Genomic DNA, 56,652 nt, shown 5'->3' with positions numbered 1-56,652 from the left:
ATGTACGCCAGTTATCTGGTAATGAGATAGAATTATATCACCCGTCTACAGGAGCGAGATATATACTGGTAGGTTACCAGCGCAACACCTTTGACTATGATTTAGTGTTTTACAATAACATACACTACTTCTTACAAGAATTTGAAGCTTGGGAGAAAATCTATACAAGTCAAGAAGGTGAGATCAATCCTTTTGATAATGAAAACTACTTACAGTTTTTACCAGCAGGGGTTTCTGGCAACTTTAGAAGCTCTGAAGATGGTAATGGTACACCAGTAAATAATATATACTGGGACTATAATGGGATTTATGATGTAGATGATGTACCTGGTGATTTTTACCAGAAAACTTTAACACTAGATTATAATTTTCCAGACAATGAGTTCTTTGACCTTACCGTTATAGATGACGAGACCATAGAGTTATATCAAGTAACTACAGGTACTACCTACCAGTTTAGAGGTAGAGGGTATATAGAGTTTAGAACCTCAGAAGATGGGAAGTCTAAAACCTTGCCTAAGTTACGAAAGAAGACTTCAGAAATTAAAAAAGAAATAGAAGCGCTCAAGGCGAAAAAAGCAAAAGCGTTAAAATAGAAAGGAGCACTGTACAACCACAGTGTGACGTATAAAGATTTTTTGGTTGGTTATTTAGTTGGAAAACCCTTACCTAAGTGTTAATTAGCGTAAGGGTTTTCTGTTTTAAAAAACGATTAGAACTATAGATATAATGCATAAAAATGAGGACTAATGTACTAAGTGATTATAATTGCCAATCTCCTCTTAACAATACTGTATAAACACCTACTTTTTTGTAAATTGACTACACAATAAAAACACTAACTAAAAATTATAATTATGGGATTATTTTCATTTATTAAAAATGCCGGAGCAAAAGTATTCGGGATAGGAAAAACAGAAGAAGAAGAGGCGGCAGAAGCAGCAGCAGTTGCAGAAGAAAAGATTGCTATGGAAAATGCAAAAGCAGCAAGTAATATGGCAGAAACTATTAGTGACCTTGGTCTAGATGTAGATGATCTAGATATATCTATAGATGGTGATGTTGCTGTTGTTGCAGGTAGTGCACACGACCAAGCTACTAAAGAAAAGGTAATCCTTGTAGTAGGAAACTCTACAGGTATTGCAACTGTAGACGATAGACTTACTGTAGAGAACCCAGAGCCAGAAGCTCGTTTTTATACGGTAGAAAAAGGAGATTCTTTAAGTAAGATCTCAAAAGCGATGTACGGAGATCCGATGAAGTACCCACAAATTTTTGAAGCAAATAAGCCTATGCTTAAAGACGTAGATTTAATTTATCCAGGTCAAGTATTACGTATTCCTCACTTAGAGAAATAAAAGAAAGCGCTCAAGCGCGATTATAGACTAATTAAAAGAACAAATATGAAGGGCGATAGTCTGGAATGTTTGTTCTTTTTTTATATAATAAATTCATCTAGTTTAATGAACCAAAAATGTGCAGGATCTCTTTGCTCATATTCATTAAGACTAACACCCAGAATACTACAGCGAGCCCTGCAAAGAGTTTTGCTTTACCCAGGTGAGCATTATGAGGTTCTTTTCGAGCCTTGACGTATTTTATAATTGTAAAGACACTAGAAACAATGAATATAGCCGTGGCAAAACCTGTTAAAAAATCAGGTAAGTCATTACTTGATTTAATGACTCTGTTTAATACAAAATATACTAGAAAAGACACAACCATCATAAGCCCGTAGTAAGTGGCTTCTTTTGCATTTTGGTCGGTGAGATCTCTTTTAGGCATCAGGATTATCTATAAAAACTCATCTCGTCTATGAAAGTGTAAACTTCTGGAGGAAGTAGTGGTCGTATGTTTTTGCCCTCCTTAATCGCCTTACGTATCATTGTAGATGAAATCTCCATAATAGGTGCGTCTACTTTATGAATCTTTGGGTGATTATCAAACTGTGTTTCAACCGTACCTTCAGAGATTCTAGGGTATACATAGATGTCGTGACGTTCCAAAATAACTTCATAGTTTTTCCACTTATGAAGGCTTTTAAGGTTGTCCTCACCCATTATTAAACAAAACTCGTGCTGAGGATACTTTTCTTCTAGATGAGCTAGCGTGTATACCGTATAATTAGGCTGTGGCAGGTCAAACTCAATATTACTTGGCTCGATTTTGTCATAATGTTCTACAGCCTCCATTACCATCTGGTAGCGATGATGATTGTTAAGTAGGCTACTCTTCTTCTTAAAAGGATTGTGAGGCGTGATAACCATCCAGATTTTATCTAAATCACTATACTCTGCCATATGATTTGCAATAGCAAGATGCCCTATGTGTATAGGGTTAAAAGTTCCAAAGTATAGACCTATTTTCAAGGGATAGTAAGTTTTGAGTTATTTCTTTTGGAGCGGGTTTGTGTCGAAGTCAATTCCGTCCCAGCCGTATTTGATAAAATTTCTAATATTTTGGTGATCTGTACCCTCTGGGTTTTGTAGCACATCTTCTCTGTAATAAGCGCCAAAACACTGTAGCGTGTCACTTTTATTTAATCCTTGCTCTTGTGCAAATGCAAATAGCTTACAAGAGCCATTGTTCTCACCTGCGTCATTATGAATGTCACCATTCTTAAAAGAGCTAGGCGTAAAAGTATATAGCGCTTCTATAACAGCCATTGTATCTGTAAACTCAATCTCAGTGGGTGAGGTAGCAAGTTTGGTATTAAAATCTTGTAATGTCATTGAGGTACTATTTTACAAAATCGGTAACAAGTGTAACCGCTTCTTTAAGAGCTTTTTCTAAATTATCATTAAGGATAATATGATCAAATTGTGGTGCTGTGGCCAGCTCTACAGAGGCTTTTGCAACACGCATATTGATTTTATCTTCACTTTCTGTACTACGTTTTTTAAGACGTATTTTGAGCTCATCTACACTAGGTGGTTTTACAAAAACGGCAAGTGTCTTATCTGGAAACTTTTTCTTTATGCGTAAACCGCCTACTACGTCTATATCAAATATAACGTGCTTACCCATCGCCCAGATACGTTGTACTTCTTTCCAGAGTGTACCGTAAAAGTTGTCACGATAGACCTCTTCCCATTCTAGAAAGTCGTCTGCTTTGATATGATTTTTAAACTCCTTAAGAGAGATAAAGTAATAATCTGTACCGTGTACTTCTGTGCCGCGAGGTTCTCTACTAGTCGCAGAGATACTAAACTCTAGATTGAGCTCTGGTTGACCCAAGAGATGTCTTACAATTGTTGTTTTACCACTACCAGAAGGCGCCGAAAAAACAATGAGTTTCCCCGTGTGATTTAGTTCTTGTGCGTCAGGTTGTTTTCCCATTAGAGTACGTTTAATACTTGCTCTTTTATTTTTTCTAGCTCATCCTTCATTTGCACGACTAGCTGTTGCATAGGTGCATAATTAGACTTTGAGCCTATTGTATTAATCTCACGACCTATTTCTTGACCTATAAAGCCTAGCTTTTTACCGTTAGAATTATCAGAATCTAGTGCTTCTGTAAAGTAATCTAAGTGATTTTTAAGACGTACCTTTTCTTCTGTGATGTCGTATTTCTCTAGGTAATAGATAAGCTCTTGCTCAAACCTATTTTCGTCAAGATTAACCTTGAGATCTGCAACGGCTTTCTCTAGACGCACTTTTACATCTGCAAGACGATCTTTATCAAGAGTGATAACTTCATCTAGTAAACGCTGTAGATTTTTAATGCGCAGTTCAAACTCAGTTTTGAGAGAGTTACCCTCATCTAGTCTGTAAGCGTTTATTTCCTTAAGCGCACCTTCTAGATTAGTTACAATGGCTTTGTACTCATTTTCATCCAGTTCTTTACGCTCAGTTTTGAGAGCATCTGGAAGTCTCACAGCCATTTTAAGTAGCTCTATCTCGCTAGGCTCACCAGCAACAGCGTTTGACAGCTGTTTCATATAGGTGTTTACAACAGATTCATTAATCGCTGTATTGGTGTTTTCGCCAGTGCTTTCTATGTAGAGACCTACATCGATCTTACCACGTTCTAGAGCTTTTGCCACCATATTGCGTAGTGCGAGTTCCTTCTCACGATATGTAGAAGGGATACGTGCATTGAGATCAAGGTTTTTGCTGTTAAGCGATTTGATCTCGATAGTAATCTTTTTTCCGGGAAGCTGTACGACACTCTTCCCAAAACCAGTCATTGATTTTATCATAGCGCAAAGATAATGGTTCAGTAAGTAATGAAAAATTAAGAATGACTGTGGTTTTTTACGCTTTCGCGAAAGCGTAATCACACCCTATTTTACTTTTTCTTGCATATAAGAGCGCACCTGGTAGTTAGCCAGCACAACATATGCTACTAATGCTATATAACCACCGTATGCGGCATAAGGGCTTTCTAAAAAGAGGAGACAACTACAAATTGCAAAAAGTGCAATGGTGCCTATCCCGTATTTTTGAGCAAGAAAGGAGTATGCTTTATCCCAAGTGGCTTGATCTCTCATCCACCATTCTGGAGCTTTTGATAAAAAAGGATTACCCAGCGATGGCGGAAAGTAACGTGTATTTATAAATAATGCCAGACTTATGAGTGCTGGGGCAAATGTTGTAAGGAGTGCAGGGAAGTTCATTAATCTAATTTACGTAACCAAATATTTCTATACCCTACACCACTCATATCTCCGTGATCTTGCAGTACAATTGGGCCGTCACCGTGAGCATTGTTTTTTGGGAAACCTATGTACTCTGTACTACCTTTAATCTCGTAGTGATCTTGTATGAGTACACCATTTAAAAATACGGTGATTGTAGCAGCTTTTGTTTTTTTACCTGCAGCATTAAACGCTGGCGCGTGAAAAACAATATCATAGCTGTTCCACTCTCCAGTAGGTTTTGCAGCCATAACGTCTGGAGCTTTTTGCTTATAAATAGAGCCTACCATACCGTTTACATAGGTGTCATTATCATTGTTATTCAAGATTTGTACTTCGTATAAGCCTTGAAAAAACACACCACTATTACTTCTGTTTTGGTTAGTCTGCGTGTTGTTTGGGTCACTGCGCCATTCTAGGTGTAATTGTACACTCCCGAAGTCTTCTTTGGTCACAATATCTCCCGTTTTATCCTTTACGGTCATACTGCCGTCTTGATTAATCGTCCACTTAGGAGCGCCGCCGTCATTTTTACTTTTCCAAGCATTGAGGTTTGTGCCGTCAAACAATATCACAGCATCACTAGGGATACCGGTTTGCCCGTTTATGGCAACCTTTGCAGGTTTTGGACCCCATACTTCTGTTTGTTCTGGTTTTGTAGGTTCATCACCCACATTTCCTGAGCCACACGATGTAATGGTTAGTGCTGTTGCGATAATTCCTAAATGGTATAATTTCATAATCTATAATTCTTTTATTGTAATGTTGCGGTACCATACTTTATCTCCGTGATCTTGGAGACCTATGTGACCTTCTTGATATTTACCAAAGCCTTTCCAGTCTGCAAACTTAGTCTTTGCAACCATAGCATCCCACTCTTCGCCATTTACGGGGAAGGTATATGCTTCTTTACCGTTAAGGCTTACTTTACCTAGGTTGCTATCGTGATTGATATAAAGCGTTACTTTATTCCACTCACCCGCGGGATTAATCATACCGTCTGCAGGTTTTATCATATCATAAAGAGATCCTGCTTTGTGCGTTCCATTCGCCACCTTTGCATCTGGGTGACGCTCGTCATCTAGCACTTGTATTTCTGGGCCAGTTTCATAAGCTTCTTTAAAGTCTGGTGATTCTTTTACACCCCAAAAGATGCCACTATTACCACCTTCAGAAACTTTCCACTCAAGATTGAGTTCAAAGTTTTTATAGGTGTTTTTTGTAATGATGTTTTTACCACCTTCTTCACCAGGTGTAAAAGCCATTGCTCCATCTTCTATGGTCCAGTTGTCGTGCATTCCGTCTGTACCATACCCTTTCCAAGCGTCAAAGCTAGAGCCGTCAAAAAGGACAATTTCGGTCGTAGATGCTTGTGTTACCGTTTCTACTTCTTCAACCTCTTGTGTTGTAGTAACTTCTTTTTCTTTACAGCTTAAAGCGAAAATTGCCACTGCCGCGATATAAAATGTTTTTTTCATAATAGTGTTTTAAAGTCCCAATATCTTCTTTAACTGCTCCTTGTCAATATCTTCTCCAGCAAAATCATCAAAACGTTTTTGTGTTGCCTCAATAATGTGTGAAGCGATAAATGGTGCGCCTTCTCGAGCTCCTTGCTCAGGACTTTTTACACAACATTCCCACTCCATCACTGCCCAAACGTCACAACCGTATTCTGTGAGTTTTGTAAAAATAGTTTTAAAGTCTATCTGTCCATCTCCCGGAGAGCGGTAACGGCCAGCGCGATCTTGCCAGTCACTGTAACCGCCAAAGGTACCACGCTTTCCATCTGGTTTAAACTCAGAATCTTTTACGTGAAAGGCCTTTATAAACTCGTGATAGTGGTCTATGTATGCTATATAATCGAGTTGCTGTAATACAAAGTGACTCGGGTCATATAAAATATTACAACGCTTGTGATTACCTGTAGCTTCTAGAAAACGCTCAAAAGTCACTCCGTCGTGTAAATCTTCACCAGGGTGGATCTCATAAGCTACATCTACACCACAATCATCATAAGTATTGAGTATAGGTAACCAGCGTTTTGCAAGTTCTTCAAACCCCATCTCAACAAGTCCTGCAGGACGTTGTGGCCAAGGGTGCATTGTATGCCAAAGCAACGAACCACTAAACGTCGCACTCACATCAAGACCTAGATGTTTACTTGCGTGTGCTGCACTTATTACTTGCTTGCGAGCCCACTCAGTACGCTTGTTTGGATTGTTTTTACAATCATCTGGAGCAAAGTTGTCAAACATCAAGTCATAAGCAGGATGTACAGCAACCAGTTGCCCTTGTAGGTGTGTAGAGAGCTCTGTAATCTCAAGCCCATAGTCATTTACTTTACCCTTAAGCTCATCACAGTAGGTTTTACTCTCTCCAGCTGTGGTGAGGTCAATTAATCGGTTTTCCCAAGTTGGGATTTGTATTCCTTTATACCCAAGGTCTGCTGCCCATTTACACAATCCGTCTAGTGAATTAAATGGTGCTTTGTCATCCATAAACTGGGCGAGAAATACTGCGGGTCCTTTTATTGTTTTCATTGGATATATTTTTGTTCATTCCCGCAAATGCGAGAATCTTTTCAGTTGTTGTTTTTTACGCTTTCGCGAAAGCGTACTTATGCTACTCTAGGTCTACCCACACATTCCCATCACGATGAGATTGTACGGCTTTCTCTATAAAATTCATTCCTCGTACACCATCTGTCATACCCGGAAACTCACCAGAATTGTAGTCTTCTCCACGTATTGCCTTTGCAACACCTTTATAGATATTACCCATCGCGTCAAAAATACCTTCTGGGTGTCCCGGAGGTAGTTTTGTGCCGTCTAGCGATAGCGGACTGTTATAAGCGTGGCCTGGTTTAAGCACGCGCATAGGTTGTCCATCTTCTAGTAAATAAAGATAGTTAGGGTTTTCTTGCTCCCACTTGAGGCCTGCTTTTGTACCATAGATAGCTACGGTAAAGTTGTTCTCCTCACCTGTTGCTATTTGACTAGATCGCAATACACCTTTCGTATATTCATCTAGGCGTAGTAATACGGTACCGTCTATATCCATCTCATTGTCTGCATATAGATGGTTGAGGTCTGCAAGTACAGATTTAATTTTCTTGCCAGTTACAAACTCTAGCATCTGGTAAGCGTGAACGCCTATATCGCCAAGACAGCAAGAAATTCCAGATTTTTCGGGCATTAAACGCCAGGTGCTATTGCGCTGCTCCTTGTCGTGTATGAGGTTATTAATCCAGCCTTGGTAATACTGAGCGTCTACTTTTTGTATCTCGCCTAGTTCTCCATTTGCTATCATTTCCCTCATTTGGCGTACCATAGGGTAGCCAGTGTAAGTATGTGTAAGTCCAAAGACGTTACCATTTTTCTTTTGGATAGCCTCAAGCTCTAGCGCCTCTGCGTGTGTCATCGTCATAGGCTTCTCACAAATCACGTTAAAGCCAGCCTCTAGAAGCTGCTTTGCCATCGGGAAGTGTAAGAAGTTTGGTGTAAGTATAGATACCACTTGCATACGCTGGTCTTCTGGGAGTGCGGTTTCCTTTTCTACAAGCTCCGTTAGATCTTTATAAATACGATCTGTCGGGATGCCTATTTGAGCAGCAAATTCTTTGCTTACCTCAATATCTGGGTTAAAAGAACCACCTACTAGCTGATATGCGTCAAACATACTTGCCGCCACGCGGTGTAACACACCTATTAAACTATCTCCACCGCCACCTAAGACGCCCCATCTTATTTTATTGCTCATTGTGTTGTGTTTTTATTTTTAATGAAATTGTAAATCATAAGATCTACTCCGTATATTCTATTTTCTCACTCTTAAATAGCAGTGCAAAAATCACAAATACTGCAGCTGCAAAAATCGCTGGGAATACCCATACTGAGTTCCAGTCGTGACCATCACCTACAATGTTTGCATCTGTTATTTTTCCTGCCACATAAAAACCTACAAGCATCCCTACACCGTAAGTAGCAAGTGTGATAAGTCCTTGAGCGGCACTTTTAATTTTTGGTCCAGCTTTACTGTCTGTATAAATCTGTCCAGATACAAAGAAAAAGTCATAGCAAATACCGTGTAGAACAATACCTGTAATAATCATAAAGAAAAGGTCTCCCGTGTTACCATAAGCAAACAGTAGGTAGCGCAATGTCCAAGCGAGCATCCCTACAAGGATAGTTTTCTTAAACCCAAATTTCTTAAAGAAGAAAGGAAGTAATAACATAAAGACTACCTCAGATACTTGACCTATAGAAGCAAGGGCTGTAGATTTTTCTACACCAGACTCCGTTAGGAACGGACTTAAATTTTGATAATAAAAGGCAAGTGGAATACAAATAAGTACCGAAGAAAGGAAAAACACTAGGAAGTTTCTATCCTTAAGTAAATCTAAAGCTTCAAGACCTAAAATATCTTTAATTGCAACTTTCTCTCCTTTTGCACTTGGTGGTGTTTTAGGAAGTGTAAAACTAAAAACTCCTAGTACTGCAGAAGCAATAGCAGTCATTACAAACGTATTTTTAAGTAGACCTGCAGCGATAGATTCTTGAGAGTCCCATCCAAAAGCAAAACTTATTAATAGTCCTGCCACAATCCAACCGATGGTTCCCCATACACGAATGAATGGAAAGTCCTTTGATGGGTCTTTCATCTGGTTAAATGCAACCGAGTTTACTAGCGCCAGTGTAGGCATATAAGCAATCATATATCCTAAAACATATGGATAGAAAACAGCAGAGTCTGTTGCTTGTGACATTAAATACATAAGTACGGCACCTATTATGTGCAAGACTCCCAGAATACGCTCTGCATTAAAAAATCGATCTGCAATAAGACCTATAATAAAGGGTGCTATAATAGCTCCCCAAGATTGTGTAGAAAAGGCTGCTGCAATTTCTCCCCCTTCGGCGCTTAGGTTATTACCCATAAAGGTACCTAAGGTTACAAACCAGCCTCCCCAGATAAAAAACTCGAGAAACATCATTAGGGATAATTGAAACTTAGTCGTTGATTTCATATTGCTTATTTAAGATTGTCTATTGATTTTTGAACTAGTGCTTTAGTAAGAGCGATACCTTCTTTTGGGTCTTCTAGTGGTCCTTCATATTCTGTACCCACATACCCTTCAAAACCACTATCGGCAACGATTTGCATTAATCGTTGATAGTCTAATTTTGTCTCATTACCATTTTCATCAAAGTTATATGACTTTGCAGACACTCCTTTCGCATACGGCATCATTTCTTTAATACCTGCGTAGGTGTCATATTCTTCTACACAAGGTGCACCCCAGCGTTCTCCACCTTCTCTTTTGATGCAAAAGTTACCAAAATCTGGCAACACACCTACAGTTTCCATATTGACCTCATTCATAACAGCCGTAAGTTTTTGACCATCACTAGACCAGCCACCGTGATTTTCTATAATAATATTTACACCTACTTCTTTACCATAAGTTCCCAGTGCAGATAATGAAGCTACAGAGTACTCGTGCCATTTTGCAGGATCTAGTTCTCCAAAGAGGTTTGCCCTTACCGAGTGTGCTCCCATAAGTTTCGCAGCATCCATCCAGTATTTATGTATTTCTATTGCTTCTGCTCGCTTTGCAGCATCTGGATCTGCAAGCTCACCGTCACGGTCTACCATAATAAGTACATTATCCATACCTGCTGCATCAGACTGTTTTTTCATCTCGCGAGCCCAGTTCATCACTTTTTCTTGGTAGTTACTCTTGTCTTGAAATTCAGGGTAGAGTTGCGTTACATATTCTACACCGGTAAAACCGAGATCTTTAGCAATTTGAGGAAAATCTTTCGGATCAAGATCACCTTCTAAAAATGGCTTATGTAATGACCACTGTGCAAGTGAGTGTTTATAATTGAGTAAATTTTCTTTAGAAGTTTCGGTTTCCGCTTTCGCGAAAGCAGAATTATCTTCTTTTTTTACCTCCTCTTTACAAGAAATAAGGACAAAAGCGCATAAAAAAGCGCCTAACAAATAATTTTTCATAAGATGAATTTTAAATAAGACTAGAACTATAACGTTTTCGCCTGTCATTTACTGTTAAATATAGGGTTTGACTAAGGTAGTCTTTTTTAGATATTCACAAAAAACAACTTAAAATTTATATATTTGGTAACCTATATCCCAATAAATTTTCATTAAAACATTTTATGGTGAATACAGCTAACGAAAACGAAATGTACGACGCAATTGTCGTAGGCTCAGGAATCTCTGGTGGATGGGCAGCAAAAGAACTATGTGAAAACGGTATGAAAACGCTCGTATTAGAGCGCGGTCGTATGGTAAAGCATATAGACGACTACCCTACAATGCACAATGACCCTTGGGACAACAAATTTAAAGGTAATAACTCACGTGAAGTGGAGGCTAGATATGAGAAACAAGCTCGTACTGGATACGTTCACAAGGCAGATAGTCGTCACTTTTTTGTAGATGATATTGATCATCCTTATAATGAGACAAAACGCTTTGACTGGATACGTGGGTATCACGTAGGTGGTCGTTCTATTATGTGGGGTAGACAGAGTTATAGACTGTCTGATATAGATTTTGAAGCAAATAAAAAAGAAGGCATTGCTGTAGACTGGCCTGTACGTTATAAAGATATCTCACCTTGGTATGATAAGGTAGAGGAGTATATCTCTGTATCTGGAGAAAAATTAGGTCTAGAGGTACTACCAGACGGAAAGTTTTCACCACCTATGGAGCTTAACTGTGTAGAAGAGGTTCTTAAAAAGAATATGGCCGAAAATTATAAAGATGGTCGCCTTCTTACCATAGGGCGTGTTGCACATATTACAGGAGCAAAGACCTATGATGGTAGATCTGCTTGCCAGTTTAGAAATCGCTGTGTGAGAGGGTGTCCTTTTGGAGGGTATTTCTCAAGTAACTCATCTACGCTACCAGCTGCAGAGCGTACAGGAAATATGACATTACGTCCATTTTCTATTGTAACAGAAGTTATCTATGATGATGCTACCGGTAAGGCTACGGGAGTTAAAGTGATTGATCAAGAGACAAATGAAAAGTTAGAGTTTAAGTCTAAAGTCGTTTTCCTTTGTGCTTCTGCTATAGCATCTGCAAGTATACTTATGCAATCTAAAAGTGAGCGCTTCCCTAACGGTATGGGTAATGACTCTGGAGAGCTTGGACATAACTTAATGGATCACCACTTTAAAGCAGGAGCTACTGCAAAGTGGGATGGAGATCTAGATAAATATTATAAAGGACGTCGCCCTAACGGGATTTACATACCTCGTTTTAGAAACATAGGAGGAGTAACAGATCAAAAAACCTTTAAGCGTGGTTACGGTTATCAAGGTGGTGCTGGTCGTGGTGATTATCAACCTCAAATAGCAGAGGCTGGATACGGCGCAGGACTTAAAAAAGCAATTCAAGAACCAGGAGGGTGGACAATAAGTCTTATGGGCTTTGGAGAATGTCTTCCTTATCACGAGAACAAAATGACCCTAGATTATAATGATCTTGATAAATGGGGATTACCTAAAGTAAACTTTGACGCAGAGTGGAAAGAAAACGAGTGGGAAATGCGTAAGGATATGATTGCAAGTGCAAAAGATATGCTTAAAAATGCCGGCTTTAAAGATATCCAGACTATGGATGACCCAAGTGCTCCAGGTAACGGTATACACGAGATGGGTACAGCACGTATGGGACGTGACCCAAAAACATCTGTATGTAATGGTAATAACCAGCTACACGCAGTACCTAATGTATATGTGACAGATGGAGCATTTATGACCTCTGCAAGTTGTGTAAACCCATCACTTACTTATATGGCTTTTAGTGCACGTGCTGCAAATCACGCTGCCGCTCAAATTAAAAAAGAAGCATAAGATGAAAAGAAGACAATTAATAAAGAACTTAGGATTAGGTGGAGTGGCACTCGTTGCAACACCTACAGTATTAACCCTACTACAAAGCTGTAAAGCAGACGGGCCAGTGTTTGAACCTGTGTTTATTAATAACTCACAAGGTAAAGCGCTTCGTCATATTGTAGATCTTATCATCCCGTCAGACGAGGCAATACCAGGAGCTGTAGATGTAGGTGCTCATAAGTTTATAGATATGTATTGGAACGAAGTGACACCTCTTGAAGATCAAGCACAAATCAAGGCTGGTTTTGATGCTCTTGCAAATAGATTACAAGATGCTACAGGTAAAACTTTTGAAGATGCAGAGGCCGAAGATTATGACAAGCTTCTAGCCAAATATCTAAATGCTTCAAAAGAACAAGAAGAAGTATTTAATAAAAGTCTAGGTGAGTATTACCAAGCATACCAGAGAGATAAGACGGTAAAGGTAGATCCAGATGCTGGCGCTTTTAGTTTACTGCAAAACGTAAGAGGTATGACTATCTGGGGCTGGAAACAGTCTGAAGAGATAGGAGAAAACGTACTTGCTTATGAGCCTATACCGGGACAACAAATAGGTTGCTTACCAGTAGAGGAAGCAACAGGAGGAAAAGCATACTCACTGTAATTATATGGACAGAAGAAAATTTATACAAAAAGGAGCTCTCACGGGTTCCTTTTTAGGTTTAGGGACCGTAGGTATACACGCGATGGATGCGGTTGTGAGTGATACCGCTTTCGCGAAAGCGGAAACAGAACCACACACTTTTAATCTCAATTATGCCCCGCACATAGGGATGTTTAAAGAGCTCGCTGGCGAAAATGTTATAGATCAGCTCAACTTTATGGCAGATCAAGGTTTTACCTCCTTTGAAGATAATGAGATGCGCAACCGCCCCATTCCCGAACAAGAAGCAATGGCAGAGGTGATGCGTAGGCGTGGTCTCACTATGGGCGTTTTTGTGGCTCATAAAATACACTGGACAAAGCCAAACCTAGCGAGCGGAAAACAAGAATGGCGTGACGAGTTTCTGGCAGATATTAAGAGCTCTATTGAGGTAGCAAAACGTGTAAATGCAAAATGGATGACCGTGGTACCTGGTCACGTAGACTTGCGTCAGAATATTGATTTTCAAACGGCAAACGTAGTAGAGAGCCTTAGACAAGCAAGCGCCTTACTAGAACCGCACGGCATTGTGATGGTGCTAGAGCCACTTAATTTTAGAAACCACCCAGGACTCTTTTTATCTAAGTCACCACAAGCATATCAAATTTGTAAAGCTGTAAACAGTCCGTCGTGCAAGATTCTTTTTGACATCTACCATCAGCAAATTCAAGAAGGAAATTTAATCCCAAACATAGAACAATGCTGGGACGAGATTGCTTACTTCCAGATAGGAGATAATCCTGGTCGTAATGAGCCTACTTCTGGTGAGATTAACTATAAAAATGTATTTAAATACATACACAGTCGTGGTTTCAACGGAGTTTTAGGAATGGAACACGGTAACAGTATAGAAGGAAAAGAGGGCGAGCAGCGTGTGATAGATGCGTATGTGGAGAGTGATGGGTTTTTGTAAATCTGTATTTTTAATAATAATACAATCAGAATCTCTTCGTTTGATAACGGAGTGTGCAGGATTTACTACTTTTACTCAAAACCCTAGCAAATGAGTTCATCTTTTGAAAAATACCAGAAAAGACGATTAATTACCTCCTATTTTTCGGTGGTGATTAGTATTGCTTTGGTTCTTTTTCTGTTGGGAATTTTGGGGTTACTAGTCCTTAATACCAAGAAGGTAGCAGATTATTTTAAGGAGACTATTGCCGTAGGTGTTTACTTTAAAGACACTGCAAAAGATGTGGAGATGAAACAGCTAGAGAAAACACTTTCTCTTGCAGCGTACACAAAATCTATAAAATTTGTTTCGAAAGAAGAGGCTGCGGCAGCTCATAGTGAAGCCCTGGGAGAAAACTTTGTAGACTACCTTGGCGAGAACCCGCTTCAAAATAGCATAGACTTATATCTCAATGCAGATTATGTATCTGCAGAGAAGGTAGAAGAAATAGCAAATGAGATCGCATCAAAAGACTTTGTAGAAGAAGTAACTTATGATAAACCTCTTATATCATTGCTTAATGATAATATTAAAAAAATAAGCCTGTGGATACTTATTATCTCTGGCATATTTACGTTTATCGCAGTACTGCTTATCAATAGCTCTATACGACTATCTGTATATGCAAAGCGTTTTACAATAAAGACAATGCAAATGGTGGGCGCGACAAAACGTTTTATAAGACGTCCCTTTGTGTGGAAGAGTGTGCGCCTCGGGATTATAGGCGCGCTTATCGCTATAGCAGGTATGGCAGGAGTGCTGTATTATGCAAATAAAGCATTCCCGCAACTCACATTACTAGATGACCCGCTCGTACTAGGAGCATTATTTGGAGGTGTGTTTTTAATGGGAATACTCATTACTTGGTTTAGTACCTTTCTGGCAACACAACGTTTCTTAAATTTGCGCACAGACGAGCTATACTACTAGCCGAATTACTAGATGTATTATGGGAGAACAAAAACGTAAAGAAGTATCAAAACAAACTACCGAATTTATATTTGGGAAGAAAAATTTTACGTGGATGCTTATAGGCCTTGGAGTAATAGCCTTAGGTTTTGTACTTATGTCTGGAGGAGGTAGTGATGACCCTAATGTGTTTAACCCAGAGATCTACTCTTGGAGACGCATACGTCTTGCCCCAGCAGTAATACTTATAGGTTTTGGTATAGAAGTATATGCCATCTTATTAAATCCTAATAAAGGTGAGTAACACTTGCCGCTTGTAACTACAGTTTTATCTTTGCCCTATGAATAATCTTGACGCATTTATCCTTGGTGTCATTCAAGGACTTACTGAGTTTTTACCTGTTTCATCTAGTGGGCACCTCGAGCTAGGTAAAGCCATACTAGGAGATACTTCTGTACCAGAAGAGAGCCTTATGTTTACCGTAGTGGTACATTTTGCAACAGCACTTTCTACCATTGTAGTTTTTAGAAAAGATATCATAGAAATTTTAAGCGGATTGTTTTCATTCAAGTGGAATGAAGAAACACAATTTTCGGCAAAAATCGTTTTGTCAATGATTCCTGCAGTTATTGTAGGGCTCTTTTTTGAGGAGCAACTAGAAGCACTTTTTGGAGGAAATATAATGCTTGTAGGCTGTATGCTACTGGTAACTGCTGTACTACTATATTTTGCAGATAGAGCAAAAGATACTCAAAAGAATGTAACTTTTTCTAATGCATTTATAATTGGCGTTTCTCAAGCAGTTGCTATGATACCTGGTATCTCACGAAGTGGAGCGACTATATCTACCTCTGTATTACTGGGTAATGATAAGAGTAAGGCAGCACGTTTTTCATTTTTAATGGTGATTCCACTTATTTTTGGAAAAATTGCAAAAGACCTTATGGACGGTGCAATTACAACTCAAACAGGTAATGTCTCTGTACTAGTGATAGGTTTTATATCTGCCTTTGTTGCAGGACTTATAGCCTGCACCTGGATGATAAAACTTGTGAAGAAAAGTAAGCTTTCTTGGTTTGCTATATACTGCCTCATTGTAGGACTTATTGCGATAGGTTTCTCACTTTATAACTAAGTCTATGTCTAAGATAACGAGCCTTACAGATCAAGATTTTAGAGATGGCCAAGTGCTTATTTTTGACAAGCCTCTTGAGTGGACGTCCTTCCAGTTAGTAAACAAAGTGCGCTGGCTTATACGTAAGAACCGAAACATAAAAAAGATCAAAGTAGGGCACGCAGGCACACTAGACCCGCTAGCTACCGGTCTTATGATTATCTGTACGGGTAAGTTTACAAAGCGTCTACACGAGTTTATGGGGCAGGAGAAGGAATATACTGGCACCATCACTCTAGGTGGCACCACGCCTAGTTATGACCTGGAGACAGCCATAGATAAAGAATACCCTACCGAGCATATCACTGAGGAGGATATTTACGCTTTCGCGAAAGCGTACCAAGGAAAAATAATGCAACGTCCACCTGTATTTTCTGCACTAAAAAAAGAAGGGAAACGTCTGTATGAATTTGCAAGAGCAGGTGAGGAAGTAGAAATCCCGAAGCGAGAGATACACATCTCATCTTTTGAAATCACACGTATTGAAATGCCCGAAGTAGATTTTAAAGTAAGCTGCAGTAAAGGTACTTATATACGATCACTAGCGTTTGATTTTGGAGAAGGGCTTAAAAGTGGTGCTCATCTTACGGCACTTAGAAGAACCAAAATAGGCGATTACAGCGTAGATAATGCACACCTTCTAGATGACTTTATAAGAGAGATTACGCAGAGTAATCCTGCCGATATCTAGAGGCGCGCTACCTACGAGCCATAACTTATGGCTTATTTTTTGTAACTTTTAAATACCTATGAAATTATCCCCATCAGATAAGGCACTACTCATTACCGTTTTTGGAGCGAGTTTTTTAGTGCTTGTATTTTTCTTTTTGGGAGTAAAACAATATCAGGGTGAGATAGCAGAGGAGTTTATAGAAATACCGGTTATTACTCAAAATCTAGAAGAACCGGAGGAAGAAACCAAAACACCTGTACAGCAAAGAACTCGCATATCTAACAGAGCATACAACTCAAGTGAGTTATCTAAAGCGCTGCAAGAAGAGGACGAGATAAGAAAGGCCATTGCACAGCGCCAGCAAAGCAGTGTTGAAAACCTTAATGAGCGCACAAATAATCAACTCAACGCCCTGCAAGAGGCTAGAGAAGCTGCTCTAGAAGAAAAGAAGAAAGAAGTACAAGCTGCAATAGAGGCAAGGGAGGATGCTAGAGGCATTAAGAAAAAGAGCGCTTACAGACAGAGTACTGTTTCTTATAACTTAGTAGGTCGTACAGCTATTGCCTTACCTAACCCCGTGTATACTTGTGACGCTTTTGGCAAGGTGGTTATCAATATTACAGTAAATGATAAGGGGGTTATTGTAAAAAAAGCGTTTAATAAAAATGCTTCTACAAGCGCAAATGGCTGCCTTATAGACCAAGCTATGAAATATTTAAACAGAGCGTACTTTGATAAAGGAACAAAAGCCACACAGCTAGGCAGTGTGACTTTTGATTTTCAAGGATAAGCTTATAATCTATTTTAATAGATGAAGTAAATCTTCTACGGTGTTCTGGCCTTTGTCTTTATTATACCACACTTGTAAATCTTGTTTAAACTCTGGTGTGAGTTTACCGTGAGCTTCTTTATAATCATTTACCATTTTTGTAGCTTCAGATGGACGTGGTCCCCAGTCTCCAAGTATTTCTTGAGTTTCATTATCAAAGGCAATAAGTCTTGGGATAGAGCGACCGCCATTGTATAAAAAACGATCCATAAGCTCCAGATTTTCATCTCTTAGAATGACCTTAAGGTCAATGTTAGGGTTGAGGTCTGCAAACTTTTGCATTACGGGCATTGTTTGAGCCGCGTCACCACACCAGCTTTCTGTTAGTACAAGCCAAGTAGTTTTGTTGTTATATTGCTTTATTACGTTTTGAGCCTCTTCAGACAATTTTATAGTCTTATCTAGACGCTTCATACGTTTGTGATTGAGCATTGTATAGTTGTGCAATGCCTCTGTGACTTCTGGACCTGTATTTGTGCCTTCTAGGGCGTGAGTTTCTGTAAGTACTCTATAATCTTGGTAAGAGATTGCCTCAGAGAGATTTTCTGTTATTAGTTGTGCTGTTGTTTTTTGCATAGTTTCCATAGCCATTATGTCGCAGGCTTTACTACAAACTTACTATCTTTCGAGTTAGAAAAACAAATTGTAACCGTATGGAAAAACATAGATGTGGCTGGTGTGTGGGTGATGATTTATATGAGGCTTACCACGATAACGAGTGGGGGACTCCACTCAGAGATGAAGATTTACTCTTTGAGTTTTTGGTTCTTGAGACTTTTCAAGCGGGATTGAGCTGGATTACAATTTTAAAAAAGAGAGAAAACTTTAGAGTTGCCTTTGATAATTTTGATTACAAGCGCATTGCCGTTTATGAGGAAGATAAAATACAATCACTCTTGCAAGATGCCGGTATTATAAGAAACAAGCTTAAAGTACGTGGTACGGTTACAAATGCAAGGTTGTTTATGGAGATCCAAAAGGAATACGGCAGTTTTTCAAAATACCTATGGGATTATGTAGATAACACACCCGTACAAAATCACTGGAATGACTATAAGGAATGCCCAGCAAATACGCCTTTAAGTGATAAAATATCTAAAGATCTTAAAAAGCGAGGCTTCAAGTTTGTGGGAAGTACTATTATCTATGCTTTTATGCAGGCCATAGGGATGGTAAATGATCACGATGTAAACTGTTTTAGGTACGAGATGGTACAAGAGTAGTAAAGCTACTATTTTAGATATTCTAAAAAGGTTTCTCTAGGTATTTCGGCGGCGCCTAGGCTTGCGAGGTGGTCTGTGTACATCTGGCAGTCTATGAGCTTGTATCCGTTTTTAGTAAGCTTTCGCGAAAGCGTAATAAATCCCACTTTACTAGCATTACTTACAGTGGCAAACATACTCTCGCCACAAAAAACACCCTTATCTTGCAAGTCTATGCCGTAAAGACCTCCTACGAGTTTGTCTTCATACCATACTTCTACAGAGATGGCATAGCCTAGCTGGTGAAGTCTTAGGTAAGCTTCTACGACGTCATTTGTAATCCAGGTGCCTTGCTGTCCATCTCTTTTAATGCGTTTACAGGCGAGTATTACTTCTAGAAAATTTTGATTATAAGTAACTTTAAAAGGATTGTCGCGCAGTAATTTGCGCATAGATTTTGATACGTGTACATCTTGAGGAGCCACAACCATTCTAGGGTCTGGTGTCCACCACAAGATGGGTTGTCCCTCATTATACCAAGGAAAAATTCCAGATCTATAAGCAAGTAATAACCAGTCTGGGGTAAGATCACCACCTACCATAAGGAGCCCCTCTTCGTCTGCCAGATAGTGGTCTGGAAACCAAGGTTCATTAGAAAACATATGGTGATCTGGTAGTGGTAGCACAATCTAATTTAATAGGTAGGGCAAAGATAACTATGCCTTACTACTATTAAACGCTTGTATGCGGTCAAAATTCTTTCTAGTGTATAAAATATATAAAAGCGCAGGGATGGTGTAAATAATTGCAACGAGTGCTACTTGTGTGAGATTTTCAAGCAAAAGATAGCTTGCAACAAGCATTAGGCATCCCGTAATGGCAACTTCTATAACGGCGCTTGAGACACGTTTTGGAAATCTGGCACGCTCACACGACTTCCATAAGGGTTTATTTAACTCATTTACAGGGTGTTTGCTGCTAGTGTTACTAGCTGTAAAATTCTTATAGCAATTTTGACACAGGTGATAGACTTTCATAGCTTTAAAGTAAAAAACCCAAATCAATTGAGTTGATTTGGGTTTTAAACTATTGCTAGTAAGCACTTTATCGATCTAAAACGGTAAATCGTCGTGGTCGTCGCTATTAAGATTTGTTGCAGGTTCAAAAGAGTCTGCAGGAGGCATAGGAGGTAATGGTTGTCCTCCACCAGCATTTGCTGCTGCAAGATTCTCTATGCGCCATCCTTGTATTGAGTTAAAATATTTTGTTTCTCCCTGTGGGTTTACCCACTCACGACCTCTTAGGTTAATGCTTATTTTTACATTTTGACCTACAGAGTAGTTATTAAGTAAGTCTGTTTTATCTTGTACAAACTCCACCATTATGTGCTGTGGATACTGCTCTTCTGTTGTGACAACAATCTCTCTCTTTCTAAACCCATTACTCCCAAAAGTTTGAGTCTCACCTATCATTTTTACTTTTCCTTGTACTTCCATCGTGTTCAATTATTAGGGTGTAAATCTATGAAAATTCTAACGTTTTGCGAGTAGAATCTTCCACGCGTTATTCACATTTTTTTGAGCCAATAATTCTTGCGCTTTTTTGTGTATCACAAGGTCATCGCCTGTTTTTACTAATTCCTTTATAAGTGCATCACTTGCTATAAATGTATCTATTTGTGCCTGGGTAGGGAGTTGCTCTACATTACCTAGCATCCCGAGGTCATTACCAGTAAGTATATCGCTCAGGCGTATGTTTTCTGGAATTTGATCTACGCCTATTCCTGTCTTTGCAATAGGTTTTGGCACTTCAAAAAGCCCTTCTTTTGCACGGCTATACCAGTTTGCACCCATACGTGATACTTGATCTATTTTAAGTGGGTCTATGGTACCAGCGTCTGTAAGAATGGTTTTATCTATATGCATTTTAAGAATCTCGCATATCACGAGATTACCAGCGCCACCTTGGTCACCTAGTGCTTTTACTTCGATTACCTTACACTCAAACTGCACTGGAGATTCTGCCACGCGAGGAGGTGTTACCGTTTCTGAGGCAAGCTCTGTAAGACCAGCTTTTACAAATTCATTTACGCCCTTTGCATAAGCTGTACTTGCGAGCGACATTTGCTGTACCATTGCATAGTTTACCATATTTACCGTACACTCTGCAACCTCTAGCACGTTATCTAGCGTATTTTTTGTGGTATTATCTCTTCCACTACGAGAAGGAGAGTACACAAGAATGGGAGGATTTGCCCCAAAGACATTAAAAAAACTAAAAGGAGCGAGATTTACATTACCATCCTTATCTACAGTACTTGCAAACGCTATGGGACGTGGCCCCACGGCACCTGTAAGGTGACCAAACAACTCAGAAACAGGAATATCTTTTGGATCTATAGTAAGCATATAATTTCTTTTAAAATGTACGGTTCAAAAATACCAAATCTTATAGGGTCTATTACGCTTTCGCGAAAGCTTAACACAAAACAATAGCTACTAATTAATCATAAGTAGCGATGAATGCACCCGCTAGATTAGGGGTAAAAACCCTAAGCAATATGCGCCATTATAGCTACATACTAATCTGTTTACGGTTGCATATTTGTGCTGTAGTAATCATTAAATAAAACAATTATGAAATCGCAAACAGAAGAATGGGGACTTCTAGAGCAAATATGCCAAGATGAAGAATTTGATGTGTCATTTTTTTCTATTGAGTTTCCAGATGGTAGCTCCTATGAGTATCAGAATTAGAAAACTAAAAAAATCTTAAGTTTGAATTAGCCTTTGCTTAGGCACTTTAAAACCGGCTATTGTTTGAGGGAACAATAGCCGGTTTTTTGTAACATTTTGTATCTTCAAGCCACCAATAGTTAAAACAACACAACCTATGGATATTTTTAGCAAGATTAAGGAGAAGCTCAGCAACGAGTTTATAGATATTGTAGAGTGGCTAGACTACACAGATGACACGATTGCACACCGTTTTGAACGTTATCAAAACGAGATTAAAAACGGTGCAAAGCTCATTGTACGTGAAGGACAGACAGCCGTTTTTGTAAACGAGGGGCAACTTGCAGATGTTTTTACACCAGGTACATATGACCTTACTACGCAAAATTTACCCATTCTTTCTACACTTAAAGGGTGGAAATATGGCTTTAACTCTCCGTTTAAAGCAGAAGTTTATTTTGTAAACACACACTTATTTACAGATGAGAAGTGGGGGACTAAAAACCCTATAACATTAAGTGATGACCGTTTTGGACTAGTTGAGATTCGCGCTTTTGGCACCTATGCCTTCAAAATTGCAGATGCAGGAAAGTTTATTGTAGACATCGTAGGGACAGATAATAACTTTACAAATTTTGAAATTAATGAGCACCTCAAAAGTCTCATTGCAACAAGATTTACAGATACGGTAGGAGAAGCAAATCTCCCTATAGAGCTTTATGCAGCAAATACGTCTGAGCTTTCTGAGACGTGCCAAGAGGTGATGAAGCCAGAGTTTATGTCTGTGGGTATTTCTCTTGAGAAGTTTTACATCGAGAATGTATCGATGCCAGAAGACCTCAAGAAAGAAATATTTGAATATAGCCGTATCGATAAGCTTGACCTAGATAAGCTTACTAAGTTCAAAACTGCCAAAGCTATAGAAGCCGCAGCAGCAAATGAAGGCGGTACAGCAGGTGCAGGAATGGGAATGGGAATGGGCTTTGTACTCGCCCAGCAAATGGGCGGAATGATGGCGGGAGCCCCGCAGGCGTCTATGCCTATGTCCAATCAAAACCAAGTAGCTAGTGGGATGATGCCACCACCTATGCCAGCCGCCGTACAATATTTTTATGCGGTAAACGGAGCGCAACAAGGACCCGTAGGTATAGATCAGCTCAAGGCTTTATTTGCAAACCGCACTATCAATAAAGAGAGCCTTGTATGGAAACAAGGTATGACTGGATGGACAGCCCTGCAGGAGGTAGAGGAGCTTAAGTCGTTCTTAGGAGGTAACACACCGCCGCCACTGCCGGTTTAAAAATTTTTCAATGTAATAGCCTATGTGCGCTTTCGCGAAAGCGTAATTACCCTATGCCTATATGGAAGAAACTCCCATACATAAAACCGAACTCAAAAAGGCCTGCATAAATTGCGGTGCAGAGCTCAAGTACAAGCCGGGTACTACCTCCATCACTTGTGAGTATTGCGGTCATAAAGAAGAGATATCACTAGCCACGAGCAAGTTTGAAGAGCTAGAGCTGTATCCATACCTAGAAAGTATGGGTGATCAAAAAAACAGCGAAGAGATCTCTATGTTGCATTGCAAAAATTGTGGAGCAAACCAGCACGTAGAAGAAAACTATAAATCCCTACACTGCGTGTATTGCAGTATGCCACTCATACTTGAAGATGCCCGCAAGGAAGACTGGATATTACCAGGAGCTGTCTTGCCATTTCAGATAGATCAGAGTGCCTCTTTTACAATCTTTAAAAAGTGGGTGAACGGTCTCTGGTGGGCGCCTAATAAACTGAAGAAAGCCTCACTAGATCCTCAGTTTACAAAGGGGCTGTACTTGCCATATTGGACCTTTGATGCACAGCTTGCTGCAAGCTATACGGGACAGCGTGGTGAGTATTATTATGAGACACAAACCTATCGCGATAGTGATGGTAATAGAAAGAGCAGGCAAGTGCGTAAAACAAGATGGTATCCCGCCTCTGGTCACGTGTCTGGATTTGTAGATGACACGCTCATAAAAGCATCAAAACAACGCGCTGGTAGAGTTCCCTCTAAAATTGCACGCTGGGATCTTAAAAAGCTACAACCCTTCAATAGCGGATTCTTATCTGGTTTTGTGACAGAAAAGTATACCATCCCTCTTAAAGATGGTCATACCAAGTCACGTGAGACGGCAAAGCAAATCGCCACAAGCTGGGCCGCTGGAGATATAGGGGGCGACACGCAGCGAGTAACCTCTATAGATATGAAGCTGGCAGAGGAGACCTTTAAGCATATTTTATTACCCGTTTATGTGAGCTCTTATCGTTACAATGGTAAGGAGTATAACTTCTTTGTAAACGGTGAGACGGGCGCGCTTTCTGGTAAAAGACCGTATTCGTTCTGGAAAATATTTTTTGCCATACTTGCGGGACTTATCATTATAGGTGTGATTGTAGTTTTTGCTCAGGGAGCAGGATAGTTTTTGTGTTGTAAATCTTTGTTAAAAGCACTGTTATAAGGTGTTAATGCCGCTTTCGCGAAAGCGGAATACTCATATCTTTAAATAAAAAGACAATGAAATTTACAAGAAGCGCAAGCGCACACTGGGAAGGAAGCGGAAAAGAAGGAAAAGGAACAATCTCTACCGAAAGTACGGTGCTAGATAAAGCACAATATGCCTTTGGGACCCGATTTGAAGATGGAGTAGGTACAAATCCAGAGGAACTTATAGGAGCAGCACATTCTGGATGTTATACAATGCAACTTAGTTTTTTACTCAATGAAGAAGACTACGTAGCAGATGCTCTAGATACGAGTGCAGATGTAACTTTTGAAGATGGGGAGATTACAAAAATTCACCTCACCACAAAAGGGAAGGTCCCAAATATCTCAACGGAGGAGTTTGAAAAAATAGCAACTAAGGCAAAAGAAGTGTGCCCATTATCTAAGCTTATGAAAGCCGAGATTACCCTAGATGCCACACTAGAGTAACAATTATTTTAAAAATGCAAAAGCCCTCAGAACATAACGTTTTGAGGGCTTTTTTATGGAAGTGGTTTTATTATTTTTGACCATACTAATCACATAATTAAATAGAATGATCAAAAAACGAATTACTTTACTATTAATGCTTGTAACTGCTATGAATTTACTTGCACAAGATGTCTATGAGCTAGCAGATGTGTCACAGGCAGATTTTGAAAACTTTACCCTTTCATCCCTAGAGTTTGCAGATGTTGATAATGACTCAGACGTAGACTTACTCATAATGGGTAGAAATGTAGACTTTATAAACGTCGCAAATCTCTATATAAATGATGGAGAAGGAAATTACTCCTTAGACCAGGGATCAAATATAGAAGGGCTGTCATCTGGGGACCTATCTTTTGGTGATATTGATAATGACAATGATCTAGATTTAATTGTTACGGGAAGAAATACTAGTATGGCAAGAAGAACAGAGTTATATCTCAATGATGGGAGTGGAGTTTTTACTGTTCAAAGTCAAGTACAATTTGAATCTGTCGCAGGTTCTAAAGTTGAGTTAGGAGATTTAAATAACGACGGTCTTTTAGATGTTGTATTAATAGGTTTTACTGGTTCAGAAGCCCAAACCAATGTTTATTTGAATACTGGAAACGCTACATTTACAGAAGTCTCAACTATTTTTGAAGATGTTTTTTTAGGTGATATTGCCATTTTTGATGCAGATAATGATACAGATAATGATGTACTCATTACAGGAAGCGGAAATAGTAATAATAGAGTGTCTGAGTTATATCTTAATAATGGAGATGGCACCTTTATTGAGTCTTCAAATTCTCTAACAGGATCTATATCCTCTTCTGTGGCAGTAGCAGACATTGATAGTGATAATGACCTTGACATTATCATATCTGGTTTATCATTAGTAAATGGCCTACAGGAGCCAACTACTACTTTATATCTAAATAATGGTATGGGTGAATACACTGCCTCTACTCAATCATTTATAAATGTAGGTAGAGGAAATGTTGTTTTTGAAGATATTGATAACGATCAAGATCTAGATATCTTTATATCTGGAGTTGACGAAGATGATGCAATTATTTATAGTTTTTACCTTAATGATGGTCTAGGGGTTTATACGCCGTTTGTAGATTCTAATATACTAGCAGTAAGAGAGGGTTCTTTAGATTTTGCAGATGTAAATGGTGATGGAACACAAGATATAGCAATTACGGGGAAATCAAGTGAAGATATAGAAAGCTCAAGGCTTTATATAAATCAAGAAATGCTAGGGGTCACTGGTGTAGAGAGTAATGCGTTATCTGTTTATCCAAATCCAAGCAATGGACGATTTACAATTAATATAGACAAACCTGTAGGACAGATTGAAATCTTTGATATTTCTGGAAAACTTATGCTTCGAGATAATGAAGTCAATGATAAGTTTTTGGATGTAAATCTGGCCTCTGGCATTTATCTTATAAAGGCTATGACAATCGATGGTGAGCAGTATGCTTCAAAAATTATTATAGAGTAAATTTTATTTTTTCGCGTAATTTAACATTGTAAAATAAAAAGAGCCACTTCAGTAATGAAGTGGCTCTTTTAGTAGTGATTTTATAAAAAGCTTTGTCTATTACAATTAAGCTTTACCGTAATCGTGCTCGTCCTGCCATTTTTTAAGCTCTGCCCACTTACCTAGAGCGGCCATTTCGGCTTGCATAGGCCAGGTGCCTGGACGATGTATTTCAAAGCGTTTACCACCAGAGTTAAGTACCTCTTGACACTTCTCTACAGAAGTGCTTGCCAGTGCTGCCCACGTTTTGATATCGTGATTATGGAAGAGCTCAGATATTTTTGGACCTATTCCTTCTACAATAGTAAGATCGTCTTCTTTTATTCTTTTCTTACCATACACGCCTTTTGCCGCTGCTGCATCAAATGGTACACCTATGATACCTATAGACGGTGATGGTACACTCGTATTTGTATTTGAGATAACGGTCTCGCTTGTCGCTGCACCGGCTGCAAATGAGCTTGCCATACTTGCAGTGGTACTAGCTGCTGCTGGAGCCGCTGGTGTAGCCTTAAGCTTTGTTCTACACGCCTCTAGGTCTGCTTCTAATGAGGCTGTTTTCTTTCTACACGCATCAAGATCTGCCTTGTAATCATAGGTGTCGTGAGTTGTTGTTTCTTCTTTAGAACTACCAAAGAGTCTACCTAGTAAGTATCCTAAAATTCCGCATACTACTCCGGCTATAAGTGGCCAGATCCAGCAAGCTATATTTGAAAAATCCATATGTATATTTTTTAATGAGTTAGTTTATAGTTATTACGGCGCGTCTGTTTTGAGCGCGGCCTTCTTCTGTATCATTTGTTGCAATAGGGTTACGTTCTCCCTTTGTAACGGTTTTGATTTTTGCACCCGCAATCCCATTGTTTTGAAGGTATTGCTTACCAAATTCTGCACGCTCAAGTCCTAGTCTATCATTTGTAGCCATACTACCTTGACTGTCTGTGTGCCCTTCTACCGTAATGCTAGATCCTTCTACCTTATCAAGATAACGTGTGATGTCTCCTAGTTTTTTACGCTGTTGCGCGTTCAGGTTTACAGAAGCCTCTGAGTAGTCAAAATAAATTACTAGCGGGTCTGCCTTAATAGCTTGTGCCATATTTGCAAGGTCTTCTTGCGCTTTGGCCTCATCTTCGGCGGCTTGTGCGTAGAGATTGTATGAAACAGGTCCTCTATAAATATCTCCATCTGGAACTAATTCTTCGCGTAGCTCACCATAGGTGTTAATGCGACTTGAAGAGATACCTTGATCTACAAAGTAATTTTTTACAGTAGTGGCACGCGCAAGACCTAGGTTTGCATAAGCCGAGTTGTTTACTTCATCACTGTCATAATAGCCTGTAATATTGACCATTTTATTGTCATTACCTTCTGCATCAAAATAGCCTTTAAGCTTTGCAATACCACCATTTACATCTCCTGCTACAGGAGTAATGATAGCAAAGTCTGAACTATTAAAATTAAAATTGTCGTTGCTTGTAAAAGCAAAGTTTCCGTCTGTGCCTCTTAGATTGAAGCCCATTGAGGTGGCCGCTGTGGCAGCAGCTACTGCGTTTTGATCATCTATTGTTGTTTCTTGCTTATCTGTGGTAGAAGCAGCGCTTGCGCCGGTTCCACAACAAAAAATCCAAGCCAAAATCATACAAATGATAATCGTAAGTAGCATACCAAGTAGGTATCCTGATTTCTTACTCATATTGGTTAGGTTTAAATGGTTCGTTTGTCTTAAAGTTAGTTAAAATTTTAACATAACAGCATTTTACACATTGATTGTTAGAACTTTATGTATTTCCTCGACGATTTTAATAGGTTTATCGAGCATTTTTAGGAGTTCAATCCTTGTAAAACACATTGTTTAGTGTGTTTTGCTGATTTTCAAATGTTTACAAAAAGATAACGTCATAGGCAGCAAGTGGCAAGCCCTTATCTTAATAAAATTGTAGTGGGATGAGATTAAGCTTTCGCGAAAGCGTAAAAAGAAATAATTATCTATCTCTCATAGCTAGAAGTCCAAAAACGGGACCTATAGCGAGAAGTGGTAAGACATACATAAGTGGTACAAAAGATTGTAATAACACAAGTGTCTGTATACTTATGATGGTAATAGCAAACCCTATACAATTTACCATTGTTAAAGCGGTACCTTTTACAGATGGGGCTGCTCGCTGGGCTACTAGTGTAGAAAAAAGTGGTGAGTCTGCAATGACGACCATACCCCAAAAAATGAGAAATACAATGACAACTGGGTAATATGCTGTGCTTAATAACAACGGCGCTATAAGGCAGCACATACCAGACAAGAGTAAAAAGAATTTTGCCATTTTTTGAACTCCTACTTTTTGTGATAGATAGCCACCAGCTATACAAGCAAAGGAGCCGGCACCTATAATTATAAATGAATACAAGCTTACAGATAAGCTCGTTTCTGGATGCTGTTTTATATATAGGATGAGAATGGCAGGAACAAGCGTCCAGAAGGTATATAATTCCCACATATGACCTATATATCCTAGTGCTGCTTTATTAAAATTAGGATCTTTAAATATATCCTTAAGTTGTTTAAAGTTTAAGGCGCTTCCGGCCTTTCTGTATGGTCCGTCCGGCACCAGTAATTGTAATAAAACCCCACCAAATACTGCGGTACAAGAGGTAACAAGCATCACGGTTTGCCAAGAGATGCTGGATAGTACATCGCCTAGCAGGTGAGGAAAAGCGGTGCCTAGCACAAGAGCACCTACTAGATATCCCAGCGAGCGACCCAGTCCTTTGTCAAAATAATCAGCCGCTATTTTCATTCCTACAGGATATATTCCGGCTAGAAAAAAACCGGTGAGAAATCGTAATAAGAGCAGTGTAGAGAGCGTGTTACCCTGCCAAATCATAGCAACATTAAACAGAGCGCCCGTGGTAGCACAAACTAGAAATACTCTAGAGGGAGAGAATCTATCTGCAATGGCAAAAATGGCAAATAGAAGTGTACCTATTATAAACCCTAGTTGTACAGCAGTTGTAAGATGTGCTACGGCATTTTGATTAAGATAAAAATTACTTATGAGCCCAGGCATCACTGCATTACCAGAAAACCATAATGACGTGCCACAAAATTGTGCAAAAACAATGGTAGGTAGAATATGTCGTGCAGGCTTCAAATGTGATCTCGTAATTAATGTGGTAGAAAGATAGCTTTTTTGTGCGGGTGACGCTTTCGCGAAAGCATAAAAAAACCGCTCCTATAAAAGAAACGGTTTTTAATAATTATAAAGAGTATAATCTATAAATCAAACTTGATACCCTGCGCCAGTGGAAGCTCTGTGGTGTAGTTTATTGTGTTAGTTTGTCTTCTCATATATACTTTCCAAGCATCAGATCCAGACTCGCGTCCTCCACCTGTATCTTTCTCACCTCCAAAGGCTCCACCTATCTCTGCACCAGAGGTACCTATATTTACATTTGCAATACCACAGTCTGATCCTGACGCGCTCAAGAAACGCTCTGCCTCACGTAAGTTATTAGTCATAATTGCAGACGATAGACCTTGTGCTACACCATTTTGTAACTCTAGTGCGTCTATAACGTCTCCAGTATATTTTAATAAGTATAAAACAGGAGCAAATGTCTCGTGCTGTACAATCTCATACTCATTACTAGCTTCGGCTATTGCTGGTTTAACATAGCAACCGCTCTCATAACCTTCACCAGTAAGAACACCACCTTCTACAATGATGTTACCACCTTCTGCTACCACACGTTCTAGGGCGTTATTATAGTTTGCAACAGCATCTGTATCTATAAGTGGCCCTACGTGGTTGTTTTCATCTAGTGGGTTACCTATGCGTAGTTGACCATATGCTTTTACAATAGCATCTTTTACCGTATCATACACACTCTCGTGTATGATAAGACGACGTGTAGATGTACATCTTTGTCCTGCAGTACCTACCGCTCCAAAAACGGCACCTATAACGGTCATCTTAATATCTGCATCTGGCGTAACGATTATAGCATTGTTACCTCCTAGTTCAAGAAGCGATTTACCTAGACGCTCTCCTACAGTAGCAGATACAATCTTACCCATACGTGTAGATCCAGTAGCAGATACTAGTGGTACACGCTTATCTGTGGTCATCATTTCTCCTACTTTGTAATCTCCATTTATAAGACAAGAGATACCTTCTGGCATATCATTTGCCTTGAGCACCTCTGCGATAATGTTTTGACAAGCAACACCACAAAGCGGTGTTTTTTCTGATGGTTTCCACACACATACATCACCACATACCCAAGCAAGAGCCGTGTTCCAAGCCCATACTGCTACAGGAAAGTTAAAGGCAGATATAATACCTACCACACCTAGTGGGTGGTATTGCTCATACATTCTGTGACCTGGTCTTTCTGAGTGCATTGTAAGACCGTGTAACTGGCGTGATAGCCCTACCGCAAAGTCACAGATGTCTATCATCTCTTGTACTTCACCTAGACCTTCTTGATATGATTTACCCATCTCGTAAGAAACAAGTTTTCCTAGTGGTTCTTTTACCTCACGTAGCTTGTTACCAAACTGACGTACAAGTTCTCCACGAGCAGGAGCGGGCATTGTTCTAAAATCTTTAAACGCCGCTGTAGCTGCACTCATTACCGTCTCATAATCTTCTTTTGTAGTGGTTTTTACTTTACCTATAAGTTGACCATCTACTGGTGAGTGTGATTCAATAATCTCACCGTTACCAAAGTTTTTTTGACCCGTTGAGGTTCCTTCGTTTATGGCAGAAAGTCCGAGGATTTTCATCGCTTCGTCCATTCCAAAATCTTTTGCTACTGTGCTCATCGTTTTTTTATGAATAACTGAGATAAGAAAACCAGTAAAGTTGCCTTACTCAAGGGTTAATTTCTATTTATACTTCACAAACATATATGAGATGTCTATGTGAGTCAAATCTAAGAATAATTCAAAGGTTTCCATAAAAAAGGGTGTATAATTAAATACACCCTAAAAATTATTCTGTTTTTTTGTCAATCTGCTGTAAAACGTTCATCTACTTCCATCACGGTACCGCAGTTGTCGCACGTTCTAAGCTCCTCACTATTATAGAAGTCCTTAAAATGTGACTGGAAGTCTTTTTCTACATCGTGCAGTTTAAAGTATACCTCGTGTAGTTTGTTATTACAATTGTCACAGTACCATAAAAGACCGTCTGTTCCTTCTAAGTCGAGTCTTTTACGTTCTACTACGAGTCCTATTGAGTTGTCGTGACGCACTGGTGAGTGCGGTACCCCAGCTGGGTGTAAGTACATATCACCAGGACCTAGTTTCATAGTGCGCTTTACACCTTCGTCTTGTACGTGCACTTCAATATGTCCTTCTAGTTGAAAAAAGAGTTCTTCGGTCTCGTTATAGTGATAGTCTTTTCTGGCATTTGGTCCACCTACAATCATAACAATGTAGTCACCAGCGTCTTTGTAAAGATTTTTATTACCTACGGGTGGTTTAAGAAGATCTCTATTTTCTTCTATCCATTTATTTAAATTAAAGGGAGGTGCTATGGCCATATGTGTCTTATTTAGTTACTATAAAAGTACAAAAAGTAGTACGCTTTCGCGAAAGCGTAAAAAAAACATCCCCACCTACGTAAGCAGGTGGGGATGATAATCAAAAGATTTGGGGTTTTTTATGTTATCTAAAAAATAGTTGTGTGTAATATGGGATACCCATCTCATTCTTTACGATACCTATACCTGTATGTGTGTAATCACCTTCTAGTGCTTCTTTATGTGCTGGACTCCCTAACCATCCCTGTACTACAGATTCTGCGTCCATATAACCGTATGCTACGTTTTCGCTTACTATGTGAGCACCGCTTTGTTGTAACATTGCTGAGCGCTCATAGAAGTTATCGTGACTAGGCTGGCTTTGTACCACCATATAATTAGAGTGACCTACAGCAAGATCTTCAGAATAGTTGTGCCACTGAAGTTCATTAAGACCTAAAGTTGCTCTATGGGCATTTAATACTGCAAGAACCTCCTGGGCTAATTCGATGTCGTTTTCAACATCAACTGGAGCTTCAAGATTAGAAGTCAGGTCTTCTGACTCGTTAATTGGATCGGTACTGCAAGAGCAGATAAGTAGCATTGCTGCAAAAAAGCAGAGACTTTGGTTAATCAGTTTCATAATTTGGGGTTATGAGTTATGACTGCAAGATAAAAATAATTTGCACTTAATCGTACACTTTGTGTATTTAATCGATGAAATACACAAAAAATGTAGTTTTTTTTAAAATTTACAAGTAGGAAGTGTCTGTATTGTTCACTTTTGGTACGTTCAAATGCTTCTTTCTCCTTATATTAGACCTATATATTTTAGTAAAAGCCTATGAAAAAGTTAGTTACCCTTGTTATGTTGTCTTTAATTGTATGTTCTTGCGATATGCCTGTTAAGGAAAAAGAGGATAAGATTAATGCATCATCTATACCTGCAGATCAAAAGTTTGGTCTTGTTATACACGGAGGAGCAGGTACCATTCTTAAAAAAAATATGACCGACTCTCTTGAGAGGGCATATCGAGCAAAACTTGATGAGGCTACAAGAGCGGGTCATAAGGTGCTCTCTGATGGAGGCACGAGTATGGAAGCAGTAACAGCTGCTATTAATATTATGGAGGATAGCCCTCTTTTTAACGCTGGAAAGGGTGCTGTATTTACACACGATGGTACAAATGAGCTAGATGCTAGCGTTATGGATGGTAATACCCTTAATGCGGGAGCCATCTCTGGTGTGACTACTGTAAAAAATCCCATTGACCTTGCAGTAGCTGTAATGAACAAGTCTGAGCACGTGATGCTTAGTGCAAAAGGAGCAGAGCAGTTTGCCGCAGAACAAGGACTTGAGATAGTAGATCCATCTTACTTTTATACAGAGAGAAGGTATAAATCGCTTCAAAAAATAATAGATAAAGAAAAAACGCAACTCGATCACGACTTAGATAATAAAGTGACTTTTATGGATCCATTTATAAAGGATAGTAAATATGGTACTGTAGGTTGTGCAGCACTAGATAAGTATGGTAATCTCGCAGCAGGCACCTCTACAGGAGGAATGACTAATAAAAGGTATAACCGTATAGGAGATGCTCCTATTATAGGAGCTGGCACTTATGCAAATAATGCTAGTTGTGCAGTAAGTAGTACAGGATGGGGAGAGTTTTTTATGCGTGGTATGGTGGCACACGACATTGCTGCTATTATGGAGTATAAGGAAGTTACATTACAAGAAGCGGCAGAAGAGGTAATCCAGAAAAAGCTTACAGAGCTAGGCGGTACTGGAGGAATTGTATCTATAGACCGAGATGGAAATGTAGCGATGGAGTTTAATACAGCGGGTATGTACCGCGCACATATGAATGCCGCAGGAGAGATAGATATAAAAATCTATAAGAACAACTAGTATGGATAGAACGTGTCCAGAATGTGGAGATAAAATAATAGGTAGAGCAGATAAGAAGTATTGTAGTTCTTCTTGTCGCAATGCTCGTAACAACAGCCAGAATAAGGACTCAAAAAATATGATACGTAACATAAATAACCGGTTGCGCAAAAACTACCGTATACTAGAAAAACTCAATCCTGAGGAAAAGACAAAAACAACTAAGGCAAAACTAAACGCAGCGGGTTTTGACTTTAATTATTTTACAAGCATTTACACGACTAAAGCGGGTACTATATATTACTTTATATATGACCAAGGATATTTACCGCTAGATGGTTACTTTTACGCACTCGTAAAAAGAAACAATTAATATGAAAATCTACGCCGAAACTAAAAACCTAATCCTTAGGGAGATTGTCATAGAGGATACAGGAGATATGTATCGCTTGGATAGTGATCCCTTGGTACATAAATATCTAGGCAATAAGACTATAAGTTGTATGGGTAAAGCAAGGGCATATGTAGATTACATCCGTATGCAGTATGAAACTTATGGCATAGGCCGCTGGGCAGCCATCGAAAAATCTACAGGTGACTGGATAGGGTGGACCGGCTTAAAAATGAATTTTGAAAACGAGATGAACGGTCATACAGATTTTTATGACATAGGTTATCGCTTTATGCCACAATACTGGGGTAAGGGTTATGCAACAGAGTCATCTATCGCCGCTAGAGATTACTTTTTTGAAAACTTCGCTGGCAAAAAACTGTGCGGTATGGCAGAGCTGGAAAACGGTGCTTCTTGCCGCGTACTAGAGAAAATAGGACTAGAGCGCAAAGATAATTTTATCTACGAGCCAGAAAATATAGAGCTAGCTTGGTTTGAAAAATCAGTGTAATCTATTTCCAAGTCTGACCATTAAGCTCTAGAGCCGCTTTAAGGACATCTTTCTGGCTTATCTGGCCTACTAGTTTACCATTTTCTACTATAGGGAAGCGTCTATGTTTTGATTCCAGAAATTTATTTGCCGCATCAAAAACATTCATATTACCATCTATAGTATCTACACTAGACACCATATGATTGCTCACTTTCATATTATCCATAGGCATATTATAATATCTACTCTCTGAGATTTGTTTCATACAGTCGCCCTCAGAAATTATCCCTAGTAGTTCATTTTGTTCATTTACCACGGGACCACCAGATATTTTATGCTTTATAAGACTATTCATCACCTCAAGAACAGATTGATCAGGAGAGAAGGTAATGAGTTTTCGGCTCATATAATCGCTTACTTTTATATCTGTTGCAGTGCTTTTTACTTCTTTTGCACGTTTACCCATAAAACTTTTAATTGCCATAACCATCTGATTTTGTTGTCTTAAAGTTAGTCATTTATATTTAATAAGTTGTGTTACGCTTTCGCGAAAGCGTACTCCAAACCTATAAATTTGTATTTTACAAGCACCAAACCAATAACAAATGAAGCGCCTTAAACATTTCTTCTCATTATTTGTACTCCTCTTTCTTGTGTGGTTAAGCTTTAAATCGCTTTTACCAGAGACGGCATCTTCTGGAGATGTACCACTCACTGAGTTCTCTACAGAACGTGCAATGAGCCAACTCAAAGTAATCTCTCAAAAACCTCACTATGTAGGGTCACCTGCACACGCAGAAGTGCGTGGGTATATTATAGATGAGCTTAAGAAACTAGGTCTTGAGCCTTCTGTGCAAGAGGGATATGTACTAGACTCTTGGTGGGGATCAAGTACCTTAGTAAAGCCAAAAAACATAGTGGCACGTTATAAAGGAACCGGCACGGGTAAGGCAGTATTATTAATGTCGCATTATGATAGTGCTCCACATAGTAAGTCTCACGGGGCGAGCGATGCGGGGTCTGGAGTGGTGACTGTGTTAGAAAGTTTAAGAGCCTATCTAGCAGCTGGAGTTGAGCCAGAAAATGATATTATCGTGCTATTTACAGACTCTGAAGAGTTAGGTCTAGACGGTGCTACGTTATTTGTAAAAGAACACCCTTGGGCAAAAGATGTGGGTATTGCCTTAAACTTTGAAGCTAGAGGCTCTTCTGGACCTTCTAATATGATTGTGGAGACTAATGGGGGTAATGAAAATCTTATTAAAGAGTTTGAGAAGGCTGGACTTGAGTACCCCGTGGCTACATCATTAATGTATAGTATATATAAAATGCTACCTAATGATACAGACTCTACAGTGCTCCGTGAAGATGGTGATATACCAGGCTTTTTCTTTGCGTTTATAGACAGTCATTATAATTATCATACGGTAAATGATACTGTAGATAATCTTGACCCGCGCACACTTGAGCATCAAGGACAGTACTTATTGCCGCTTATCAAGCACTTTGCTCAAGTAGATTTATCTAGCATTAAATCTAGTGAGGATAGGGTATATTTTGACACACCACTACTTACTTTTGTTTCATATCCGTTTGCTTGGGTATTACCTATGGCTATTATTGCCTTGGTAGTGTTCATACTTTTATTAATTAAAGGTTTTAGAGATAAAAAGTTAAGGGGAGGTCCTGTAGGGCGAGGTTTTTTAGCACTTTTTATTTCCCTAGGATGTGCTTTACTACTTCTACAAATATTTGTGTGGTTAATGCCATCATTATACCCTCAGTATAATGATATGTTGCCAGTATTTATTTATAATGGTCACTGGTATACGATTGCTTTTGTGATGATGTCACTAGCGTTTAGCTTCGGCGTATATAGTCGTTTATGTAAACTAGAACATACAGTAAGTACTTATGTAGCCCCACTTGCTTTATGGGTTATTATAAATATAATGGTTGCTATATATCTCAAAGGGGCTGGCTACTTTATTATTCCATTATTATTTGGTCTTGTTGCCTTTTTTGTAATGATTAAGCAAAAGAAACCAAGCGTTATATTAATGCTTTTACTGGTAGCGCCAGCATTATTTGTGTTTTCGCCATTAGTCCAGTTTTTTCCTGTGGGCTTAGGACCATCTGCATACTGGATTTCTATACTTTTTACAGTGCTAGTATTTGGTTTATCATTACCCGTAATAGGCTATTACAAGAGTAAGCGCTTTTTAGGTTATATAGGTTTAATACTTACGTTTGTATTTTTAGGAGTAGCACACGCAAAGTCTGATTATACAGAAGAGAGGCAAAAGCCTAATAGCTTATTATATTACCACAATGATAGTGATAGTAATGCTTACTGGGTCACCTATGATGATTATATAGATAGTTGGGTAGAGGGATATTTAGGGTCTAACCCCAAAGCTGCCAGTGAGTATATCACAAATGCTTCTGGAAGCAAGTATAATACCTCCTTTAGCTATGCAAAGGAAACAGCTGTTATAGACCTTGAAGAAACTATCATTATCAAAGAAAAAGATGAGGTTGTAGATGGAAATAGAGAGGTAACGTTGAGCATAAGACCACAGCGACGTATTAATAGAATACGCCTCTTTGCAGATAAGAATACGCCGTTTAAAATGCTATCATATAATAAAAAAGAATACAAGCCAGATAGCACGGCATCTTTATATAAGAAGAGATGGAGTAACGCTCTACTAAGTTATTATATGGGAGCAGATGAGGAGCTTGAATTTAGTTTTGTGGTGCCTGCCGGAGTAGATCCAAAAATAAGTTTTAGAGAATACTCTTTTGACTTATTAGAAAATTCAAAATTCACAGTATCTGCCAGACCAGAAACGATGATGCCTAAACCCTTTGTCGTAAATGATGCCATTATTATAGAGCGCGCGATTAACATAAATGAGCTGGCATTTGCCACTCCACAAAGTGACACACTACAGGTACAAGAATAGTACAGTATTTTAAAACCCCCGTGATAATGGGACACATATGACTAAAAGAATAACTATTGCAGGATTAGGCTGGTTAGGGCAACCACTAGCATCACATCTCAAATTATATGGTTACCAAGTAAAAGGTAGCGTCACAGATACAGAGAAGGCAAAAGCACTTACAAAAAGTGGCATTACAGCGTACCCAGTTGTTTTAGCAGAGGCAGGTGTGTCTGGACTTGTAGACACCTTGCTTGTTGATACCGATGTGCTTATGATAATGATTCCACCGGGATTGCGTAGAAATACTGGAGCGAATTATGCACTTAAAATGGCTCACTTTTTACATCAAGTAGAAAAATCACAAATAGAAAAAGTTATTCTAGTAAGTAGCACTTCAGTATATGATGACTCACAGGGAGTAGTTACAGAAAAAATCGCGCCTAGACCTGAGACTAATGCTGGTAAGCAATTACACGATGTAGAGCAAATTTTCTTTAATAACAGTGCTTTTAAGACCACCGTAGTACGTTTTGGAGGACTCTTTGGAGGTAGTAGAAACCCTGTTAAGTTTCTTGCCGGTCGTAATGGGCTTACTAATGGTAAGGCTCCCGTAAATATGATTCATAGAGATGATTGTATAGGCATTTTAATGACTATTATAAAGCAGGACGCCTTCGGTCATATTATAAATGCCGTTGCACCTAGCCACCCGTCAAAAAAGAAATATTATACACAGCAAGCACAAGAGCTAGGTCTTGAGCCTCCAGAGTACATAGACGAGGATACAGCCACGTTTAAAGAGGTAAATAGTGTAGTTGTAAAACCCGTTTTGAATTACGAGTTTCAGGTTGATTTATAGATTGCTATAACTATTAAATAGTTTAAGTACGCTTTCGCGAAAGCATAAAAAAACCGTCCCTAATGAGACGGTTTTTTAAGTTTATAAAGCGTTTGTATTACCAAATACGCACTCTATCTTCTGGAGCTAGGTAATTTGCATCTCCTTCTTTTATATCAAATGCTTCATAAAAAGCATCTACATTAAGTAAAGGTTGTACAGCACGCACCATACCTGGAGAGTGTGGGTCTGTCTTGATTTGTGTTCTTAAAGCTTCATCACGACTCTTAGTTCTCCACACGGTTGCCCAAGACATAAAGAAACGTTGTTCTGGCGTAAAGCCATCTATGTTTTCTGGGCGTCCATTTTCTGCATAGTATTTCTGAAGACCGTCATAAGCTCCTAGTACTCCTCCTAGATCACCTATGTTTTCACCTAGTGTAAACTTACCGTTTACAAAAACGCTGTCTAGTACTTCTACATTGCTGTATTGTTCTGCAAGTGCATTACCACGTTTTGTGAAAGCCTCAAGGTCTGACTCTGTCCACCAGTTTTTTAAGTTTCCATCTGCATCAAAACGTGCTCCACTATCATCAAAGGCGTGTGAAATCTCGTGACCTATTACGGCACCTATACCTCCATAATTTACAGCCTCGTCTGCCGTGTAGTTGTAAAATGGTGGCTGTAATATTGCTGCAGGAAAAACAATCTCATTGTTAAGCGGGTTGAAGTATGCATTAACCGTTTGTGGTGACATTCCCCACTTAGATTTATCTACAGGTTCACCTATATCTTCATAATTTTTAAGTTGACCCCATTTACCTACTGCTGTCATATTTTCAAAATAGGTCTTATCTGCAGATACCTCCATTGTTGAGTAATCTTCCCACTTGTCTGGATATGCAATCTTAACCGTAAATTTATCAAGCTTTTCGATTGCTTTTTCTTTAGTCTCTTCTCCCATCCAGTCTAAATTCTGGATGCGGTTTTTGTAAGCATCAATCACGTTTGCAATCATTGTTTCTGCCTTTGCTTTTGCCTCTGGCGGAAACTTTGCATCTACATATAGTTGTCCTAAAGCTTCTCCTACGGTACCGTTTACAGTTGCAAGCGCACGCTCATCTGCTGGGCGTTGCTTTTTTGCACCGCTTAGGTATTTACTATAAAACTCCCAGTTTGCTGTTTCAACATCAGTACTTAGTCTACCGGCAGCACTATTAAAAGTATCCCAGCGTACGAGTGTTTTTATATCTTCAATAGATGTGTTGTTTAAAAACTTGTCTAAGGCTGCAGTATACTTAAGCTGTGTTACCGTGAGCGTGTCAAATTCTTTTTTGATACCTAAGTCTTTGATCATCTTTTTAAGATCTACAGATGTTAGCATTGCATCTGCCTCTTCTACAGAACGTGGATTATTGAAGTTACGAGCATCACGGCTTTCTACTTTATCTAGTCTAGGTATAGCAAGTGCAGTCTCCATCTCAAGAATTTTTTCTGCAGCTGCTGTGGCATCTACTTCAGAGTCACCTAGCATTTGTAACATTCTTGAAATATGCTTTTTATACTCTACACGTATTTCTTTAGACTTACTGTCTTCTAAGATGTAATAGTCACGGTCTAGAAGACCTAAACCATTTGCGCCTAGATAAACAGTATTCATTGAGCTATCATTAAGATCTGCTCCAGCACCTATACTTAAAAATGGAGAAGATACTGCAGGGTTTGTAGCAAGTACGGTTTGCAACTCTGCGAGGTTTGTAACACCGGCAATATCATCTAGTGCTGGTTGTAATGGTTTTAATCCGGCTTCGTTTCGCGCAAGCGTATCCAACTTTGTATTAAAGATTGCTAGTGCTTTTGCTTGGTCTGTGCCTGCAGTGTACTTCCCGCTTTTTTCTGCTTCATCAAGTATAGCAAGAACATCTGCATCTGTAGATTTACGTAGTACAGAAAAGCCTCCCCAGCTTGTACGATCATCAGGTATCTCTGTGTTTTTCATCCAAGAGCCGTTTACGTAGTTGTAAAAGTCTTGATTAGGAGTTACAGAAGTATCCATATTTTCAAGTACGATACCTGGAATTTCTTCTGTTTTGGCTTCGTCTTTTGGACCTTCTGTTTTACAACTTACTAGAGTAAGTGCGCAAGTGGCTACAATTGCAGCCGATTTATAAAGTTTCATAGTGTTATGAGTGTTTGAAATTATATCTGAATAAGACGTTATTAATTTTGGATTGTTACAAAGTTAATAAAACAAAAAGCCCTCTTTTAAGAGGGCTTGATTAGTTAGTTGCGTATCAGCTTTTTGGTTATTTGCTTTGTACCAGTATTGAGTTTAAGTAAATATAAACCGGTAGCAAATGAACTCATATCTAAGGGGTAGTTTGTCTCTCCCGCAGTGGTTGTAATAGGTTTTACAACTACCTTACCTAAGATGTCATAAACTTCTATAGTAAGCGGAGTTCCTTGAGACCAGTTGATGTTAAAGACGCCATTTGAGGGATTTGGGTGAATGCTAAGACCTGAAATAGAAACCTCATCTATAGCAAGTGGCTCAAGACCTATTTGTAAATCGTCTAATAATACACCTTCTCTCACCGTGTTCTGATCTGAGTGGAAAACAAATCTAAAGATCATACTAGTCTCTGCGGCAAAGGCAGTAAGGTCATAACTATACTCGTTAAGAGAGGTGTCGTTGTCACCCGTCCACTGTGCTCCTGGACAGTTAAAGCAATTGTTGCCCGGTAAGGTATCACTGTTATACCAGTTAGGATCATTTGCTGTTCCTAATATATTCCAAGTAACGCCATTATCTGTAGTATACTCCATATACATAATATCCCAATCATTTTCTAGCTCAAAAGCCATCTGAAATGAAATTTGAGGTACTTCTAGTGCTGATATGTCATAACATTTAGTAGTTAAAAATTCTTTGATATTATCACCGTGATCACCACCTAAGTTAGTTGCATATACATTCTGACCAGATGCTGCTTGATTAAGAGCTGGGCCCGAAGGGATCCCTCTTTGCCAGGTTGTGCTACTAGTGTCACAATTACTTGCATTGCTATTTTCGGTAAGTACAAGAAGTGCATCTTCTTCTGTTTCAAAGTCATTAATAAGATCTCCTTCTCCTACTGCGTTTACGGCTAGAATGGTTCTTGAGTCATTATTATCTACTACTTGATCACCATTTAATATAACTTCTGCTACAAGCTCATATGTCCCTGTAGAGAGTCCTAGCACTGGCAACTCAATTGTAGTAGACTCTTGTGATGCAAGTGATCCCGACCAATCTATTGAATTTGAAATACCACCAGCTTGATAATTTATGGTAGCAGTTGTAACTACATCTGTACCACTATTTATAAAAGTAAGTTCTGTAGGGATTTCTTCACAAGAGAGGGCTTGATTACCCATAGGTGCTAATGAAGTCGTAGCGATATCTAGGGCTATGGGCTCTGTATCTATGTTAGTTTGCCAGATGCCACGACCGTAGGTAGCTGCCGTAAGAATACCATTAGACTCATTAATATCTAAGTCACGTACAGCAGTATTAGGTAATCCATTATCAAAGGTCTCCCAGTCGTTTGTAACATCATCATATCTCCAAACTCCAAGTGCTGTACCAAGATATAGTGGGTTTTCTGAGTGTAAGTTTTGATGCTTTATAACTAGTTTAGGAATGTTAGGTAATGAGCCGGTAATTTCGGTTGCCGTAATGTCTGTGCCTGTAATGTTTGCTTCATATACTTTACCTGAGGTTCCAGCTGTAACAATATATAATGTTGAGCTATCTCCATTTTTCACTTCAAGTGAAGATATATTATTTGAAAAGTTAGTCACAAAAGCAAAATTATCACCGCTGTTAGAACTTTTGTATAGTTGATTATCAACCGCTACATACATTACCTCTTCATCATTTGGGTCTGTCTCAAGGTAATCAATACGAGTACCAAAAGACGATGAACGTTGTACCCAAGTATTAGAACAAAAATCTAATTCATAAAGACTAGTATATCCCGCATATAGTCTACTATCTTTTGCAAAGGCTAGAGGTGTTATCCAGTTACCATTTTCTGGAGCGTTAAAAGCTCCTGCGAGTGATGCTCCTCCATTATTTGAAAAATAAGGGCCACCGCCACCTTGTATAAATCCGTAAACTCTGTTTGGGTCATTTGGATCAAATACATTCTCCATTCCATCTGCTCCATAATAGTTTTGCCATTGCTCGTTAAGGCGAGCATAACCACCGTTATCTTGTAATCCTCCAGAAATAAGAGAAGCGTCTGTAGCAGCAACATCTATTCTATAAAATTGTCCTATTGCTAGACCATCTGTAATGCTTGTAAAACTAGCGCCACCATCTGTAGATGTGTAAATACCACCATCACTTCCACAATATAGAGTTCCGTTTATAAATCGTAGGTTATGAATATCTGCGTGGGTATATGCTGCTTGGTTTGGTGAACTCCAGTCGTTAAGTTGTGTGAAGTTTGCGCCACCATTAGTAGATTTCCATACATTGAGTATTCCTGTGTAAATTTCGTCTTCATTTGTGTCTGAAACGGCAAACGCCATATCAAACCAGGCTTGCGTACTCTGGAAAATATCTTGACCTCCAGTAAAAGTTTCTATAAAGCTATCTGCACTATCTGTAGATTTAAATATTGATCCAGAACCAAAACTTGAATCAGATCTAAATACATAGAGTACTTCTGGATTTGCTGGGGTTACATCTAGTACGAGTCTTGCTGCACCAGTAATGACTCCAGCAGATATGTTTGTCCAAGTTTCTCCAGCATCTAGAGATCTATAAACTCTATTTGAAGTAGCTGCATACAGCACATCAGAGCTTCCTGGTTTTACTTTTAAGTCGTCAAAGTCGCCTGTGATTTTGTTTTCCCAAGTTAGACCACTATCTGTCGTTTTATAAACACCATCGCTAGTTGCAAGCCATAGTGTTTTATTGTCTGCAGGGTCAAAGTAAATCTCATTCATTGTTAAAGGAGAATTACCTTCATTAAGACCTGTGGTGTTCCAAGTAACACCACCATCTGTAGATTTCATCACGCCTATACTTGTAGAGTCACCAGCATCATCATCACCAGTGGCAATGTATATGATATTACTATCGGTAGGATCAATAGCGATACCAGACACTCCTATTTGTGGTAGTTGGTCTGTAAGAGGTGTCCACGTTGCGCCTGTGTCTGTAGACTTCCAGATACCTCCAGCTGGAGCACCTATATAAATAACAGCAGGGTTTGCTGGGTCTACAGCCATCGCGTTTACACGCCCTTGACCTGCAGACCAAGAGCCTGTATTAGTATGAGTAAGAGGGCCTATGTTTACCCAGTCGCTCTCATCTGTTTGTGCCGCTCGTGAAGAGCTGTTTACTTCTTGCCATACGTCCCAAAGTTGCTTTTGAGTCATTACGGTACCATCATCATTGAGATAATTTTGGTGAAAAGATTCCCATCTTTTAAATGGTTTGTAACCGCTTCCTTTTACGGTTTCATCTTTGTCTTCCCAATACAGTTCAAAAGCATTTACAATTTCTTGAAAAGTGGGTTCTGTGGTTCGGTTAGGATTGTTAAAAGTTTCCATCCAAGGGGCAGATGTACCTATTTGAGCAATAGATACTCCCGCAACTAGGCAAAGACCTAGTACTAGTAGTTTTTTCATTGTAGTTTTATTAGGCGATAAATATAATGCAGGAATTGTATTCGACACAATTATTCACTTATAAAAACAGCTAAAAAACTTAAAAAATATCAACAAAAGGATTAAAACACTGCGGTTTTAACAATAAACGGGTGGTTTGATTAGTCTTTTTTGCGCATCTTCTTGATATAAAGACTGTCCCATTCTTTTTTACTTTGTGTAAGCTCGGACACATTTTCATTAGGCACTGCAATAGATAAGACATAGTGGTGCACCTTCCAGTTGCCGTTTACTTTTTTTAGAACTCCAGAGCCTCTGCATATCCCCATTTGTGTTTCTAAATGTTCATCAAACCAAGCAATACTTGGGTTTAATTCCTCTACATACACATTTCTATCTATAGCTTTAAATGACCAAGCACGACCTTTATCAAAATGAGGTTTTGAGTAATTTTTAAAAGCCTCAACATCCCAAATTTCTGTTGCATCTGTTCCTACAAAAATGGCAGTATCTGTCATCAAACCAAAATAAGCATCAAAATCTGCGTTAGATGCTGCTTGATGCCACGCATCTAAGGCTGTTGTGATAGATGTCTCAATAGAGTCATTATCTTGCGCAAGTGTAGTTGTAGTAATGCTTATAAGGACAAAAAGGGTAGCTATAAACTTCATAATTTACTGTATTTATTAATCTTCAAGAATTTCTTTTTCTTCCCCATCACCATCAGGCTCTTCATTCTCAAGTTTTATTTCTTCTAGTAAATCTCTAAAGCTTGTGTTGAACGCCTCATTGAGTTGTAAATTGAGATCCTGGTAGGCATTATGTAAATCTCCTATTTGCTTAGACAGTATTTCTGAGTTTGGTTTGTTTAAAAAAGCTTCATTTTTAAGCACTTTTACCTTGGTCTCAATGGCAATGAGTCTTGCTTGTATTGCGTTAGACAATGTTTCTTGAGGAGCAACTTGCACCTCTGCCTCCTCTGCTTCTGCCTTTGCCTCATATAAGTTGTCAAATTTTTGAATCTTATTTTTTAAAACGCCCAGTGTAGGTATCTGTAAACTATCTATCGCTACAGATAGATCCCTGTATAAAGGCCAGTTTGCTACACCTTCTCTTGCTTGTGGTGTGAGTCCTATTTTAGGCTTTAGATTTGTAGGTTTTGCAATAGATAAAGTATCCCTTGCATCTATTTTATCTGTGGTGGTAACCTCTTGAGGAGTTTGTTTTTCGTCACAAGCACTTATAGCAAGAACAAAAGGAAATAATAATAAAACAGATAAATATCTCATAAAATATAGCGTAAAGACATAACAAAAGTAGGTCAAATGCATATATGTGAGCAATAATTATGACTAAGTTTGTCTACGCTTTCGCGAAAGCGTACTTCAAAACACACACAAATGAAATCAAGAATACTCATAATAGGAGCCTGCGGCCAGATAGGCACAGAACTTACACTTACCTTAAGAAATAGATTTGGTGCAGATAAAGTAGTTGCCAGCGATATACGCGAGGGTAATGAAGACATAATGGGTGAGGGGCATTTTGAACTACTAGATGCCACAGACCTTGCAGCAGTAGAAGATGTAATATTTAGGTACAAGGTAGATACCGTGTACCTAATGGCAGCAATGCTTAGTGCTATTGCAGAGCGTTTTCCAGCAAAGGCCTGGCATCTTAATATGACCTCTTTATTTAACGTACTTAACCTAGCAAAAGATAAGAAGGTAAAAAAAGTGTTCTGGCCATCTAGTATAGCTGTTTTTGGAGAAACTACACCTGCACAAGATACGCCACAACTTACCGTTATGGAGCCATCTACTGTATACGGGATTTCAAAACAGACAGGAGAGCGCTGGTGTGAGTATTATCATAATAAATATGACGTAGATGTACGTAGTATACGTTACCCAGGCCTTATAAGTTATACAACAGAGCCAGGAGGAGGAACAACAGACTATGCTGTAGACATCTATCATAGAGCTCTTAAACACGGCCAGTACCGTAGCTTTCTTAATAAAGGAACAATATTGCCTATGATGTATATGGATGATGCTATAAGAGCAACTATAGGCATTATGGATGCGCCAAAAAAGAATATAAAAGTGCGCTCATCATACAACCTAGCCGGAGTAAGTTATGCCCCAGAAGATGTTGCAGCAAGTATACAAAAGGTAATACCTAACTTTGAGATAAGCTACGAGCCGGACTTTAGACAGGCCATTGCAGACTCGTGGCCAGAGTCTATAGATGACAGTGTTGCGCGCCAGGATTGGGGCTGGGAGCATAAATTTGACCTAGATGCCATCACAAAAATAATGCTCGATAATCTAGAAGAACAATATAAATAAGAACACTTACGTGAAAAAGAGAGACCTCCCCACAAAAGATTGTCCCGTTTGTAAACGTCCATTTACCTGGCGTAAAAAGTGGGAAAAAAACTGGGCAGAGGTCATTTACTGCAGCGAGCGCTGCCGAAGAAATAAAAACAGTGCATAGAGAACAGCTCTTACAAGAATTATCATTTAAGGCTTCAAAAAGCAGTGGCCCGGGTGGACAGCACGCAAATAAAACAAGTTCTAGAATAGAGTTGAGCTGGTCGTTACCAGAAACCCTTGCATTTACAGAAGAAGAAATAGTACGCCTTACTGATAAGCTCGCTCACAGACTCACTAAGGAAGGGGTGCTGCAGCTTGCTTCACAAGCATCACGTAGCCAGCATAAAAATAAAGAGGATGTCATAAAGCGCTTTTTCTCTTTGCTAGAGGTTGCCATACAAGTTCCTAAAGTGAGAAAGAAAAAACCTCCATCTAAACTTGCCAAGCTAAAACGCCTTAAAGCCAAAAAGGAACAGTCAGAAAAAAAGGCAAATCGCAAGCGCCCAGATTTTTAGAAGAGCTGATGTGGAAAAATAAAAAGCCCTGTAAACAATACGTTTACAGGGCTTTTCATTTTATAATAGTGTAGATTACTCTACAATAAATTTTCCTTTCATAAGTCCTGAGTGACCTGGAAAGCTACATATAAAATCATATGTTCCGGCCTCTGGTGCGGTAAAGGTTACAGTAGTAGACTGCCCACCACCTATCATCTTAGTATGAGCTATGATCTGATCTTCATTTGCAATCCAGTCACCAGCTTCTCCAGTTGCTGCCGCCGCTGCCGAAAATTCAGGAATAGATGTACCTGGCTTAAGCAGTACAAAGTTGTGACCCATTATTTTTTTATCAATTTTTCCTGTATGACGTAAAGTAAGAGTCACTTCTTGACCAGCTTTAACTTTAAGTTCGCTCTTGTCATATTTCATCTGGTCATTTCCTGCAAGTGCAAGATTTACAGATTTTCCATCATCTTTTTTGGTTGTCTTTTTTGAGCCTATCTTTACGGTTTGTTTTTCGGCTTTTTTCTCTTCGCCTCCGCAGCTTATCATAAGTCCTGCAAGTGCAAGAGCAGCTATAATTCCTTTAAATTTCATAGTAGTTCAGTTTAGTTTAAGTTTCTAAAGATAATCAACAACAGCTTTTTACTCAATATAATTTTTAAAAAAGTCAAAGGTGCGTAACTCATTGTAGTAATACTCTCCTTTCATATAAAAGCCCACGTGTCCTCCGTGATCTGGCATTTCTAAATGTAAGATGTCAGACTGTTTTGCTTGTTCTATAGGGTAGCAGTCACCGTGTAAAAAACTATCATTTTTTGCATTAAGGATAAGGGTAGGGACTTTAATATTTTTTATAAACTGAGCGCTACTTGCTTTTGCATAATAATCTAGTGCATCTTCAAACCCGTGAGCGGGCGCGGTGTATATATCGTCAAAAGATTGTAAACTATTAATCTTCTTATACGACTGCCTACTCATTTTCTCAGGAAAGCGAGACATTTTTTTTCGATACTTTGCACGTAAGTGTACTAAAAAGGAAGTGCGATAAATGACATTTTCTTTTTTTGATAATTGCTCAAGAGACATACGTAAATCTGCCGGTACACCTATGCAAGACGCTACTTTAACTTCTGCAGGTATATTAGTATGCTCTCCTAGGTATTTTAAAACAGCATTACCTCCCAAGCTCACACCGTAGAGCCCTATTTTTTCATATTTACGCTTAACAAGTGTTTCTACAATAAATGCAATGTCACCCGTTTCTCCACTGTGGTAAGACCGGTAGAGTCTATTTTGCACGCCGCTACAGCCTCGTAAATTTACAGCGGCAACATCATAGCCATTTGTGCTTAATAACTTTGCTGTGCCTAGCATATAAGGACGCTGTGCATCACCTTCTAAACCGTGAAAGAGAACAGCCACCTTTTGATTTTTTCTTGAAACTCGAGCATTTGTCCAGTCTATATCTATAAAGTCACCATCGGGAAGTTCAAAACGCTCTCTAGACTGTTTAACCCCTTTTACACGCCTAATTTTTGCAGAGTAAATGGTAGAAAAATGAGCATCTTTAAATAGTCCGCTTGCGCGAAAATTTGATGAAACTATGGGCATTTAAGGTATGGAGCTTTATATATTTAACATTTTGTAGTACAACATACTACTATCACAAAATTACATAATTATGAGAGGCTAATACCTATATATAGTCATTCTGTAAAAGCTTATTAAGATATTTTTATCGAAAACTACACTACCTCAAAGAAGCTATTATTGTAATTTTACGACAAGACGGTATTGTCATAAACTTGATTTAATTAGAACAATTTATATATGTACACAAAAGAATTTGATATACGATGGAGTGATATAGATGCAAATCGCCACCTAGCAAACTCTGCTTACGTAAACTTTATGTCTCATACTCGTATGGGCTTTATGATAGAGAATGGTTTAAGCCAGAAGGAGATGGTGGAGTATAACATAGGGCCAGTGATTTTTCACGAGCAAATATTCTTTTTTAAAGAAGCCTTTCAAGGTAGACCTATCACTGTGACCTTTGAGTTAGGAGGAGCTAGTGAGGATGGTATGTTCTTTAAGTTTGTACATAACTTTTATGATTATAAAGGAAGAAACCTAGCTCGCGGAAGTATGCAAGGAGCTTGGATAGATCTTACCACACGTAAAACTACTGGCCTTCCAGAGGCATTAATGCCTATGCTCGAAAATGCGCCAAAAACACCAGACTATAAAGTCTTAACTAAAGAAGATATGAGATCTCACGGGCAGGCGCCTAGAGATAGAGAGTAATAAAAAAAATTATAGGAGCAGTATGATGCTGCTCCTATAATTATACGGCTATTGTCCAGGCATATCATAAAAGAATTGCTCTTGAACAATTTTTCCATCCTTTACTTGATAAACTGCTATTTCTGAAGATGTACTGCGTTGCCCGCTAGGCTTATGAGTAGTATCCATATCAAATCGCACAGAAAACCAGTTTTCTGCCACAGTAGGCTCACTTACAGTAGTACTGTGTACTTCAAAAGTATTTTCCCACCATTCTCCTTTTTTTCCTACGGCTTCCATACCTTCAGATCTTGAGTGTTCTGCCCACGATGGTTCGAGACTTACGATGTCTGGGCTGTAAAGTTCTTGATAGCACTTTGCATAATCTCCTTTATTACACCATTCTACTAGATTGTTTGCAATTTCTTGAGTTTTCATAATGAGTTGATTTTTAAGTTGTTTGGTGTAAATATATGTATCTAAATACTGCTTTTGGTAGTCAAAACTTAAAATAAAAGTTAAATTTTTAACACAATTTGCTATATTGAAGGAGAATTTAAATGTCAAAAAGTTTAAGAACGTACAACTAATTTATAGTGCACAAAGTTTATTTTTTAAACGGTGTATGTTGCTTGTATTCTGTCATTTCGATTTGACGCACAAGAGGTTTAAATAACATATTTGTTGCCGTACGACGGTGTTTTATATAACACCGCAGTTGTTCTGGTACAGCACCTAGAGTACTTTTAATTTCAGATGCTGTTCTGCCCAAGTTGATTTCTTTCACCCCTAATGAGAGACCTTGTCTTATATAATCGTTAAGCATTCTTTGGTAGACGGCATCTGTTTTATTAAACTCGTAGTTGAGTCCTATAAAATGTGCATCAAGCAAATTATCTACAACAAAAGCGGTTGAAAATCCCACAAGCAAATCACCTATACTATAGGTTTTAAAAATGATACGGTCTTTAAAAGCATCTTTTAGTAATGCATAGGTCTCTATAGTAATAGTTAGGGTGTTAAAAACAGCCTTGCTAGTTACGTTATTATATAGCAGCTGTAAACTGTCTTTATTGCTTCTTATTTCTGATGCAGATAGCGATTGTACAGTTAGGTTTTTACTCAATGTATCTGCTCTATTAACCTTTACTCTATACTTAGATTTTAAGGCATTTTTATAACTGTCATAGTCTTTCCACCTTAAACGTAGCCTCATATTTGGTTCTACCGTAAATGATTGAAAGTGTTCTTTTTCTGCGATGCTAGCAAATGCATCTTCGGTAGCATTAAAGTCCTTTAGGAAAAAGAGGCTTGGTTTTTTTGGTATAGAGAGCTTTTTTAGCTTTCGCGAAAGCGTATCATATACACTTCTTTTATCTATACCGGTTTTTACATAAAGACCATATGCACCGCTCAGAAAGATATTTCCACACACTAATATATGTGTTTTCTTTCCGCTTAGGTAACATTGTATACTGCGTGCTAGTTGCTGGGTGAGTGGCACTTTCTCTGAAGCCATATCTAATGAGATATCTATTGCCTGGGTTATGGCAAGAGCTACGGGTTTGTCATTGAGAGAAAATAGAAGGTAGGTGTATGTAATAAGCGGGTTTGCCTTTTCAAACGCGTGTAAGAATGGTTTTGAAAAATAGAAAGTGTCCTGACAGTCTAGTGTTATAAATACACGATCATCTATATCATTTATACTTGAATATGATGTGCACGTATAATTAGACACTTGCTTTTTTTCGTTTTGTACTTAAATATACACCTAAGAAAATAAGCGAAGCTGCTACTACTCTTATAGTAGTGAGGGTGTCTGCTCCTAGTATAATAGCTACAAGCGTAGCTATGAGTGGTTGTAAATAGATAAAGGCTCCTATCGTAGAAGGTTTGAGCTGTCGCAGGGCAAATACATTAAATAGGTATGTTAAGTATGTGGTGCCTATTACTACAAACAGCATTACACCTATAACCGAAGGTGGTAGACTAGACCACTGTACTTCGAGAAATTGAGGTAAGGCAATGGGTGCGTTTGTAAATACCGCTATTAAGAAAAACCATTTCATAAGTGTGACCGAGGCATATTTGGCCGTGAGTGGTTTTACTAAAATTAGATAGACGGAGTAGGCAATGGCATTAATTATAAACAGCGTGTTACCTAGAGGTATATTGGGCGCATTAGCTTGAGTTTTTGCGCCAAATAATATAAGAATAAGTGCCCCTACTAGGCCTATAGCAATACCAGACGCTTTGAGCCAAGTGATTTTCTCTTTTAAAAATAAAGCAGATAGAATAAGAAGGATAACTGGAGATAGGGTGATGACCACACTACTGTTTATAGGAGTAGACAGCTGTAACCCCTTAAAAAACATAAGCATATTAATAGTCATCCCAAAAAGAGCACAAAGTATAATGCGCCACCAGTCTTTACGGTCAATCTTTTCTGAGGGTAAAAACAAGCTTGTAATCCAGAATAGTATCGCTGCGCCTAGCACTCTAAGCATTATAAAACCATATGCTTCAATGTATGTGGGCATAAGATCTTTTGCCAGCGTGTGGTTTACACCATATATAAAACTAGCGCCAAAGGCAGCAAGAAATGCGAGATGACGCTTACTCATAGATTTTTATGCTTTTGAAAATGCCTCAGCAGCAGCAGCAACCACCTTCTTGCTATTACCTACAAAAATTTGATTGTCTACAATCATAACCGGGCGCTTTAAAAAAGTATAATGTTCAAGTATAAGATTTTTAAAATCTTCTTCAGAGAGAGATTGCTCGTTAAGACCACGTTTACGGTAGAGTTGTGCTCGTTTACTAAAAAGCGACTCATAACTACCGCTCATTTCTTTCATAGCCACAACTTGATCTTCTGTAAGAGGTTCGGTTTTAATGTCTTGTAATACAACGTCACTAGATGGGGTTATTTCAGAAATAATGCGCTGGCAAGTGTTGCAAGTAGCTAAGTGTATGATTTTTTTCAAAATATGGTGGCTTATTAAATTACTTTACAAAATTACCATCTAACTCATCCAAAATGAATTATTTTTAGACAAAAATTACACATTATGACCTATACCTTTGATATCTGTCTTAAAAGTAGACAACTTTTAGAACGCTTGATTAAAAATCATACTACAGAGGAGCTTAACACAATTCCAGAGGGTTTTAATAATAACATTATATGGAACATAGGTCATAGCATCGCTACACAGCAACTTCTTACATACGGGCTGTCTGGACTTAAACCTAAGCTCGATATGGCTTTTATAGATCGCTATAGAAAAGGTACAAAACCAGAAGGGCTAGTTACTCAAGAAGAGGTGGCACAAATGCATACACTCTTGTTTACAACACTAGCAGAATTACAAGAAGATTATGAAGCTGGACTTTTTAAAGACTTTAAAGAATACACATTATCTACTACGGGCGGTACACTTACCAACGTCGGAGAAGCTCTGGAGTTTAATAATTATCACGAAGGCTTACACTTAGGGTGCGTTATACAGTTGTCAAAACTCGTTAAAAAGTAAGGTAACTCTCTGCTTCTTTCCAAGGTATAGTAACCACCATATTTTCAGACTGTAGTGCATCTAGATTTATGTAATAAAGCACTACGCCTACTTCTGTAAAACCAACTTCTTTAAGACTCTCATAAAACGTGGGATTGTTAAAGATATACGCCTGCTGCGGATACTCTTTTGTGAAGTACGCTTTCGCGAAAGCGTAAAAATCTTCTGTAAATAGTGCTTCTTTAGATAATAGCTCTCCATTTTGTGGATTTAGGTTGAGGTAGCTTGCTCTGTCATACCCACTTGCGCCACCAGAAAATTGATAGGTATAGTGCACAATAGATAGCAAATTATTAGTCCCATAAGAGAGCGCTGTTTCTATTTGTATTTCGTGAGCATCAGAGAGCTCAGTAGTTTCGGGATATGAAATTTGAGACTCGTTTATGTATAAGTCTACTGCATCTGTTATAGTAAGGTCTGGCACTTCAGAAGCATTATACAAAGTGGAAGTTGTCTTGTCAAGAATCCACTTATTTGCAATGTCCTTAACCGTTTCTGGCGAAGAGAAAGTAATAATATCAATATCTATGTCTGGGCATTGTTGTGTTGCACATAAAGCTATGTCGCTAGTGTTATAACGTGCGCTATTAGTTTCGTAAACAACTTCTTTCTCACAGCTCACGATAGAGATAGATAGTATAGTAAGTAGGAGGGGAGCCAGTATTTTTTTCATTAGATAAATGTAGGGTTAAGGCTGCAATAAAAAAAGGCTACTCATAATTATGAGTAGCCTTTTAAAAAGTTTAAACTGTAAAGCTTATTGTTTGATAAACTTGTAAGTTCCTGTTTGACCTTCCGCAGTTACTTGTACTAAGTAAGCTCCAGTTTTAAGGTTAGATACATCAATAGCATCAGAAAGAGCATTTACTCTCTGGTTTACTACTACTTGACCTACAAGGTTGTATACTTTAATACTAGATATAGTAGAAGCTGCAGTAACGTTTAACACGTTTGAAGCTGGGTTAGGAAACATTGAGAATCCGTCTACATTGTTTTCTCCTGTACTTAAAGCCTCAGGAACTGTAATTTCTAAAGAAAAACCAGCTATTGTACCTGTGTCACCTCCAGCATCATCACATACTTTTAATGACCAGTCTCCCGCTGTAGTCTCACCCTCAAAAGCAGCTGCAAATGTTCCTCCTTCTGGAGCGTATGGTCCTGCACTATATGGAGTAGTAGCAGTTGTGATGTCTTCTCCACCATCTGTAAATAGTGTCATAGCATAAGTATCATCTGCACTTCCTCCATTATCTGAAGATAGCTCTAATTCAGTTCCAGCAGGTGAAACTAAGAAAATGTCGAGGTCACTTGACCAAGTGTGTGTTAAGTCTATAGTTACACCAGTAATGGCTGCCATATCAGTTCCGATGGTGTAATCATCTTCTGCTGCCACTGTAGCAATTACTAGGTTTGGAGCTGTAGCACAGTCTGCTGTACTTGTTCCTGTACCATCTAAATCTACAGGTACATCTGTTGCTGCCGCGTCAATGACATAGTCTTGACCAAAAGAAAGTGCACTTACTAGTAGTGCACACATAAAAGTAATTTTTTTCATATTAATATTGTTTAAGGTTATCAATGTGTTAAATATAAGTTATTTGTGCTAACAGGGCTTTTTTAATGAAGGTTAATTTATTTTTTTTCGTTAAATGGTCATTAAATTGGAGAGTATTGTGAATAAAATCTTACAAAAGGCTTAATAACAAACGTTAGTATGTTAAATAGTTGGCTATTCCTTAATTATTTGTTGTGCACTGCACTTTATCTTCCTACTTGAGTTAAGTAGCTTTGTTATATGAAAATCTCTCTATGAAATTTAATACTAAAACCATACACGGTAACCAGAAGCCAGATGCAGCTTATGGATCTGTGATGCAACCCATTTATCAGACATCTACTTATGCTCAACAGTCACCGGGTGATCATAAGGGATATGCCTACAGTAGATCTGCAAACCCTACACGTCACGCACTTGAGCAATCTCTTGCAAGTATAGAAAATGGAGCATTTGGAATGGCATTTGCCTCTGGTATGGCCGCAATAGATGCGGTAATGAAACTACTTAAGCCTGGTGATGAGGTTATCACAACAAACGATATCTATGGTGGTTCTTTTCGTTTATTTACTAAGGTTTATGAAGGTTACGGTATTACCTTCCATTTTGTAGATATGAGTGATATTAAAAATATCGAAACTCAAATCACAAATAATACAAAGATGATCTGGATGGAGTCTCCTACAAACCCGATGATGAACATTTTTGACATACAAGCCGTGGCCAAACTTGCAAATCAAAATAACATACTCCTTGCTGTAGATAATACCTTTGCGACACCTTACCTGCAAAACCCTCTAGATCTTGGGGCGCATATTGTGATGCATAGTGCTACAAAATACTTAGGCGGTCATAGTGATCTAGTAATGGGAGCGCTCATTGTAAATGAAAAGACGCTAGCAGAAAGGCTTTATTTTATACAAAATGCGTCTGGCGCTATATGCGGTCCTCAAGATGCTTTTCTCGCGCTGCGCGGTATAAAAACATTGCACGTGCGTATGGAAAGACATTGTCATAACGGGCGTGCAATTGCCCATTATCTTAAAAATCATTCTAAAGTTGAAAAGGTGTACTGGCCAGGTTTTGAAGACCACCCTAGCCACCATATTGCTAAGAGACAAATGAAAGATTTTGGGGGGATGTTATCATTTTCCACATATGGAGATAGTACAGAAGATGCACTCAAGGTTATAAAAAATTTAAAAATCTTTACCCTCGCCGAAAGTCTAGGAGGGGTTGAGAGTCTAGCCGGTCACCCAGCTACAATGACGCACGCTGCAATACCTAAAAAAGATAGGCTTAAAATAGGTTTAACAGATTCTTTAATACGACTAAGTGTGGGGATAGAAGATGTAGATGATTTAATAGAAGATCTTGAGCAGGCTCTTGAGTAGTATTCCGCTTTAGCGAAAGCGTAACTCTCAACCTTATCAGTATTTTAATCTAGGTAATAGATATACCCTACATTCATCCAGAATATCCAGTCATTTACTCTGTTTACAGGTCTTGGGTCTGGATTAAGTCCATCTACCCAGTTTGAAGTGTAGTAGTGCCATCTCAAATCTATATTAAGATCACTTAGAATACCTAATTTATAACGAGTACCTACACTCCAAGTGATTGCCCAAGTATCACCCACACGGGTGTCAATACCTGTACCCATCTGTCCTTCACCTACATTAAAACCTTCTATAATAGCAGGTCCCGTATCTGTAGGGTCTGTTGTAAAAGGATTGAGTACTTGTCCAAAGATATTACCATCCTCGCGTAGTGAGGTTGTAGCACTAGGATTAAAGGAAACAAAGTGAGCTCCTACACTTACATACGGAGCAAACTTATAGGCTCCTGCAGAGAAGTCACGTATGCTCATAGGGAAGTATTCTAGTTGTGAACCTATCTCTAGTACTTGAGTTCTCCCTTTATGTGCGCGTAATCGCAGACCCCCAAAATCATTATCACTCGCCTCTGGGCCAAAGTTGTCTAAGTTTGTTATATGGAAATCTATCTCGTTTCGTACCTTAAAGTGATCATTAAAGTAGGTGTACTTTGAGTAACAGTTACAGTCTGCTTGATAGGCAAAGTTTAGGTAGTGCACTATCCCCACACCAAAGCCTACATTACCAAGGTTGGTCTCAACATTACTACGCTCTCCATAATCAGATTGAAACGCAACTGGACCGGCTATAACGCCAAGTTCGTGTGAAAACCCAAACTGAGCATTTAAGCCCTGCTGTGTGATCACCATTAATAATAATGCCAGTAGTAGGTACTTGGCTCTCATAAGTAGGTAATTAGGTGAGCAAATATATAAAAATATGTCAAACATCGGGTTTTTTGAGTTAAAATGATATTTAACGTAAGTGTA

63 protein-coding genes (1 of these 63 running past the window's edge) are annotated in these 56,652 nt (G+C 38.8%); 26 read left to right on the top strand and 37 right to left on the bottom strand.

Annotated features, from left to right (window positions below):
• Both ACFO5T_RS01730 and lysM read left to right on the top strand, forming a co-directional pair.
• Positions 1–596, top strand: the 3' portion of a protein-coding gene (locus ACFO5T_RS01730; protein WP_380031531.1) for a nicotinic acid mononucleotide adenyltransferase. It extends 364 nt beyond the left edge of the window; 596 of the gene's 960 nt are visible here — the last part of the coding sequence; the start codon falls outside the window, past its left edge; it ends in the stop codon at positions 594–596.
• A gap of 261 nt (positions 597–857) precedes the next feature.
• A complete protein-coding gene (gene lysM / locus ACFO5T_RS01725) occupies positions 858–1,358 on the top strand; it encodes a peptidoglycan-binding protein LysM (protein ID WP_035326359.1) in 501 nt (166 codons plus the stop codon).
• 97 nt (positions 1,359–1,455) lie between these two features.
• Here the strand turns inward: lysM and ACFO5T_RS01720 are convergent, their stop codons facing one another.
• The 12 genes from ACFO5T_RS01720 to ACFO5T_RS01665 form a co-directional block, all read right to left on the bottom strand.
• Positions 1,456–1,785: a hypothetical protein gene (locus ACFO5T_RS01720; protein ID WP_375252543.1), complete on the bottom strand. Its 330-nt coding sequence runs from the start codon at positions 1,783–1,785 to the stop codon at positions 1,456–1,458.
• Between the two features lie 5 nt (positions 1,786–1,790).
• Positions 1,791–2,369: a nicotinate (nicotinamide) nucleotide adenylyltransferase gene (gene nadD / locus ACFO5T_RS01715; protein WP_298349897.1), complete on the bottom strand. Its 579-nt coding sequence runs from the start codon at positions 2,367–2,369 to the stop codon at positions 1,791–1,793.
• 18 nt (positions 2,370–2,387) lie between these two features.
• Complete coding sequence (locus ACFO5T_RS01710; protein ID WP_380031527.1) at positions 2,388–2,732, bottom strand: HopJ type III effector protein; 345 nt, start codon at positions 2,730–2,732, stop codon at positions 2,388–2,390.
• Positions 2,733–2,739: 7 nt separating this feature from the next.
• Positions 2,740–3,339 carry a guanylate kinase gene (gene gmk, locus ACFO5T_RS01705; protein ID WP_035335184.1) on the bottom strand — a complete coding sequence of 200 codons (600 nt, stop codon included), beginning with the start codon at positions 3,337–3,339 and terminating at the stop codon, positions 2,740–2,742.
• Entirely contained in the window at positions 3,339–4,202 is an 864-nt protein-coding gene (locus ACFO5T_RS01700) for a YicC/YloC family endoribonuclease (protein WP_375252540.1), read from the bottom strand. Before ACFO5T_RS01700 ends, gmk begins: the two co-directional genes overlap by 1 nt.
• Positions 4,203–4,286: 84 nt before the next feature.
• Entirely contained in the window at positions 4,287–4,619 is a 333-nt protein-coding gene (locus tag ACFO5T_RS01695; protein ID WP_035326367.1) for a hypothetical protein, read from the bottom strand.
• Positions 4,619–5,380, bottom strand: a complete 762-nt coding sequence (locus tag ACFO5T_RS01690; RefSeq protein WP_380031523.1) for a 3-keto-disaccharide hydrolase — start codon at positions 5,378–5,380, stop codon at positions 4,619–4,621. Before ACFO5T_RS01690 ends, ACFO5T_RS01695 begins: the two co-directional genes overlap by 1 nt.
• Positions 5,381–5,383: 3 nt before the next feature.
• Entirely contained in the window at positions 5,384–6,118 is a 735-nt protein-coding gene (locus ACFO5T_RS01685; RefSeq protein WP_380031521.1) for a 3-keto-disaccharide hydrolase, read from the bottom strand.
• A 9-nt stretch (positions 6,119–6,127) separates the two neighbouring features.
• Positions 6,128–7,180: a sugar phosphate isomerase/epimerase family protein gene (locus tag ACFO5T_RS01680; protein WP_380031518.1), complete on the bottom strand. Its 1,053-nt coding sequence runs from the start codon at positions 7,178–7,180 to the stop codon at positions 6,128–6,130.
• An 82-nt stretch (positions 7,181–7,262) separates the two neighbouring features.
• A complete protein-coding gene (locus ACFO5T_RS01675) occupies positions 7,263–8,399 on the bottom strand; it encodes a Gfo/Idh/MocA family protein (protein WP_380031516.1) in 1,137 nt (378 codons plus the stop codon).
• Between the two features lie 43 nt (positions 8,400–8,442).
• The gene (locus ACFO5T_RS01670; protein WP_380031514.1) at positions 8,443–9,666 is read right to left on the bottom strand and encodes a nucleoside permease; all 1,224 of its coding nucleotides are present in this window, start codon (positions 9,664–9,666) and stop codon (positions 8,443–8,445) included.
• 5 nt (positions 9,667–9,671) lie between these two features.
• Complete coding sequence (locus ACFO5T_RS01665) at positions 9,672–10,658, bottom strand: sugar phosphate isomerase/epimerase family protein (RefSeq protein WP_375252535.1); 987 nt, start codon at positions 10,656–10,658, stop codon at positions 9,672–9,674.
• Between the two features lie 191 nt (positions 10,659–10,849).
• Here ACFO5T_RS01665 and ACFO5T_RS01660 point away from each other — a divergent pair, with 191 nt between their 5' ends.
• The 8 genes from ACFO5T_RS01660 (at position 10,850) to ACFO5T_RS01625 (ending at position 17,713) form a co-directional block, all read left to right on the top strand.
• A complete protein-coding gene (locus tag ACFO5T_RS01660) occupies positions 10,850–12,529 on the top strand; it encodes a GMC oxidoreductase (protein ID WP_380031511.1) in 1,680 nt (559 codons plus the stop codon).
• Between the two features lies 1 nt (position 12,530).
• Positions 12,531–13,175 carry a gluconate 2-dehydrogenase subunit 3 family protein gene (locus tag ACFO5T_RS01655; protein WP_380031509.1) on the top strand — a complete coding sequence of 215 codons (645 nt, stop codon included), beginning with the start codon at positions 12,531–12,533 and terminating at the stop codon, positions 13,173–13,175.
• Positions 13,176–13,179: 4 nt separating this feature from the next.
• Positions 13,180–14,127, top strand: a complete 948-nt coding sequence (locus ACFO5T_RS01650; RefSeq protein WP_380031507.1) for a hydroxypyruvate isomerase family protein — start codon at positions 13,180–13,182, stop codon at positions 14,125–14,127.
• Between the two features lie 90 nt (positions 14,128–14,217).
• Positions 14,218–15,096: a cell division protein FtsX gene (locus ACFO5T_RS01645; RefSeq protein ID WP_038598289.1), complete on the top strand. Its 879-nt coding sequence runs from the start codon at positions 14,218–14,220 to the stop codon at positions 15,094–15,096.
• Positions 15,097–15,115: 19 nt separating this feature from the next.
• On the top strand, positions 15,116–15,379 hold the full coding sequence (locus ACFO5T_RS01640) for a DUF3098 domain-containing protein (RefSeq protein ID WP_380031505.1): 264 nt from the start codon (positions 15,116–15,118) through the stop codon (positions 15,377–15,379).
• 37 nt (positions 15,380–15,416) lie between these two features.
• Positions 15,417–16,211: an undecaprenyl-diphosphatase UppP gene (gene uppP, locus ACFO5T_RS01635; RefSeq protein WP_375253625.1), complete on the top strand. Its 795-nt coding sequence runs from the start codon at positions 15,417–15,419 to the stop codon at positions 16,209–16,211.
• Between the two features lie 4 nt (positions 16,212–16,215).
• Positions 16,216–16,941, top strand: coding sequence for a tRNA pseudouridine(55) synthase TruB (gene truB, locus ACFO5T_RS01630; RefSeq protein WP_035326400.1), 726 nt, complete (start codon positions 16,216–16,218; stop codon positions 16,939–16,941).
• Between the two features lie 58 nt (positions 16,942–16,999).
• A complete protein-coding gene (locus tag ACFO5T_RS01625; RefSeq protein WP_380031502.1) occupies positions 17,000–17,713 on the top strand; it encodes a hypothetical protein in 714 nt (237 codons plus the stop codon).
• Positions 17,714–17,722: 9 nt separating this feature from the next.
• Here the strand turns inward: ACFO5T_RS01625 and ACFO5T_RS01620 are convergent, their stop codons facing one another.
• Positions 17,723–18,337, bottom strand: coding sequence for a thioredoxin family protein (locus tag ACFO5T_RS01620; RefSeq protein WP_380031499.1), 615 nt, complete (start codon positions 18,335–18,337; stop codon positions 17,723–17,725).
• 68 nt (positions 18,338–18,405) lie between these two features.
• Between ACFO5T_RS01620 and ACFO5T_RS01615 the strand changes: the two genes are divergently transcribed.
• Positions 18,406–18,975, top strand: coding sequence for a DNA-3-methyladenine glycosylase I (locus ACFO5T_RS01615; RefSeq protein ID WP_380031497.1), 570 nt, complete (start codon positions 18,406–18,408; stop codon positions 18,973–18,975).
• 8 nt (positions 18,976–18,983) lie between these two features.
• Here ACFO5T_RS01615 and aat read toward each other — a convergent pair whose 3' ends face one another.
• The 4 genes from aat to ACFO5T_RS01595 form a co-directional block, all read right to left on the bottom strand.
• Positions 18,984–19,616 (bottom strand): leucyl/phenylalanyl-tRNA--protein transferase, encoded by a 633-nt coding sequence (gene aat / locus ACFO5T_RS01610; RefSeq protein ID WP_380032186.1) that lies wholly within the window; start codon positions 19,614–19,616, stop codon positions 18,984–18,986.
• Between the two features lie 54 nt (positions 19,617–19,670).
• A complete protein-coding gene (locus tag ACFO5T_RS01605; protein ID WP_380031495.1) occupies positions 19,671–19,991 on the bottom strand; it encodes a hypothetical protein in 321 nt (106 codons plus the stop codon).
• A 75-nt stretch (positions 19,992–20,066) separates the two neighbouring features.
• Complete coding sequence (locus ACFO5T_RS01600) at positions 20,067–20,450, bottom strand: DUF3127 domain-containing protein (protein WP_035326409.1); 384 nt, start codon at positions 20,448–20,450, stop codon at positions 20,067–20,069.
• A 36-nt stretch (positions 20,451–20,486) separates the two neighbouring features.
• On the bottom strand, positions 20,487–21,362 hold the full coding sequence (locus tag ACFO5T_RS01595) for a flavin reductase family protein (RefSeq protein WP_380031492.1): 876 nt from the start codon (positions 21,360–21,362) through the stop codon (positions 20,487–20,489).
• Between the two features lie 484 nt (positions 21,363–21,846).
• On the opposite strand from ACFO5T_RS01595, the gene ACFO5T_RS01590 reads away from it, so the two are divergent.
• From ACFO5T_RS01590 to ACFO5T_RS01575, 4 genes are all read left to right on the top strand, one after another.
• Complete coding sequence (locus ACFO5T_RS01590) at positions 21,847–22,989, top strand: SPFH domain-containing protein (protein WP_380031490.1); 1,143 nt, start codon at positions 21,847–21,849, stop codon at positions 22,987–22,989.
• Positions 22,990–23,050: 61 nt separating this feature from the next.
• Positions 23,051–24,151, top strand: coding sequence for a TFIIB-type zinc ribbon-containing protein (locus ACFO5T_RS01585; RefSeq protein ID WP_380031489.1), 1,101 nt, complete (start codon positions 23,051–23,053; stop codon positions 24,149–24,151).
• 95 nt (positions 24,152–24,246) lie between these two features.
• Entirely contained in the window at positions 24,247–24,663 is a 417-nt protein-coding gene (locus ACFO5T_RS01580; protein ID WP_380031487.1) for an OsmC family protein, read from the top strand.
• 106 nt (positions 24,664–24,769) lie between these two features.
• Complete coding sequence (locus ACFO5T_RS01575) at positions 24,770–26,197, top strand: FG-GAP-like repeat-containing protein (RefSeq protein ID WP_380031485.1); 1,428 nt, start codon at positions 24,770–24,772, stop codon at positions 26,195–26,197.
• 105 nt (positions 26,198–26,302) lie between these two features.
• On the opposite strand, the gene ACFO5T_RS01570 is transcribed toward ACFO5T_RS01575, so the two are convergent.
• From ACFO5T_RS01570 to ACFO5T_RS01545, 6 genes are all read right to left on the bottom strand, one after another.
• Positions 26,303–26,959, bottom strand: a complete 657-nt coding sequence (locus tag ACFO5T_RS01570) for a hypothetical protein (protein WP_380031483.1) — start codon at positions 26,957–26,959, stop codon at positions 26,303–26,305.
• 19 nt (positions 26,960–26,978) lie between these two features.
• Positions 26,979–27,929 carry an OmpA family protein gene (locus tag ACFO5T_RS01565; protein WP_380031481.1) on the bottom strand — a complete coding sequence of 317 codons (951 nt, stop codon included), beginning with the start codon at positions 27,927–27,929 and terminating at the stop codon, positions 26,979–26,981.
• Positions 27,930–28,218: 289 nt separating this feature from the next.
• Positions 28,219–29,382 carry an MFS transporter gene (locus tag ACFO5T_RS01560; protein WP_380031479.1) on the bottom strand — a complete coding sequence of 388 codons (1,164 nt, stop codon included), beginning with the start codon at positions 29,380–29,382 and terminating at the stop codon, positions 28,219–28,221.
• Positions 29,383–29,504: 122 nt separating this feature from the next.
• Positions 29,505–31,058: an L-piperidine-6-carboxylate dehydrogenase gene (amaB, locus tag ACFO5T_RS01555; RefSeq protein WP_380031477.1), complete on the bottom strand. Its 1,554-nt coding sequence runs from the start codon at positions 31,056–31,058 to the stop codon at positions 29,505–29,507.
• A gap of 185 nt (positions 31,059–31,243) precedes the next feature.
• Positions 31,244–31,780, bottom strand: coding sequence for a 3-hydroxyanthranilate 3,4-dioxygenase (locus ACFO5T_RS01550; RefSeq protein WP_035326436.1), 537 nt, complete (start codon positions 31,778–31,780; stop codon positions 31,244–31,246).
• A 124-nt stretch (positions 31,781–31,904) separates the two neighbouring features.
• Entirely contained in the window at positions 31,905–32,402 is a 498-nt protein-coding gene (locus ACFO5T_RS01545) for a CAP domain-containing protein (RefSeq protein WP_035326438.1), read from the bottom strand.
• A 201-nt stretch (positions 32,403–32,603) separates the two neighbouring features.
• Here ACFO5T_RS01545 and ACFO5T_RS01540 point away from each other — a divergent pair, with 201 nt between their 5' ends.
• Genes ACFO5T_RS01540 through ACFO5T_RS01530 form a run of 3 tightly spaced genes read left to right on the top strand, consistent with a single transcriptional unit; the run spans position 32,604 to position 34,555 of the window.
• Entirely contained in the window at positions 32,604–33,674 is a 1,071-nt protein-coding gene (locus ACFO5T_RS01540; protein WP_380031474.1) for an isoaspartyl peptidase/L-asparaginase family protein, read from the top strand.
• A gap of 1 nt (position 33,675) precedes the next feature.
• Positions 33,676–34,026, top strand: coding sequence for a hypothetical protein (locus ACFO5T_RS01535; protein WP_380031471.1), 351 nt, complete (start codon positions 33,676–33,678; stop codon positions 34,024–34,026).
• A 1-nt stretch (position 34,027) separates the two neighbouring features.
• Positions 34,028–34,555 (top strand): GNAT family N-acetyltransferase, encoded by a 528-nt coding sequence (locus ACFO5T_RS01530; protein ID WP_380031469.1) that lies wholly within the window; start codon positions 34,028–34,030, stop codon positions 34,553–34,555.
• Between the two features lies 1 nt (position 34,556).
• On the opposite strand, the gene ACFO5T_RS01525 is transcribed toward ACFO5T_RS01530, so the two are convergent.
• A complete protein-coding gene (locus tag ACFO5T_RS01525) occupies positions 34,557–35,021 on the bottom strand; it encodes a CBS domain-containing protein (protein ID WP_375251793.1) in 465 nt (154 codons plus the stop codon).
• A 121-nt stretch (positions 35,022–35,142) separates the two neighbouring features.
• On the opposite strand from ACFO5T_RS01525, the gene ACFO5T_RS01520 reads away from it, so the two are divergent.
• Positions 35,143–37,506, top strand: coding sequence for a M28 family peptidase (locus ACFO5T_RS01520; protein WP_380031467.1), 2,364 nt, complete (start codon positions 35,143–35,145; stop codon positions 37,504–37,506).
• 37 nt (positions 37,507–37,543) lie between these two features.
• A complete protein-coding gene (locus ACFO5T_RS01515; RefSeq protein WP_380031465.1) occupies positions 37,544–38,347 on the top strand; it encodes an NAD(P)H-binding protein in 804 nt (267 codons plus the stop codon).
• A 97-nt stretch (positions 38,348–38,444) separates the two neighbouring features.
• Here ACFO5T_RS01515 and ACFO5T_RS01510 read toward each other — a convergent pair whose 3' ends face one another.
• The 4 genes from ACFO5T_RS01510 to ACFO5T_RS01495 all read right to left on the bottom strand — a co-directional run bounded on the left by ACFO5T_RS01510 (position 38,445) and on the right by ACFO5T_RS01495 (position 45,279).
• The gene (locus tag ACFO5T_RS01510) at positions 38,445–40,505 is read right to left on the bottom strand and encodes a M13 family metallopeptidase (protein ID WP_380031463.1); all 2,061 of its coding nucleotides are present in this window, start codon (positions 40,503–40,505) and stop codon (positions 38,445–38,447) included.
• A gap of 104 nt (positions 40,506–40,609) precedes the next feature.
• On the bottom strand, positions 40,610–44,011 hold the full coding sequence (locus tag ACFO5T_RS01505) for a T9SS type A sorting domain-containing protein (RefSeq protein ID WP_380031461.1): 3,402 nt from the start codon (positions 44,009–44,011) through the stop codon (positions 40,610–40,612).
• A gap of 140 nt (positions 44,012–44,151) precedes the next feature.
• Positions 44,152–44,661 (bottom strand): nuclear transport factor 2 family protein, encoded by a 510-nt coding sequence (locus tag ACFO5T_RS01500; protein WP_380031459.1) that lies wholly within the window; start codon positions 44,659–44,661, stop codon positions 44,152–44,154.
• 15 nt (positions 44,662–44,676) lie between these two features.
• Positions 44,677–45,279, bottom strand: a complete 603-nt coding sequence (locus ACFO5T_RS01495) for a hypothetical protein (protein WP_380031457.1) — start codon at positions 45,277–45,279, stop codon at positions 44,677–44,679.
• 111 nt (positions 45,280–45,390) lie between these two features.
• Between ACFO5T_RS01495 and ACFO5T_RS01490 the strand changes: the two genes are divergently transcribed.
• Genes ACFO5T_RS01490 through arfB form a run of 3 tightly spaced genes read left to right on the top strand, consistent with a single transcriptional unit; the run spans position 45,391 to position 46,883 of the window.
• Positions 45,391–46,341, top strand: a complete 951-nt coding sequence (locus ACFO5T_RS01490; RefSeq protein WP_380031455.1) for an NAD-dependent epimerase/dehydratase family protein — start codon at positions 45,391–45,393, stop codon at positions 46,339–46,341.
• Between the two features lie 10 nt (positions 46,342–46,351).
• Positions 46,352–46,489, top strand: a complete 138-nt coding sequence (locus ACFO5T_RS01485; RefSeq protein WP_084811657.1) for a DUF2256 domain-containing protein — start codon at positions 46,352–46,354, stop codon at positions 46,487–46,489.
• Positions 46,482–46,883 (top strand): alternative ribosome rescue aminoacyl-tRNA hydrolase ArfB, encoded by a 402-nt coding sequence (gene arfB, locus ACFO5T_RS01480; protein ID WP_380031452.1) that lies wholly within the window; start codon positions 46,482–46,484, stop codon positions 46,881–46,883. Before ACFO5T_RS01485 ends, arfB begins: the two co-directional genes overlap by 8 nt.
• 75 nt (positions 46,884–46,958) lie before the next feature.
• On the opposite strand, the gene azu is transcribed toward arfB, so the two are convergent.
• Entirely contained in the window at positions 46,959–47,465 is a 507-nt protein-coding gene (azu, locus tag ACFO5T_RS01475; protein ID WP_380031450.1) for an azurin, read from the bottom strand.
• A gap of 48 nt (positions 47,466–47,513) precedes the next feature.
• Positions 47,514–48,482, bottom strand: a complete 969-nt coding sequence (locus ACFO5T_RS01470) for a YheT family hydrolase (protein ID WP_380031448.1) — start codon at positions 48,480–48,482, stop codon at positions 47,514–47,516.
• A gap of 219 nt (positions 48,483–48,701) precedes the next feature.
• On the opposite strand from ACFO5T_RS01470, the gene ACFO5T_RS01465 reads away from it, so the two are divergent.
• Positions 48,702–49,178: an acyl-CoA thioesterase gene (locus ACFO5T_RS01465; protein WP_038598374.1), complete on the top strand. Its 477-nt coding sequence runs from the start codon at positions 48,702–48,704 to the stop codon at positions 49,176–49,178.
• Between the two features lie 48 nt (positions 49,179–49,226).
• Here ACFO5T_RS01465 and ACFO5T_RS01460 read toward each other — a convergent pair whose 3' ends face one another.
• From ACFO5T_RS01460 to ACFO5T_RS01445, 4 genes are all read right to left on the bottom strand, one after another.
• On the bottom strand, positions 49,227–49,595 hold the full coding sequence (locus tag ACFO5T_RS01460; protein WP_380031446.1) for a SnoaL-like domain-containing protein: 369 nt from the start codon (positions 49,593–49,595) through the stop codon (positions 49,227–49,229).
• 169 nt (positions 49,596–49,764) lie between these two features.
• Positions 49,765–50,895 carry a hypothetical protein gene (locus ACFO5T_RS01455; RefSeq protein ID WP_380031444.1) on the bottom strand — a complete coding sequence of 377 codons (1,131 nt, stop codon included), beginning with the start codon at positions 50,893–50,895 and terminating at the stop codon, positions 49,765–49,767.
• Positions 50,888–51,781, bottom strand: coding sequence for a DMT family transporter (locus ACFO5T_RS01450; RefSeq protein WP_380031442.1), 894 nt, complete (start codon positions 51,779–51,781; stop codon positions 50,888–50,890). The genes ACFO5T_RS01455 and ACFO5T_RS01450 overlap by 8 nt, the downstream gene beginning before the upstream one ends.
• A gap of 6 nt (positions 51,782–51,787) precedes the next feature.
• Positions 51,788–52,144 (bottom strand): arsenate reductase family protein, encoded by a 357-nt coding sequence (locus tag ACFO5T_RS01445; RefSeq protein ID WP_380031440.1) that lies wholly within the window; start codon positions 52,142–52,144, stop codon positions 51,788–51,790.
• Between the two features lie 84 nt (positions 52,145–52,228).
• Here ACFO5T_RS01445 and ACFO5T_RS01440 point away from each other — a divergent pair, with 84 nt between their 5' ends.
• A complete protein-coding gene (locus tag ACFO5T_RS01440; protein WP_380031438.1) occupies positions 52,229–52,693 on the top strand; it encodes a DinB family protein in 465 nt (154 codons plus the stop codon).
• Here the strand turns inward: ACFO5T_RS01440 and ACFO5T_RS01435 are convergent.
• Together ACFO5T_RS01435 and ACFO5T_RS01430 are read right to left on the bottom strand one after the other, a co-directional pair.
• A complete protein-coding gene (locus ACFO5T_RS01435; RefSeq protein ID WP_380031435.1) occupies positions 52,683–53,405 on the bottom strand; it encodes a hypothetical protein in 723 nt (240 codons plus the stop codon). The genes ACFO5T_RS01440 and ACFO5T_RS01435 overlap by 11 nt on opposite strands.
• Positions 53,406–53,489: 84 nt before the next feature.
• A complete protein-coding gene (locus ACFO5T_RS01430; RefSeq protein WP_380031433.1) occupies positions 53,490–54,287 on the bottom strand; it encodes a T9SS type A sorting domain-containing protein in 798 nt (265 codons plus the stop codon).
• 254 nt (positions 54,288–54,541) lie between these two features.
• Between ACFO5T_RS01430 and ACFO5T_RS01425 the strand changes: the two genes are divergently transcribed.
• Positions 54,542–55,681 carry a cystathionine gamma-synthase gene (locus ACFO5T_RS01425; RefSeq protein ID WP_380031430.1) on the top strand — a complete coding sequence of 380 codons (1,140 nt, stop codon included), beginning with the start codon at positions 54,542–54,544 and terminating at the stop codon, positions 55,679–55,681.
• A gap of 44 nt (positions 55,682–55,725) precedes the next feature.
• Here the strand turns inward: ACFO5T_RS01425 and ACFO5T_RS01420 are convergent, their stop codons facing one another.
• Positions 55,726–56,568, bottom strand: a complete 843-nt coding sequence (locus ACFO5T_RS01420; RefSeq protein ID WP_380031428.1) for a THC0290_0291 family protein — start codon at positions 56,566–56,568, stop codon at positions 55,726–55,728.
• Between the last annotated feature and the right edge of the window lie 84 nt (positions 56,569–56,652).

This window comes from Dokdonia genika (assembly GCF_042652845.1).
GTDB classification, from domain to species: domain Bacteria; phylum Bacteroidota; class Bacteroidia; order Flavobacteriales; family Flavobacteriaceae; genus Dokdonia; species Dokdonia donghaensis.
Note: the sequence above shows the minus strand (reverse complement) of the source record. Positions and strands in the feature narration are given on the sequence as shown.

Bases quoted from the DNA above. Each gene is read 5' to 3' on its own strand.
- lysM (WP_035326359.1), top strand. From the start codon at position 858: ATGGGATTATTTTCATTTATTAAAAATGCCGGAGCAAAAGTATTCGGG.
- ACFO5T_RS01720 (WP_375252543.1), bottom strand. From the start codon at position 1,785: ATGCCTAAAAGAGATCTCACCGACCAAAATGCAAAAGAAGCCACTTAC.
- ACFO5T_RS01710 (WP_380031527.1), bottom strand. From the start codon at position 2,732: ATGACATTACAAGATTTTAATACCAAACTTGCTACCTCACCCACTGAG.
- gmk (WP_035335184.1), bottom strand. From the start codon at position 3,339: ATGGGAAAACAACCTGACGCACAAGAACTAAATCACACGGGGAAACTC.
- ACFO5T_RS01700 (WP_375252540.1), bottom strand. From the start codon at position 4,202: ATGATAAAATCAATGACTGGTTTTGGGAAGAGTGTCGTACAGCTTCCC.
- ACFO5T_RS01695 (WP_035326367.1), bottom strand. From the start codon at position 4,619: ATGAACTTCCCTGCACTCCTTACAACATTTGCCCCAGCACTCATAAGT.
- ACFO5T_RS01690 (WP_380031523.1), bottom strand. From the start codon at position 5,380: ATGAAATTATACCATTTAGGAATTATCGCAACAGCACTAACCATTACA.
- ACFO5T_RS01685 (WP_380031521.1), bottom strand. From the start codon at position 6,118: ATGAAAAAAACATTTTATATCGCGGCAGTGGCAATTTTCGCTTTAAGC.
- ACFO5T_RS01680 (WP_380031518.1), bottom strand. From the start codon at position 7,180: ATGAAAACAATAAAAGGACCCGCAGTATTTCTCGCCCAGTTTATGGAT.
- ACFO5T_RS01675 (WP_380031516.1), bottom strand. From the start codon at position 8,399: ATGAGCAATAAAATAAGATGGGGCGTCTTAGGTGGCGGTGGAGATAGT.
- ACFO5T_RS01670 (WP_380031514.1), bottom strand. From the start codon at position 9,666: ATGAAATCAACGACTAAGTTTCAATTATCCCTAATGATGTTTCTCGAG.
- ACFO5T_RS01665 (WP_375252535.1), bottom strand. From the start codon at position 10,658: ATGAAAAATTATTTGTTAGGCGCTTTTTTATGCGCTTTTGTCCTTATT.
- ACFO5T_RS01660 (WP_380031511.1), top strand. From the start codon at position 10,850: ATGTACGACGCAATTGTCGTAGGCTCAGGAATCTCTGGTGGATGGGCA.
- ACFO5T_RS01655 (WP_380031509.1), top strand. From the start codon at position 12,531: ATGAAAAGAAGACAATTAATAAAGAACTTAGGATTAGGTGGAGTGGCA.
- ACFO5T_RS01650 (WP_380031507.1), top strand. From the start codon at position 13,180: ATGGACAGAAGAAAATTTATACAAAAAGGAGCTCTCACGGGTTCCTTT.
- ACFO5T_RS01645 (WP_038598289.1), top strand. From the start codon at position 14,218: ATGAGTTCATCTTTTGAAAAATACCAGAAAAGACGATTAATTACCTCC.
- ACFO5T_RS01640 (WP_380031505.1), top strand. From the start codon at position 15,116: ATGGGAGAACAAAAACGTAAAGAAGTATCAAAACAAACTACCGAATTT.
- uppP (WP_375253625.1), top strand. From the start codon at position 15,417: ATGAATAATCTTGACGCATTTATCCTTGGTGTCATTCAAGGACTTACT.
- truB (WP_035326400.1), top strand. From the start codon at position 16,216: ATGTCTAAGATAACGAGCCTTACAGATCAAGATTTTAGAGATGGCCAA.
- ACFO5T_RS01625 (WP_380031502.1), top strand. From the start codon at position 17,000: ATGAAATTATCCCCATCAGATAAGGCACTACTCATTACCGTTTTTGGA.
- ACFO5T_RS01620 (WP_380031499.1), bottom strand. From the start codon at position 18,337: ATGGAAACTATGCAAAAAACAACAGCACAACTAATAACAGAAAATCTC.
- ACFO5T_RS01615 (WP_380031497.1), top strand. From the start codon at position 18,406: ATGGAAAAACATAGATGTGGCTGGTGTGTGGGTGATGATTTATATGAG.
- aat (WP_380032186.1), bottom strand. From the start codon at position 19,616: ATGTTTTCTAATGAACCTTGGTTTCCAGACCACTATCTGGCAGACGAA.
- ACFO5T_RS01605 (WP_380031495.1), bottom strand. From the start codon at position 19,991: ATGAAAGTCTATCACCTGTGTCAAAATTGCTATAAGAATTTTACAGCT.
- ACFO5T_RS01600 (WP_035326409.1), bottom strand. From the start codon at position 20,450: ATGGAAGTACAAGGAAAAGTAAAAATGATAGGTGAGACTCAAACTTTT.
- ACFO5T_RS01595 (WP_380031492.1), bottom strand. From the start codon at position 21,362: ATGCTTACTATAGATCCAAAAGATATTCCTGTTTCTGAGTTGTTTGGT.
- ACFO5T_RS01590 (WP_380031490.1), top strand. From the start codon at position 21,847: ATGGATATTTTTAGCAAGATTAAGGAGAAGCTCAGCAACGAGTTTATA.
- ACFO5T_RS01585 (WP_380031489.1), top strand. From the start codon at position 23,051: ATGGAAGAAACTCCCATACATAAAACCGAACTCAAAAAGGCCTGCATA.
- ACFO5T_RS01580 (WP_380031487.1), top strand. From the start codon at position 24,247: ATGAAATTTACAAGAAGCGCAAGCGCACACTGGGAAGGAAGCGGAAAA.
- ACFO5T_RS01575 (WP_380031485.1), top strand. From the start codon at position 24,770: ATGATCAAAAAACGAATTACTTTACTATTAATGCTTGTAACTGCTATG.
- ACFO5T_RS01570 (WP_380031483.1), bottom strand. From the start codon at position 26,959: ATGGATTTTTCAAATATAGCTTGCTGGATCTGGCCACTTATAGCCGGA.
- ACFO5T_RS01565 (WP_380031481.1), bottom strand. From the start codon at position 27,929: ATGAGTAAGAAATCAGGATACCTACTTGGTATGCTACTTACGATTATC.
- amaB (WP_380031477.1), bottom strand. From the start codon at position 31,058: ATGAGCACAGTAGCAAAAGATTTTGGAATGGACGAAGCGATGAAAATC.
- ACFO5T_RS01550 (WP_035326436.1), bottom strand. From the start codon at position 31,780: ATGGCCATAGCACCTCCCTTTAATTTAAATAAATGGATAGAAGAAAAT.
- ACFO5T_RS01545 (WP_035326438.1), bottom strand. From the start codon at position 32,402: ATGAAACTGATTAACCAAAGTCTCTGCTTTTTTGCAGCAATGCTACTT.
- ACFO5T_RS01540 (WP_380031474.1), top strand. From the start codon at position 32,604: ATGAAAAAGTTAGTTACCCTTGTTATGTTGTCTTTAATTGTATGTTCT.
- ACFO5T_RS01535 (WP_380031471.1), top strand. From the start codon at position 33,676: ATGGATAGAACGTGTCCAGAATGTGGAGATAAAATAATAGGTAGAGCA.
- ACFO5T_RS01530 (WP_380031469.1), top strand. From the start codon at position 34,028: ATGAAAATCTACGCCGAAACTAAAAACCTAATCCTTAGGGAGATTGTC.
- ACFO5T_RS01525 (WP_375251793.1), bottom strand. From the start codon at position 35,021: ATGGCAATTAAAAGTTTTATGGGTAAACGTGCAAAAGAAGTAAAAAGC.
- ACFO5T_RS01520 (WP_380031467.1), top strand. From the start codon at position 35,143: ATGAAGCGCCTTAAACATTTCTTCTCATTATTTGTACTCCTCTTTCTT.
- ACFO5T_RS01515 (WP_380031465.1), top strand. From the start codon at position 37,544: ATGACTAAAAGAATAACTATTGCAGGATTAGGCTGGTTAGGGCAACCA.
- ACFO5T_RS01510 (WP_380031463.1), bottom strand. From the start codon at position 40,505: ATGAAACTTTATAAATCGGCTGCAATTGTAGCCACTTGCGCACTTACT.
- ACFO5T_RS01505 (WP_380031461.1), bottom strand. From the start codon at position 44,011: ATGAAAAAACTACTAGTACTAGGTCTTTGCCTAGTTGCGGGAGTATCT.
- ACFO5T_RS01500 (WP_380031459.1), bottom strand. From the start codon at position 44,661: ATGAAGTTTATAGCTACCCTTTTTGTCCTTATAAGCATTACTACAACT.
- ACFO5T_RS01495 (WP_380031457.1), bottom strand. From the start codon at position 45,279: ATGAGATATTTATCTGTTTTATTATTATTTCCTTTTGTTCTTGCTATA.
- ACFO5T_RS01490 (WP_380031455.1), top strand. From the start codon at position 45,391: ATGAAATCAAGAATACTCATAATAGGAGCCTGCGGCCAGATAGGCACA.
- azu (WP_380031450.1), bottom strand. From the start codon at position 47,465: ATGAAATTTAAAGGAATTATAGCTGCTCTTGCACTTGCAGGACTTATG.
- ACFO5T_RS01470 (WP_380031448.1), bottom strand. From the start codon at position 48,482: ATGCCCATAGTTTCATCAAATTTTCGCGCAAGCGGACTATTTAAAGAT.
- ACFO5T_RS01465 (WP_038598374.1), top strand. From the start codon at position 48,702: ATGTACACAAAAGAATTTGATATACGATGGAGTGATATAGATGCAAAT.
- ACFO5T_RS01460 (WP_380031446.1), bottom strand. From the start codon at position 49,595: ATGAAAACTCAAGAAATTGCAAACAATCTAGTAGAATGGTGTAATAAA.
- ACFO5T_RS01450 (WP_380031442.1), bottom strand. From the start codon at position 51,781: ATGAGTAAGCGTCATCTCGCATTTCTTGCTGCCTTTGGCGCTAGTTTT.
- ACFO5T_RS01440 (WP_380031438.1), top strand. From the start codon at position 52,229: ATGACCTATACCTTTGATATCTGTCTTAAAAGTAGACAACTTTTAGAA.
- ACFO5T_RS01435 (WP_380031435.1), bottom strand. From the start codon at position 53,405: ATGAAAAAAATACTGGCTCCCCTCCTACTTACTATACTATCTATCTCT.
- ACFO5T_RS01430 (WP_380031433.1), bottom strand. From the start codon at position 54,287: ATGAAAAAAATTACTTTTATGTGTGCACTACTAGTAAGTGCACTTTCT.
- ACFO5T_RS01425 (WP_380031430.1), top strand. From the start codon at position 54,542: ATGAAATTTAATACTAAAACCATACACGGTAACCAGAAGCCAGATGCA.
- ACFO5T_RS01420 (WP_380031428.1), bottom strand. From the start codon at position 56,568: ATGAGAGCCAAGTACCTACTACTGGCATTATTATTAATGGTGATCACA.